This is a genomic window from Sporosarcina sp. BP05 (assembly GCF_014282005.1).
Lineage (GTDB): Bacteria > Bacillota > Bacilli > Bacillales_A > Planococcaceae > Sporosarcina.
In genome coordinates this window covers 1-57671 of the sequence record NZ_JACFTD010000008.1, presented here as the reverse complement: position 1 = coordinate 57671, position 57671 = coordinate 1, and the positions used below count along the sequence as shown (strand labels likewise).

Here is a 57671-nt window from a genome sequence, read left to right as displayed (position 1 = left end):
GGCTATAACCGCCGCTCTCTTGCAACAGGCGAAAACACAGTACTTGAAATCTTATACTGGTCACCCACTCATTCTGGTGAAGAAGAAATCTATAATGCGATGACCCAAACTTACGATGAAATCCACACCTATAAAGATGAAACGTTTTACGGTGAAAAGTACGATCCGACTGATGAAGTACTTGTTTTTCACACAAAGGGTAAACGAGATATTCTTCAACCGTTTGATACGCCCAAATGAAAAAATGGACATCCCGTTGAAATGGGATGTCCATTTTTTTATTCACACTGAAACAGGCTCTTTTGCTAAAGGTTCCAAATCAATTTCGAATCCCATATCCTTTAACATTTGATAGTCCCTGTCACTTTCCTGACCCTCTGTCGTCAAATAATCCCCGATAAAAATTGAGTTCGCTGGGTATAATCCTAACGGCTGAAGACTGCGTAAGTTCACTTCACGCCCGCCTGAAATCCTAATTTCCTTTGTCGGGTTAATGAACCTAAACAAGCACAACACTTTCAAACAATAAAGTGGTGTCAATTCATTCGTACCACCAAGAGGCGTCCCATCTACGGCATGTAAAAAGTTAACTGGAATTGAATCTGCATCCATCGCGTTCAAACTACGCGCCATTGAGACGACATCTTGTTTGGTTTCCCGCATACCAATGATGACGCCCGAACACGGTGAAATACCTGACTGCTTGACCAGATCAACCGTGTTTACACGGTCCTCATACGTATGAGATGTCGTGATGCTTTCATGATGAGATGCTGACGTATTAATGTTGTGGTTGTAACGGTCGACGCCGGCTTCTTTCAATCGCGACGCCTGTTCTGGTTTCAACAGTCCGAGACAAGCACATACGGTCATATTCGCATGCTTAGACTTTATTTCCTTTACAGAATCAATGACAATTTCAAGTTCTCGCTTCGCAGGACCTCTACCGCTCGCCACGATACAGTAGGTCCCCGCATTGAGTTCTGCTGCCCTTGCTGCACCCGCTACAATTTCCTCTTTTTTCATCATGGCATACTTTTCAATCGGTGCTGTTGAAATGATTGATTGTGCACAATAACCGCAATTTTCAGGGCATAAGCCGGATTTTGTATTCATAATCATATTGAGTTTCACTTTATTTCCAAAATACTGTTTTCGAATTGAATATGCCGCATGCAGAAGCGGTAGTAAGTCGTCATTTGAAGCGTCAAGAATAGAATATGCTTCCTCATCCGTTAGTCCATGTCCCTCGATTACACGTTCAGCAAGATCAGCATATTTCGTCATATTAGCGCCTCACCTTCAACACTTTGTACATACGATGCCCAAAAATCCCGGCCAGTACAGCAAGTACAATATCCTTAGGCAGCGGCGGCATCATCCATAGCCATGCTACCTTGTATGTAAAGGCATCCGGTGCTGCAGCCCAAAGCTTATAGGCATAATACATCCAGTTCGTTCCAATTATATAATTCACAACCATACCAACGACTGCAGCAATAATATATCCATATAATTTACTGTTCTTTTCAACGATTTTCCCAGTAATGAATGCTACCAAAATGAAAGATAGGATAAATCCGAATGTCGGACTAATAATCGATCCAAAACCACCGCTGAATCTTGCAAATACAGGCGCCCCCGCAAGCCCGATGAACATATAAACCGTCATTGCCAGTGCACCCCTGCGACTACCAAGAATAAGTCCTGCAAGGATCGCGAAAAATGTCTGCAACGTAATTGGTACACCACCGACTACTAGGAATGGTACAAACGCTGTAATATTTGCACCAATCATCATCAGCGCCGCGAACATTCCGCTGTAGACAAGTGTTAACGGACTCATTGCACTTTTACTTTTTGGTTTCATTTTCTCTGTAACTGTTGTCATAATACACCCCTAATGTTTATGTTATCTTTAACAGAATAATAGATAACACATTATGAGTCAACACATTTTTCAACATTAGTTAACACAAGTAGCATGTTAACAAGTAACAAAACAAAAAGACCGACAGCAAATTTGCCGTCGGTCTTTCTTTAAGATTTTTCGCCTTCGTCTTTTGGAAATAAAAAGTAAGAAATGACCCCACTCAAAATCATTGCGCCAATTATAATAGCCAAGCGCGTTAACCCGGGCACTTCTTGAAATTCTTTCGTCAATTTCATCCAGCCAAATCCTCCAACGAGTAGCATGACTGGAATGACAAATTTAAAAGCTCTCAACAAATTCACCTACTGTATATCATTATGGTAGCTTTATTCTACCATAACTCTGACCTATCACCAGCCGCGGCGATTTCCACAGCCACAGCCTGGTCGATGTCCACAGCCCGGTCGATTACCGATACCGCCAACTTGTGGACCGTATCCGCCCATTCCTTGACCGACTCCGCCCACTCCTGGACCGAAACCAGGTCGAGCAGGGAGTGTTTGCCCCATCACATTCTGTGTTGTTTCTGTGACATAGTGACGTGGAATTTCAACTGTATGCACCCGATTCACATTGACGATCGGATGGATAAAAGGAACTTCACGCGGTACAAATTGATCGTGGCAACGATACTGCGTCGGACATACCACCGGTCGCACTTGATTGCCACCCATCATATTACCTTGATGACAATTTGGCTGCTGCCAATTGCCTTGTTGCATATGGTTACCTTGTTGCCAATTACCTTGTTGCATCATACTATCACCTCCTCCTTCTAGTAGATGTGAAAAGAAGGAAGACAAACGGGCGATAGACACTATGGATATTAATGAATATTGGAAAGTCTACTAATTATAGATGTTGCAATCAAGATTCCATTCAAATCCGCTGCGCTACGGCAGATTCAATGTGGGCTCTTTATTTCAACTTATATAGCCCACAAAGAAACAGAAAAACCTCACATTGCTGTGAGGTTTGGTCATTGGTAATCACGCGGAAGTTTTTCTCCATCCTCGAAAACATGGGACTCTTCTCGCCTTTTCTCGAGCATTCCAGATTGATCATAAATTGGACCGCCTTCACCAATCATGTTTAGCTTATCGATGTAGTCCTTGTTATGCCTTAGTGCCATTTCGGATGGTTCAATAGGTAAACGTTCCATAGTCTATCATCCTCTCATCATTTTGCCGGGGCTAAATGCGGTGGAAAACATCCAAACGTTTGTAGCACGTGCTATTTCTTCTAGCAACAATTATACTAAATATTCCGCCAAACGTAAACTGTTACATCTTTCACGTTTTATAGCTAGACTAACAGGCTATACTATAAAAAGAAGCGTGCCGGGAGGTTATTTTGTGAAGAGAATTGTTTTATTTGACGGGGTTTGTAACTTTTGTGACTCAAGTGTGCAGTTCATTATAAAGCGAGATCCTGCCGCCCATTTTCTATTTACTTCATTGCAAAGCGAAAAAGGGCTGGAACTTACGAAAAAATATGCCATTCCTGAAGACGTTGACAGCTTGGTTTTGATCGAAAACGGTAAAGCGTTCACCAAGTCTTCAGCGGCACTCCGTATCGCAAAAAAGCTAGATGGATTATGGCATCTATTCTTCCTATTTATACTCGTACCACGTAAAATCCGTGACGGCGTATATGACTACGTTGCAAGTAATCGCTATAAATGGTTTGGCAAGAAAGAAGATGCGTGTATGTTGCCATCGCCGCAACAGCGCAAACGTTTTATTTAGGCAATGACAAAAGCGCAAGCACCTGTTCAGAGGCGACAGGCATAAGACGGGTAAAGGAAGGCAGTCTAAGTTCGCGACGTCGTGTCGCAACTACTGCATGACCTGCATCCTGCAGGCCCAAGCGGCGTTCTTTGCCGCACAGCCGGACCGACTTATGGCCCGAGCCTCTAGGTGCTGGAGTCTGGACGTGAAATCTCTAGGTTACAATTTATCCACAGTACGAGATTTTATAGTTACCTAGACAATGAAAAGGGGCCCTTCGAGTTTTCATCGGGGCCCCTTTTGTCATTCACTTATACATGTAGTTCTTTATTTTCCTCAGCCGTAAACGCACGCGACCTAGTCAAAAAGCGTTTACCTTCGACGCCTTCCAGCGAAAACATGCCTCCGCGACCTTTGACAACGTCAATGATCAGCTGTGTATGCTTCCAATACTCGAACTGGTTTTTGTGCATATAGAACGGTGTTTCACCAATAGTACCAAGCATGACATCCTGATCACCTAGAATCAGTTCTCCATTCGGATAACACATCGGTGATGAGCCATCACAGCAGCCGCCAGACTGGTGAAACATGAGTGGGCCGTGTTTCTCTTTCAAAAACGCAATGAGTTCCAGTGCAGCGTCAGTTGCAAGTACGCGTTCCGTCATCCGCACTACCCCCTTTTCGAATCAATCACGCCTCGGCGTGATTGCGTCCGGATTTTGGATTGAGCTTGCTCAATTAACTCCCTTCAAAATCTGTGACATCCGCCGGAGGCTTTAATTTCATTCAGCGGGGTTTGAACCCCCGCTGAATGAAATTAAAAGAAGCCTTGTTTGTTTTCACTGTAACTAACTAACATGTTTTTCGTTTGTTGATAGTGGCTCAACATCATTAAGTGGTTTTCACGACCGACACCAGATGCTTTGTAACCACCGAACGCAGCATGCGCCGGATACATGTGGTAACAGTTCGTCCAGACTCGTCCCGCTTGAATGCCACGGCCGAAACGGTATGCCGTATTCATGTCGCGCGTCCAAACACCAGACCCTAAGCCGTAGAGCGTGTCGTTTGCAATTTCAAGCGCTTCTTCTTTTGTTTTGAACGTTGTAACCGAAACGACAGGGCCAAAAATTTCTTCTTGGAAAACCCGCATTTTATTATTCCCCTTAAAGACAGTCGGCTTTACGTAGTAACCGTCTTTCAAATCTCCTTCGAGCTGATTTCGCTCTCCGCCAATCAGACATTCAGCACCTTCTTGTTTGCCTATATCTAGATAAGAAAGTATTTTTTCCAGCTGTTCAGTTGACGCTTGCGCACCCATCATGACAGTCGGGTCAAGCGGGTTTCCTGTTTTAATCGCTTTTACGCGCTCAATTGCACGGTCCATGAATTTATCGTAAATGGATTCTTGAATCAGCGCACGTGAAGGACATGTACATACTTCACCTTGGTTCAGTGCAAACATGACGAAGCCTTCTACTGCTTTGTCCAAGAACGAATCGTCTTCGTCCATGATGTCTTCAAAGAAGATGTTCGGTGATTTACCGCCTAATTCAAGCGTAACAGGGATTGCATTTTGTGAGGCATATTGCATAATCAGACGTCCTGTTGTCGTTTCACCTGTGAATGCAATTTTTCCGATACGTGAGCTCGATGCAAGTGGTTTACCTGCTTCAAGACCGAAACCGTTCACCACATTCAGAACGCCAGGAGGCAATAGATCTGCAATCAATTCTACGAGTACAAGAATCGATGCCGGCGTCTGTTCTGCAGGCTTCAGCACAACACAGTTTCCGGCAGCAAGCGCAGGTGCTAGCTTCCATACCGCCATTAGAATTGGGAAGTTCCATGGAATAATTTGTCCAACGACACCGATGGGCTCATGGAAATGGTACGCTACCGTATCGTCGTCAATCTGACTAACTCCGCCTTCTTGCGCTCGAATCGCACCAGCGAAATAGCGAAAATGGTCAATAGCAAGTGGCAAATCCGCATTCAAAGTTTCACGAACTGCTTTGCCATTATCCCACGTTTCAGCAACAGCCAGCATTTCTAAGTTTTGCTCAATGCGATCAGCAATTTTCAGTAACATATTTGAGCGCACAGTAACAGACGTTTTTCCCCAAGCATCTTTTGCTGCATGTGCCGCATCCAACGCAAGTTCAACATCCTCTGCAGTTGAGCGTGCTACTTCTGTAAATACTTTTCCTGTTACCGGCGTTACGTTATCGAAGTATTCCCCTTTAACTGGCGCTGTCCATTTTCCACCAATAAAGTTATCGTAGCGTTCCTTAAAGTTTACTTTCGCACCTTCCGTGTTCGGAAAAGCATAAATCTGATTTTCTACCGCTTGTACCATATTTCCATTCCTCCCTGTGAGTCGAATTTTTCACACAATGCCACTATACGCCGCAAACTTCTGCCATATGCGCCCCTACCATAAATAAAGTGATGTATGCGCTTACAACCCTTTCGAAATAAAAAAGAAGCTTGTCCTCTCATTCTGTCAGATTATATTAATTATTACAACTACTATACTTTAAAATCGTTCGACACGGATTGACATGTTCATCGGAAACTACTTTTTTTATCTGTTTCAAGTAAAATAAATGGCCATCCCATCAGTCTATAAATCGACTTACGGGAAGGCCCTTTAAATAAATGTAGTTTTACTGAGCGGTATAGCCGCCGTCCAAAATAATCGCTTGTCCAGTCATACCTTTCGCGGAGTCACTTGCAATATACAAAGCTAAATCCGTTATCTCCTTCACATCGAGCAGTCTTTTTTGAGGAACTAATGGATAGAGTACCTCTTCCAAAACTTGTTCAACTTCAATATTTCTTGTTTTTGCAAGATCCGCAAACTGATTCCTCACTAATGGCGTATCGACATATCCCGGACATATCGCATTGACAGTAATTCCATCTGCAGCGGATTCAAGTGCAGCTACTTTCGTTAAACCAATTACCCCATGTTTCGCAGAGTTATAAGCGGCTTTTCCAGCAAATCCAATGACGCCATTAATAGAAGCCATGTTAATAATTCTTCCAAACTGTTGTTTCTTCATATGAGGCAGTGCATGTTTAATAGCGATAAATGGAGCAGTCAACATAATTTTCACGAGCAGCTCAAACTTTTCAGTAGGGAAATCTTCGATAAATGATACATGTTGCATCCCTGCATTATTGACAAGAATATCAATTCGCCCAAACTTCTCCACCGTAAATTCAATTGCATTTTTAATATCTTCTTCTTTCGTTACGTCACAGACAATTCCTTCAACATTTTTGTCGAATTTCGAAAGTGCTTCATCAATTGCTTGTTGCGTTAAATCAGAGATGACAACTTTGGCACCCGCTTCAGAAAACGCTTTTGCTATATCGAATCCGATTCCTCTTGCCGCTCCAGTTATAAATAACACTTGATCTTGTATCATGTTGTTTGCCACCCTTACCTTTTAGATTGCTGTCCATCCACCATCTACTTTAATCGTTTCACCTGTAACAAAATTCGATAGATTCGATGCCAAGTAAAGAACCGCTCCCGAAATATCTCCTGGTTGTGCCAATTTACCTAAGAGAATCCGACTTTCCACATCATTTTTAAAGGCTTCGTCTACAAACATTTTAGTCGTTAATTCTGTTTCAATAAATGTTGGAGCAACAGCATTTACATTAATTCCATTTTGCGCCCATTCGACTGCTAACGCCTTTGTCAGTTGAACCGCTCCACCTTTACTTGCACAATAAGCCGCCCTTTTATAATAACCAACGAAAGCCATTTGGGAAACGATATTGATGATCCTTCCACTCCCCTGCGAAATCATGTAAGTAGCGGCTGCCTGACTGCAAAAGAATGTAGATTTTAAATTTGTATCCAACACTTGATCCCAATCATCTTCCGTTACTTCTATTGCCGGTTTAGCGATATTAACACCTGCATTGTTTACCAATACATCAACCGTTCCAAATTGAATTGCTACCTCATCAACCAACGCCCGAACCTGCTTGATATCCCTTAAGTCCGCTTGAATCGATTTGCATTTCGTATTGTATTGTTGTAATTCTACTAGCGCGTTATGTAGCGCCTTCTCATCTCGACCTACGATAACGACATTGGCTTTTAGTTCAGCGAATGTCCGGGCAATTTCTTTTCCAATCCCCTTACTTCCGCCTGTTACGATAACCGTTTTGTTTTCTAAATCTGAAAAGTATGGTTTCATAGTTAGCATCTCCTACTCTTTTCGATCGTTTTTCAGGAAGTGAATAAGCGTTTTCTCCCGCTCTGCATTGATTGCTTCAGAAGTTTCTTGATCCCATATGTAGAATCCTTCGCCACTTTTATCACCGAACTTCTTTTGATCAACTAGGTTCGATAAGTGAATCCCCGATTTATCTTCAGTGCTAAGATCTTCAAACAAGTAATTTGAAATCGCAGAGAAAACGTCAAGGCCCCCCATGTCTGCAGTCATTAACGGTCCTGTTATCGGCAAACGTCTTCCAATGCTATACGTTACAGCAGCGTCGATATCTTCTTTTGTCGCAACACCTTCATCAAGCAACGATTGTGCCTCGCGGAATAGAGCATACTGCAACCGGTTCCCGATGAATCCCGGTACTTCTTTATTTATCAAAATCGGTTTTTTATTCATTTTGGTCAATAAATTCATAGCACGTTCAATCGTTTCCTGATCAGTCTTTTCCCCTTTAACCACTTCGACAAGAGGGATCAAATGTCCTGGATTCCAAAAATGTGTAACGACAAAACGATTCGGATGCTCCATTTCTTCCGCTAAGGAAGTTGGCGTAAATCCTGACGTATTACTCGCAAGAACAGTATCTGTACCGCATATTGCCTCAATCTCCTTATACAATTCCCGCTTCATTTGACTATTCTCTGGAATAACTTCAATTATAAACGTTGCATCTTTTACAACCTCTTCTAATGATGTTGAAAATACAATGCGCCGACGAATTTCTTCAGCCGTTGCTTCATTAAACAACTCATTTTGTACCATTACCGTTAATTTATTGCGAAGTCCTTTGTCTGCTGTTGCAAGGTCTTGTTCATTCACACCAGAGATTTTGACTTCAATCCCTGCCCACGCCGCTGATAGCGCAATTGAATGTCCCATCGTGCCACAACCGATGATTGATAGTTTTTCCATAACGGTCTACCTCCATTTTTCTATATGATAAAATACCCAACAAACTATACCAAATAGCTTGTTGGGTATCTATTACTTACATGCCTAATGAAAATAATACGACAGCTAATACAACGCCGAGTATTGGTACTATGACCGTTAATGCACCAAACGCAGGATATGCGTCTTTATGCGTTTCGCCCGCAATTGAACGAATTGTCGTTACAACATAACCGCCCTGTGGCAATGAATCCAAAGATCCTGATGAAATTGCGACAACACGGTGTAACGCATCCGGATCGACGCCCAAATCTAAGTAATGCGGTGCAAGTAGCGGCAATGCAATTGCCTGTCCGCCAGAAGATGAACCTGTTAAACCTGCAATAACAGCAACTGCAAGTCCACCTCCGATTAGTGGGCTACCTGGTATAGCCGTCATAAAGCTAACCGCTTCACCAAATGCAGGTGTTGCTTTCACAACTCCACCAAATCCTACAACCGCGGCTGTATTGGCAATGGCAATAACTGCACCCATTGTTCCGTCTGAAACCGCTTTCCCAAAATTCGTGAAATACTTTCTGTTTATTAAATACGTTGCGATCACACCACTCGTAAGTGCAACGATTAAAGCAGATGTCCCCAATGAATTATGGAATATAAATGAGATGATTAAAACAACAAATAAAGGAATTACACTTAATAAAGGATTCGGTAAATCCTCCCTAACTTCGTGACGATCCGTTTCTCTGTCAACAAAATGCTCGCCTTTTGCTATTGCTTTCGCAATCATTTTTTTCAGCCACCAGTAGCCGAAGACCGCCATAAATACAGCGACAATTATACTTACTTGCCACCCAGCATATGCAGTCGTTCCTAAAAATTGAATTGGAATCCAGTTTTGGATTTCAGGTGAACCCGCTGAAGTCATTGTAAACGTTGTAGATCCAAACGCTAACGCTGCTGGAATGAATCTTCTTGGTAAGTTTGCTTCTTTAAACAAACTGATTGCCATTGGATACACAGAAAACGCAACGACGAATAGGCTAACCCCGCCATACGTTAAGATTGCACACGCGATTACGACCGCAAGAGCTGCCCGTTTCATACCGAGCTTGCCAACAATCCATTTCGAAACACTATCCGCCGCACCGCTATCTTCCATGACTTTACCGAAAATGGCCCCCGTCAAGAACATCAGATACCATGATCCGATGAATCCTGAAAATCCGCCCATATAGTTCGTCAGAAAGTTAGCTACTCCCTCATCCGCTAGCTGCGGAAATAAAGGTAAACCGCTTAATAGCGCAACGACAAGCGCCGATAACGGCGCCGCGATTAATAAGTTCATGCCTTTCATCGTCAAAAAAATTAATAATACTAATCCCCCAAATAACCCTATCATCCCTAACATCGAATCGCCTGCCCCCTTTGCAGAAAAGAAATTATGCTTTCTTTCCGTACCTTCTTACGCGTAATAATGCTTGTTCAGCATGACCTGCAAAGTTCTCCAATTGACATAGACGCGCTGCATATTCGCCAATATAAGCACTCGCTTCAGGCGTCACTTTTTGATACGTTACCGTTTTGATGAACTTCCCTACCCATAGACCGCCAGTATAACGAGCCGCGCCTTTTGTTGGTAATGTATGGTTCGTTCCAATCACTTTATCGCCGTATGCAACGTTTGTTTCAGGTCCCAAGAATAGGCAACCGTAATTTGTCATGTTTTCTAAGAAGTAATTTGGATCTGCTGTTAGAATTTCAACGTGTTCAAATGCCAGACGGTCTGCTTCTACAACCGCTTCCTCGATGCTATCCACTAACAGAATTTGGCCGTAATCATCCCATGAAACACGTGCAACGTCAGCCGTTGGTAACACTTTAAGTTGTCTTTCGATTTCTTCTACGGTTTCATGAGCAAGTTTTTCCGAAGTAGTGATTAAAGCACCCGGAGATGTCGGACCATGTTCACCTTGTCCAAGAATATCCGTAGCAATCATTTCAGCATCTGCTGTTTCATCCGCAACAACTAATGTTTCAGTAGGTCCTGCAAACAAGTCAATTCCTACGCGACCAAATAATTGTCTTTTTGCCTCTGCTACGAAAGCGTTTCCAGGTCCGACAATCATATCGACAGCTTGGATTGTTTCAGTTCCAATCGCCATGGCAGCCATCGCTTGGATTCCGCCCAATAAGTAAATTTCATCCGCACCTGCTAAATACATTGCCGTGATAGTTGCATTCGGGATTTCACCGTTAATTGGCGGCGTGCAAGCGATTACACGTTTAACACCAGCAACTTTAGCCGTCAATACACTCATATGTGCAGAAGCAACCATAGGGTAACGTCCACCTGGAATATAACAGCCGACACTACTTACAGGAATATTTTTATGTCCCAAAATAACACCTGGAATATTTTCTACTTCTACATCGTTCATTGACGCTAATTGCGCTTCTGCAAATTCACGAATATTCTTTTGAGCAAATTTAATATCTTCGATTACTTCCGCAGGTACTTGCGCTACGATTTCTTTAATTTGCTCTTCAGTTAGTCTGAATGCTTCGGGTGACCATTTATCAAATTTCTCGGAGAACTCACGAACCGCTTCGTCCCCTCTGCTTTCGATTTCCTGAATAGCATTAGCTACAATTTTTGATACTTCAAGACTGTTTTTAGTCAACTCTTCTTGTGATTTACCAGCTTTTAATACTCTAACCATTTTACTTCCTCCTCTTTCTTGCATACGTATGCAAAACACTTTATAGGTAAAGAGTATTTCAAATACTCTAGGAAGTCAACCTTTTTTTACGTAGTTTTACGCTCAACCAAAACACCATTTACTTCCACATTCTCAGCGAAACCTGTGTACTCTTCTATTTCCGACATTAAATAAACGACTGTTTGATCTACCATTTCATTAATCGGTTGTGCCCAAGTCGTTAGACTGTACGGTGGCCATGAAGCCATTTCAATATTATCGAACCCAATTACTTTCGTAACTTTTGGAATAGAAATCGAACTTTCACGAAGTGCATCCAACACACCCAACGCCATGATATCGTTCGCCACAAAAAATGCATCCGGAATTCTAGTTTCATTTATCAATTGCTGAGCAATCCTGTATCCGCCCTCATATGTATAATCTGATCCGAATATGTCCAATGAAATGTTACTTTTTTTAAGCACTTCAGTAAAGCCTTGTTCCCGCTCTTTACTTGTCGATGTATTTTGATTCCCAGCGATATAAATGATATCCGTACTGCCTTTATCAATAAGGTAGTGTGCAATCTCCTTACTCGCCCCTAAGTTATTACAACACACAGAGTAAAAATCATTACTCGCAATTTTTCTGTTAAAAAGAACCAACGGAATTTTATATTTTTTAAAGTCTTCGATAGCATTTAAAGACAGTGATGCGTCTGTAATGATGACACCCGCAACATTATAATTAAATAGAGTATCGATATCTTCTTTTTGTATTTCATCATTATTCGTGTACACAAACATAATGCTATAGCCCAAACTTTTAAAGGTTGTTGTAAATTGCTTTAGAACTTGAGGATAAAAAGGATTTTGAATACCCTTCATCACTATGCCAATGATTTTCGTTCGATTCGTGATTAAACTCCTAGCTAATTCATTTGGCCGATAGCCTAATTCTTTCGCGGCGGCTAGAACCTTTTCCCTTGTCTTTGCAGACACTGTAGCACCTTCAAAGTACACTCTAGACACAGATGACTGAGATACCCCCGCATGTTTTGCAACATCCATCGCTGTAATCAATTTTTCTATCTCACTCACACCTTTGGAATCATTTTATTGATTCAACTATACCCTCAAATTGGCTTCTTCATCAATTATTAACTTCTCGGTAATAGTTTGTTCATATATTCCAACTAAAATAAAGGGTATCAGATGAAACGGGAGGAATTAGCATGGAGACAGAAAATAAAAACAAACCAGGTAAACGATTTTTAGCAACATTAGGAGCAGGTGTTATTGGTTCAGTATTAACGTTAGCAGTCGTAGTCAATACAGATTTGCTCCAAGGCGGTTCCGCCGAAACGGTTCCAGTCACTACGAATACGGTTCCCTATAATGTACAGCAAACAAGCGCTAAAGATACACCGTCACTTTCCGATATGGTCGAACAGTCTTCCGGCGCGATTGTTGGGATTGTTAATTACCAAAAAGAAAATAACCCTTTTTCACAGCAAGCCGGGAGCGCCAAGAGCGGGTCAGGTTCCGGTGTCATTTATAAAATAGAAGGTGACAAAGCATTTATCGTGACGAATAACCACGTCATCGAAGGTGCAGAAAAGCTTGAAGTTTCACTTGAAAGCGGAGAGACAACCACAGCTACACTTGTTGGTAAAGATGCGCTAAGCGATCTCGCTGTCCTAACAATCGATGCGAAGTATGCAGACACTTCCCTTGAATTTGGCGATTCCGATAAACTTCGTGCAGGAGACGATGTTATCGCCATCGGTAATCCACTTGGTCTCGACTTCTCCGGTACAGTGACTCAAGGAATTGTAAGTGCAGTCAATCGATCCATTAATGTGAAGACATCTGCAGGCGATTGGGAAATGAATGTTATCCAAACGGACGCTGCCATTAACCCCGGCAACAGCGGTGGTGCACTTCTCAACGCGGCTGGACAAGTAATAGGCATTAACAGCTTGAAGATTTCTGAAAGTGGTGTTGAAGGTCTTGGCTTTGCGATCCCGAGTAACGAAGTGGTTCCACTTATTGATGAAATGACAGCAAACGGACAAGTTGAACGCCCATATATCGGTATTGGACTTGCGGATCTTGATCAAGTGCCACGGACCTACTTGCAAGGTCTTCCGAATGAAGTTACAGCCGGTGTAGTAATTACAAATATTGATCCTGCATCCGCAGCAGGAAAAGCAGGTCTCGATGTAGAAGATATTATAACTGCGATTAATGGCACTGAAGTGAAGAACTCGACAGAGCTACGGAAATTCTTGTATACGAATCTTGCTGTCGGTGACAAAGCAACATTTACGATTTATCGCGGCGCAGAGTTAAAAACGGTTGACGTTTTACTTACGAGCAATGTATCCACGGCAAATTAATCTATTCATGCAAGCACCTCTCCCCATTAACATGGGAGGGGTGTTTGCAGTTGCTAATTTCTCGTTTTCGATTTAACTTGAAAGGAATGGCAGTGCAACAGGAGGCGTGTTTTAGTGAGAATTTTAGTAATTGAAGATAATGAGAGTGTCTCTTCCATGATTGAGTTATTTTTTTTGAAGGAAGAAATCGATGGTTCATTCATAAATAATGGTTTGGAAGGTTTTGAACTGGCGAAGCAGGGCGGCTGGGATTGCATCATTATTGACTGGATGCTGCCTGGCATGGACGGTATTTCGATTTGCCATAAACTGCGGTCAGCAAACATTGCGACGCCGATTATTATGTTAACCGCAAAAGACGGTGAATCAGACCAGGTGCTCGGACTTGAAATGGGTGCAGATGATTATGTCACAAAACCATTTAGTCCACTGGCGCTTATGGCCCGCATTAAAGCGGTGACACGCAGGTATTCAACACTGAAAGACAAACCGTCGCAGGATGGTATCGTCGAAACAGCCCATTTTAAAATCAACGTTAACACACGTGATGTATTGCTCGACGGAGTGCCGGTACAAAACCTGACGCCGAAAGAATTCGATCTGCTCTACCATTTCGTCCAACATCCGAAACAAGTTTTCTCACGTGAACAATTGCTGGATAATGTGTGGGGCTATGACTTTTACGGTGATGATCGAACTGTCGACGTGCACATCAAACGGCTTCGCACGAAAGTTTCGACGGATGAGCGACCATTTTTCCATACTGTTTGGGGCGTCGGTTATCGATTTGACGAAACTTTAGGTGACTCAAAGTGAAAGTCAAATACTTATACCAGCAACTTGTCAGTCACTTCAGCGTTATCGTCATTGCCTTTTTATTATTGAGCTTGCTATTTTCCCACTATATTGAGCAGTTTGTCTATGCTAATAAAACGGAAGAACTCGCGACATATGGACAAACTATTTTACGTGACATTCAACAAGACCAACGAAGTTCGGACCAGATATTAAAGTCTTACGGACAAGTCCTAAATGGGCGAGATATTCAATATAGTTTATTCAACGAAAATTCAGCCATCATTTATTCGACTGGCATAAAAACACCACTCATTAGTTTAAGTAAAGAAGAATGGCACGATATTAAAAATGGTGAAACTGTAACTGTGAAGCAGGATTTCAAACGATTCAACGAAGCCGTCACATTTGTTCTTCTTCCCTATGTACAAAATAATCGATTTGGCGGCGGCATACTTTTGACTTCCCCCATAAAGGGCTCACGTGAGGCAATTTCGCAAATGAATACCTATTTGCTGATTACAACGTTTATCGCACTGGCTATTTCACTTCTTCTGAGCTGGATTTTATCAACGTTTCACGTTAGGCGTATTAAACGGCTTCAAGCAGCAACTTCTGCCGTTGCACAAGGTGATTACTCCGTACGTATCCCCTCTTCTGATTTTGATGAAATCAGCGAGCTCGCGGGTGATTTTAATGAAATGGTTGAGAAGCTGGACGCCTCAATGGAGGAAATTGAAAATCTCGAAAACAGACGTCGCCAATTCATGGCCGATGTGTCACACGAATTGCGAACCCCGCTTACGACGATAAGAGGCATGATTGAGGGTCTAAAAAATAATATGATTCCTGAATCCGAAAAAGAAAAGGGACTGCAGCTTGCCACCAATGAAACGTTGCGACTTATCCGTCTGGTCAATGAAAACCTGGATTACGAAAAAATCCGATCTAACCAGGTCACCCTCATTAAACAGGATATCCAGCTCGTTGAATTATTAGAGATTATCAAAGATCAGCTAGATGGCGTTGCGGCGGAACGGAGTAATAAGATCTTTTTAGCTGCGGATCCTGATGTAATGGTGTTTGCAGATTACGATAGACTCACCCAAATATTGATCAATATTACGAAAAACAGTATCCAGTTTACCGAAGACGGTACAATCTATCTTCGCGGTTATATGAACAATACGAACTGTATCATCGAAATTGAAGATACAGGAATCGGCATTGACCCTGACGATGTCGAGAAAATTTGGGGTCGATTTTATAAAGCGATTGTATCTAGAACAACGAATCCATACGGTGAATTCGGACTTGGCTTGTCCATTGTAAAAAGTCTGGTCGTGATGCATAACGGCACAATCGATGTTACTAGTGAAAAAGGGAAAGGGACAAAATTTACACTGTCGTTTCCCGTACAAAACGAAAATTAACTGCTTTTTAACAACCGTTACGCATCTCGCGTAGCGGCTGTTTTTAATTTGGTAATAGTTTGTTCATATTTCTCCTGTAGAATGAATTCATATCAACTATTGGAGGAATTAAAACATGCGTAAAAAAAGGTTATTCCCATTGTTAACAGTCAGTCTACTCGCAATTATTCTAACTGTCACAACAGGCTGCTCAAAAGATTCAAAGGCATCAACAGATGAAACCGTAGCAACTATAGGTGATGAAAAAATTACGAAAGATGAATTATATGAAGTTCTCGTTCAATCAGCTGGGCAAGAAGCCCTTACTGCAATGATTGATGATAAAGTCGTTGCACTTGAGTTGAAAAAAGAAAAAGTCTCCGTTTCTGATAAAGAAGTAGATGCAGAACTTGCAATATACGTCGAAAACGCCGGTGGACAGGAAGCTTTTGACGCTGCACTCAAGACAAATGCTATGACAGAGAAAGAATTCAAAGAGAATATTGTTGATTATTTATCTATTCGAAAAATAATTGAACCACGCATCAAGATCACTGATGAGGACATTAAGGCGTACTTCGAAGAAAACAAAGAGTCCTTCAACGAGGAAGAACAAGTCGCAGCCAGCCATATTTTAGTGGAAGACGAAGCCACAGCGAAAAAGGTGGCGAAGAAACTTGCAGACGGAGAGGATTTCGCTACACTTGCAAAAGAGTTCTCAACAGATACAATGAGTGCGGAAAATGGCGGAGAATTAGGCCTTTTCCCCCGCGGCAAAATGGTAGCCGAATTTGAAGAAGCAGCATTTTCAATGAAAGTTGATGCAATTAGCGACCCTATAAAAACAGAACACGGTTATCATATTATTCATGTAACCGACAAGAAAGCAGCAAAAGAAGCCGAATTAAGTGAGCTTAAGGAAGAAATAAAAGGACTATTACTAGAAGAAGGTGTACAAGCAGAGTACGTAAATTGGTTAGATGAAGTAAAGCTGAATTATAAAATCGAGAATTCGTTACTAACAAAATAAGTTACTTATCCAGTAAACTGAACTCCCTACAATGCAGAATGATAGATACTGCATTGTAGGGAGTTTTTTATTCGTTCAACTAATATAATGAATTGCCAACAGTTTACTAGTAAGCGCTTTCACTCAATTTCATCGCGATATATTATATACAATGTGTAAAATTCACTATTATTCGACAAAGCTTTATGATACTATAGTAAAAATTCTATATTATCTGAAGGGGATGAATACTATGTCGCAAATGTTAGCTTTAGTAATATTAGTAGCTATTTTATATATCGGAGATGTCGTCTCCGTTCGGACGAAAGCGTGGATTCCATCCGTTTTCGTCTGCGCCGTCCTTTTCTTGCTAGGCTATTGGACGTTTTTCCCGCAAGATATTGTTTCACTTGCCGGCGTACCACCTACTGTCGCGTCAATGATGATTTATTTACTCATTACCAATATGGGTACATTGCTATCCCTTCAACAACTGAAAGAACAATGGAAAACCATTTTAATTTCCCTTGCTGGAATTCTAGGAATTGTCGTTGCTTTATTCGGAATCGGTACACTGCTATTTGGTATTGAAACAATCATCGTTGCAATTCCACCTCTTGTCGGCGGTGTTGTATCTGCGCTGATCATGTCAGAAGGCGCTGCTAACGCCGGACTCGCAACATTGGCTGTATTCGCGATTGTCATTTACGTTATGCAAGGCTTCGCGGGTTATCCCCTTACGTCAATTGTTCTTAAAAAAGAAGGAAAAATGCTTCTTGAAAAGTATCGCAAAGGTGATCTGAAGGTGAAAAGTGCTGGCCCCCAAGCAACTGGCTCAGAACCACGTGAACTTAAGCTATTTAAGAGGATGCCTGATAAATTCAATACAGATTACTTCAAATTTTTCCGCCTTGCATTTGTTGGCTTCCTTGCGTATCTCGTTTCTACATTGCTGGCACCTATCGTGACAGTCAGTCCTTATGTGCTTTGCTTATTGTTCGGTATTATCGCAACAAGTATCGGTTTTTTGGAACGCCACGTACTGCAAAAAGCAAATGGCTTTGGATTAGCAATGATGGCACTTATGCTGTTCATTTTTGACGGTTTGAAAAAAGCGACGCCTTCCATGATGATGGAAATTCTGTATCCCCTAGTCGGCTGTATCGTATTGGGCGTCGTCGGCATGTATATCTTCTCCTTGTTTATGGGGAAAGTGCTAAAAGTGAGTAAAGAAATGGCGTTTGCCGTTTCGTTAACTGCGTTATACGGCTTCCCAGCAGACTACATTATTACCAACGAAGTCATCAATTCATTAACGGAAGATGAGAAAGAAAGAGAAGCTTTGACAAGTCATATGTTACCCCCAATGCTCGTCGGTGGATTTATAAGTGTCACGATGGTTTCGGTTATCCTTGCAGGCCTCTTCGTCGGATTCCTGTAATAGGCAAATTTAGAAGCTAGTCAAACGAGGAGGAATAGACATGACAGCCAATCAACAACGGATTGAACAACATATCGAATTGTTGAGTCGATTTACAGCTACGCCTGGTGCGGGTGTGACGCGATTAACGTATAGCAAAGAAGATTTACAAGCACGCAATTACATTAAGGAAGCAATGACGGAGTACGGTCTAACAGTCACGGAAGATGGGTTTGGTAATATATTCGGCAAACTTGAAGGTACGTTACCTGACGCCCCTTCCGTCATCGTTGGTTCCCACTTTGACTCTGTTCCAAATGGCGGAGCATATGACGGCACTGCAGGTGTTGTTGTTGGATTAGAAGTTGCCGCATTGTTCAAAGAGAACAATCTTAAGCCCACCTACCCACTTGAAATCATTGCACTCGTTGAAGAAGAAGGCTCACGTTTTGGCGGCGGTCTAATGGGCTCACGTGGGATGATGGGTTTATTGACAGCAGAAGATTTCAAAACGCTTGCCGATAAAGATGGTATTTTAGCAGTAGATGCGATGGCGGATATCTGGGTCAACCCGGAAAATGAGAAAAAACGAGATCCGAAAACGATTAAAGCATTCCTTGAGCTGCACATTGAACAAGGCCCGATTCTTGAGGAAACAAACATTCAAATTGGTGTCGTTGAAGCAATTGTTGGGCTGACACAATTGGAAGTGACTGTACAAGGCCAAGCTGGACATGCGGGTACAACGCCAATGGCTAGGCGCTCTGATGCACTCGTTTCAGCGGCGCACATCATTGCGGCCTTCCCAGGTATTGCAAGCGGTGAAGGCGAAGGTACCGTCATCACAACGGGCCGGTTAAACGTCTTTCCGAACGGAGCAAATGTTATCCCAGACAAAGTTGTCTTCAGCGTAGATATTCGTTCAGGTAAAGAAGCGCATGTACTGAATGCGTTACACAAAGTGAATGAATTGATTGCACAACAAGATGGCAATGGCATTCGCACATCAATTGAACAGCAACTCTACATTGAGCCGAAAGAACTCGATAGCGACATTCGCTCTTTACTGAAAGAAGCGAGTGACCATCTTGAAATTCCTTATTGTTCGATTAATAGCGGAGCAGGCCATGATGCGATGGTGTTTTCAGATTTCACGGCTTGCGGAATGGTGTTCATCCCAAGTAAAAACGGGCTAAGTCATTGTCCTGAAGAATGGTCGGATCCAGGTGACCTTGCAGACGGCACGACTATTATCTATGAAACGGCAAAGCGATTAACGGAGGCCAAAACAGTATGATCAATCAAAAAATAAAAGAAGCCATCACAAACTATAGCGACGAACTGACTGCACTGCGACGCAAATTGCATAGTGAACCAGAACTGTCGTTTGAAGAGGTAAAAACAACTGCGTTCATTTGCGCTTATTTGGATGGACTCGGTATTCCCTACCGCAAGACGGAACCTACCGGCGTCATCGCTGAAATTAAAGGAGCATCGGGCAGCAAAACAGTCGCACTGCGTGGCGATATGGATGCACTCTCTGTTGAACAATTAAATACACATGTACCCTATGCTTCCAAGACTGAAGGAAAAATGCACGCTTGCGGCCACGATGCACACACATCGATGTTGCTAATCGCTGCAAAAGCATTATCCGATGTGAAAGATGAGCTGCCGGGTAACGTACGCCTTCTCTTCCAACCTGCTGAAGAAATTGCGCAAGGTGCAAAAGCGATGGTCGACCAAGGCGCAATGGACGGCGTTGACAATGTTTTCGGCATCCACATCTGGTCGCAAATGCCGACGCATAAAGTTTCTTGTACACCAGGACCATCATTCGCTGCAGCTGACATTTTCAAAGTCCACTTCACAGGCAAAGGCGGACATGGTGCCATTCCTCAGGACTGTATCGACGCAGCACTCGTTGCTTCTTCGTTCGTCATGAATGTCCAGACTGTCATTTCACGGACAATTGATCCGCAAAATCCAGCTGTACTGACTGTCGGTAAAATGGAAGTTGGCACGCGTTTCAACATTATAGCTGAGAATGCGTTAATCGAAGGTACGGTTCGTACGTTCAATCAAGACACGCGCAATCATATCGAAAAAAGCATTTCACAATACGCCAAAAGCGTTGCTGACATGTACGGTGCGACTGCGGAAGTTGAGTATATCCGCGGTACACAGCCCGTTGTCAACGACTTAGAGAGTGCGAACCTCGTTCAGCAAGTTGCAGCTGAAGCATTCGGTCCAAATGTTGTATATGATGAAAAACCAACGATGGGCGCCGAAGATTTCTCGTTCTTCCTCGACAAAGCACCCGGAAGTTTTGCACTTGTTGGTAGTGGAAATTCGGAGAAAGATACGGAGTGGTCACATCACCACGGCAACTTCGATATCGACGAAGACGCGCTCGCTACTGGCGCAGAACTGTACGCACAGTATGCGTGGGCTTATTTGAATAAGTAATTAAAGGAACGGAAAAGCTGATTCGGCTTTTCCGTTTTTTTTGTGTGGCGGTGATAAATCAGCAACCGTTAACCATATAATCAGTGTGCTATGATAAACCTACTTAATTACAACTCGATGAAAAGAGGTGTTCCTATGAATTTCATTGCTTGGACGATCGTTGCCTGCGAAATTGGTTTCTGGGTCGTCATTGCTCTCGGTCTTATCACCCGCTATATTTCCAAACGAGAAAAGCTCGGTTTTTTCTTTCTTGCTTTGACGCCGGTTATCGATTTAATACTACTCATCGTCACAGCAACCGACCTATACAACGGGGCAACCGCAACGCAAGTACACGCCATTGCGGCTATCTATCTCGGTTCTTCCATAGCGTTCGGCAAAAGCATGATCCATTGGGCTGATGAACGGTTTCGATTCTACATTCAAAAAACGGGGACAAAACCTGTACGTAAGGCTGGATTCGAACACGCTCGCCACTCGATGAAAGGTACATTGCAACATCTGCTTGCTTATATAATCGGCGGCGTTTTCCTTGTCGCAATGATTTATTTCATCGGGGATCCAGCAAGAACAGAAGTACTATCCGCCACCTTAAAAGTATGGGCACTCGTTCTCGGGATTGACTTTATCATTTCTATTTCGTACTTCATCTGGCCGCGGTCGAAGAAAGTTAAATAAGTTATTTGCAAAGGTTTATGATCGGGAGTGCGGGGTTTATGATCAGTTTACAACTTATATGTTCGGTCATTTTCCAAATATAGATCAACCCATTTCTAAACACGAAAAAGCCAACCCATCACAGGTCGGCTTCACTCAAGATTATGCATTCATACTTTTCAATGCTGCTCCAACTTTTACTGTACGTCCAGCTTGATGAGCAACTGCGGCTTTAATTGTCGCTGCGTCGTCAGCTATTTTTCCATCTTGTCCGACTGTTACACTTGTACCGTACGGGTTACCGCCTGCTGCAAATGTAACTGCATCTGTGTAACCTGGCGCCGCAACAACTGCTCCCCAGTGGTACATTGTTGTGTAAAGAGACAGGATTGTTGCTTCCTGACCGCCATGCGGATTTTGTGCAGATGACATTGCACTTACTGCTTTATTAGCGAGTTTTCCTTGGAACCAAAAACCACCTAATGTGTCAAAGAAACTTTGGATTTGCCCAGGTACATTACCGAAACGTGTTGGTACGCTAAAGATAATTGCGTCTGCCCATTCAAGATCTTCTCCTGTTGCAAAAGGAACATCTTTCGTTGCCTCGGCATTTGCTTTCCAGCCCGGAGACGAATCGATTACAGCTTGCGGAGCCGTTTCAGCCACTTTCATTAACCTTACTTCAGAACCTGCTGCTTCAGCTGCCTCAGCCGCCCATTGTGCCAATTGGTAGTTTGTACCGCCTGAACTGTAGTATACGATTGCTGTTTTTGTTTTTGTCATTTTTACCGTCTCCTCTATAGTTGTCCTAGTTGTCTTTCCGAATAACCTGTCTAAAAAACTCATTTTCTGTCTCCACTTCTTGTTTCATTTCCCGAAAATTGTTTTGTACCATTCTGCCGCCGCATCCACTTCTGTACGCGTCAACGAATGGCCGTTCATTTCCCAGTGAATTTCCGTCACTGCACCCGCACCCACCAACAATTCATCCAGATCTTCTGACTCCTTCGCAGGACAAATCGGATCGTTTTTCCCCGCGGTGATGAACACCGGAATGCCAGCTAAATCGGGCAAGTCGATTCCACGTCTCGGAACCATTGGGTGATGAAGAATTGCGCCTTTCAAAGCCTCTGCATAATGGAACAGCAAACTTGCAGCGATGTTCGCTCCATTAGAATAACCAACCGCAATGACATTCAACCTGTCAAAGCCATTTTCTTTAGCGGCTTCATCAAGAAACGCATTCAATTCCTTCGTACGGAAGATTAAATCCTCTTCATCAAATATACCTTCCGCCAATCTACGGAAGAAACGCGGCATTCCATTTTCAAGGACATTTCCTCGAACACTTAGTACACCCGCATCCGGATCAATTAAGTCGGCAAGTCCCAGTAAATCCTGTTCTGTGCCCCCTGTACCATGAAGCAAAAGCAACACCGGTTTCGAATCATCTTTACCTGGTTTATAGATATGTTTCATAGCTCAATCTCCTTATTTAATCAATTTCGCGCACTACAAAAGGGATCAAAGATGATTCCAACTGTTCGCGATTTTTTTCATATTGCGCTGGAAGCATGAGGTTTTCACCCATCGTTTCCACTGACTCATCATGTGCAAATCCTGGCGCGTCAGTTGCGATTTCAAACAAAATATTCCCATGTTCTCGGAAGTAAATCGCATTGAAATAGTTTCTGTCTTTCACCGGCGTCACACCGTAACCGTTCTCTTCAACAAGTGATTTCCAGTCCAGTTGATCCGCATCATCTTCAGAACGCCAAGCGATATGGTGAACTGTGCCGACACCCATTTGTGCACGACCTGATGATGTCGTTTTCACATCGATGACATTGCCGATGTCTGCTGTTGAGCGAAATCGCATGTATTCGCCTTCTTTACCGATTTTTTCAAGCCCCATAACCCGTTCAAGAAGATGAGCCGTTTTTTCAGGTTGAGTAGATAATAGCGTTGCGCCGCCGAACCCTTTTATAGCGACATCCGCAGTTACTTCACCAACCGTCCATTCATTCTTTACCCCATCTTCTCGCTCGACAATCTCAATTTTCAAACCGTGTGGATCATCAAATGATACATATGTTTCGCCAAAACGGTTTGATTTGCTAAACGCAATCTTAAACTTCTCAAGACGGTTTTCCCAGAAAGTCATTGCCCCAACTGGCACTGCGTACGACGTAACACCGACTTGACCATCCCCAATTGTTCCCTGGCGAGCATTAGGCCATGTGAAAAATGTAATGATCGTACCCGGTGCACCGTTTCCATCACCAAAGTAAAGGTGGTACGTGCCCGGATCATCGAAGTTGACGGTTTTCTTTACAAGACGTAACCCAAGAACCCCCCCGTAAAAGTCGACGTTTTCTTGCGGATGTCCGACGATTGCAGTTATATGATGAATACCCATTGATCTTTTCTTCATATCGATTCTCTCCTTAAATGTAGTAGAAAGTTATTTATCTTGAATTCAAGATAATCATATCAAGTGATGTTTTCATTGTCAATAAGTTGGCTTGAATATGCATTTAATACTGACTTAGACATTTCCTTTTCAGATATTCAAAAACCCTTCCATTCATGACACTGGAAGGGTTCATCGTTTACTATTCAAAATTTGATATTCGCCAGTATTGCCATGCAATTACTTCCGACATCCATGCAAGCCCCTTACTTTCCGCCTGGTGGATTGGCTTCCAGTCATCCCTTGCGCCGCGCATCAAGTAAATCTCATGATGGGGCGCCTGATCGTGGTAGCCCGTCATATCAAACGTTCCGTCCCGCCGCATAACTGCACGTACTTCATAGTTAATGTCAGGTGCCGTTGATAGGGGATTTCCAACAGCATGTAAGAGACAAAATCCCGCTTCGTCTTCCCCGTGATTCGTCCGTTTCAACATAATCCCGTCGGGTGAAGCAGTCGCTTGTTTCCTAAAGCGCTTGAAAGCATCATAGGCAATCGACGGTCCAACATCCCGCGTAAACGTCAACGGAGAACGTTCAAGATCATATGCCAGGTCGACGGCCACCCGCGTGCGATAAGAGGCCCCATTTACATCAAATCCCCTGTCATCCCCTTTAAAATAACGATTTCGCGACAATAGATTCGGATTTAACACCCAGTCATCCTCTAAAAACGTCATGTAGCGGAATCCCCATCTGTCTACATTTAGGCGGAGCACTCTGTCTTGAACAGGAATTAGTAACTCTATCGGCTTGGCAATGACTTTGGTCACCGAAAACCGTTCAATCGCAGCTTCTTCCTTCGATGAAACCGGGTTCAACATCCCAAATACAGTGGAGACAATCGACTGAAATACGTTAAATCGTTCTTCCGACTTCACAAGCGGACGCTTCGATTCAATGGTATACGCATAGATTTCATCCAATGAAAAATCCCTGTCAATGTAGCGATTGTTGGCCACAGTTGTCATGTACGTCCCATTTCGGTAGACGTCATACTCAGCGACATCCTTTATTTCTTCCCAGGACAACGCAATTTGCGTCTTTGCGACAATCGTTGTCATGACGAGCGACTGAAGCGGGTTTTCCTTGTTTTTCTGTTCAGCAAATGCTGACGTCTGCATGACAATAATGTCAACAACGACGCCAGCTTCCACACGTTCGATTACGTAATTATATAGTTTCGCATGCTTGAAATCACCATCACTAAATTCGGAGACCGTTCCTTCATACAAATGATGTCCGTCTTTATAGACGCAGTAAGTTCCTCCGACATCATTCCATGTGAAATAAATCAAATCCGCCTTATGCAAAACGGTTTGTATTTCAAACAGTTTCTTTTTCATCCGCACACCACGCCCCTTACTTGGAAGTGTGGTGTATTTCGCGAATGGTTAAACATTACATTTCGATACCTGTCAACGAAAGTAGGACTGCGCCTTTTAAACGACTTGCTGCTTCTCCAGGATCTTCTTCACCGGAAATCGCGGAAATAACCGCTACCCCTGAAGCACCGGCTTTTATAACTGCGCTGGCTTTGCGTTCAGAAATACCGCCAATCGCAACAATTGGCAATCCAGGTAATAACGATACCACTTCGCTAACCACTTCAAGACCAATAACAGGTTGCGTATCACTTTTCGTCTGCGTCTCGTAAACTGGGCCAAGACCGATATAGTCCGCACCCGCATCAGCTGCTGCTAGCGCTTCCGCCACATTATGCGTAGAAACACCAATTAGCATGTCTAGACCAACCCTCTTGCGCACTGCCGAAATGTATCCGTCCTCCTGCCCGATATGAACGCCATCTGCACCAATTTCAATCGCAAGATCTATATCATCATTGATGATGAAGGGCACACTATATTGTTCACATAATTGCTGACACGCAAGTGCGAAAGCCTTCAATTCTTCACCCGTTAACGCGCCGGGACCTTTTTCACGTAATTGAAAGCTCGTTACGCCGCCCTTTAGCGCCTCTTCTAAGACATGCAACGGATCGCGTCCCGCCAAATTCACTGTGCCCATGATGAAATATAAGTTAACTGTTTGCTTATCCATAAACTACAACCCCTTCCATTGTCTTGTTGCCGCGGCGTCCATATGCCCAATGATTCGTCGGACCATGACCGCCACCAATTTTAAGTCCATCTTCAATTGCTGCGTGGATGAAACATTTTGCAGATACAACTGCATTTGCTGCCGTTTCGCCATTTGCCAAAAACGCTGTCAGTGCCGCTGAATACGTGCACCCCGTTCCATGCGTGTCTTTCGTATCAATCCAGGGTGCACGAACCAAAAACCGTTCCCCGTCGGCCCCCATGAACAAATCTTCCGCAAAAGATGCTTCTTTTCGATGGCCCCCTTTAATGAGAACCGCCCTCGCGCCCAGGGCTATTATATGCTTCGCTGCTTGTTCCATGTCTATTTCCGACTTTATCTCCATTCCAGCAAGTACTTCTGCCTCCGGAATATTAGGAGTCACAATAGCTGCATGTGGTAGAAGAACCGTCTTCAGCGCCACAACCGCTTCATCTTTTAACAATGAAGCACCGCCCTTCGCAATCATTACCGGATCAATGACTAGCGGAATGCCACGCCAATGAAATGCATCTGCCACCGCATGGATAATCTCCGCCGAAAATAACATACCCGTCTTTATCGCTTTTATGTCGAAGTCTTCCATAACCGCCCGAATTTGCGCTGTAACAACAGCAGCGTCTATCGGCTGTATCGCCGACACCCCACATGTATTTTGAGCTGTTACCGCCGTCAGTGCCGATGTACCAAACACGCCTAGTTCCTGAAATGTCTTCAAGTCCGCCTGTATACCTGCCCCGCCGCCACTATCCGACCCCGCAATTGTCAATGCCACATGTACCAACTGATTCGCCACCCTTTTATTTATACTAAAAAGCCGCTTTCCGGTGGCGTAAGAAAGCGGCTAGCCATTTTGCTGTTCATAAAAGGCGTGCCCACTTTCCTACGCCGGTATAATCCGGATCAGGTTCCAAGGGTCCGCGCATTCATGCACGTCTCAGCCTAAAAAAGGCTCCCCTAGTGGTTGTTAAACTATTCAGCTTTGTAGCAAGTGTAACATAGTTGATGAAGAGATGTGGGAATGATTGGTCTATTTCAGCTAAGTAGTTTATTCTACTCTAGGGTCGGGAAGAGTATAGGTAAAGACATAAACCGAAAGAAGGCCAAACCTATGCACCGAGCAGACAGCAGACCGAATAATCCCGACAAATCCATGTGGCTCAGTCTTTTCGGAGTACTCGTTATTATCGCAGGTGTCATACTAACTAATCTTACAATGCGTTAACATTCCCAACCAAAAGGCAGTTTCCCTAAACCAAAAAGGTTCGAGAAACTGCCTGCTTTTTATCTTTCTTAAACGCTAAATTTGACCTTACGCCAATTTTTCAGTAGCCGCGAAGTACGTATCCTCTTTCTCAGGGTCAAACCGACCTTCCCACTTCGACAATACAACAGTCGCTAGCGCGTTGCCAACAACGTTGACAGCCGTACGTGCCATATCTAGAATCCGATCGATCCCCGCAATAAACGCCAAGCCTTCCAGTGGTATACCGACAGTTCCCAAAGTCGCTAGTAAAACAACGAACGAAGCCCCCGGCACCCCTGCCATGCCTTTTGACGTTACCATTAAGACCAGCACTAACGTAATTTGTTCCGAAATACTCAATTCAATCCCATACATCTGAGCGATGAACATCGCCGCCAACGCCTGATACAACGTTGATCCATCCAAGTTAAATGAATACCCCGTCGGAATAACAAAGGAGACGATATCTTTCGGACAACCGAACTTCTCCATTTTCTCCATAATTCTAGGCAACACCGTTTCCGAACTTGCTGTGGTAAACGCCAAAAGCAGTTCATCTTTCAGCACTTTCATAAGGCGGAAAATACTCGTACCAACCATTTTTGCAATGATGCCCAAGACAACAATAATAAAGAAAATCATCGTTACATAGACAAGTAGCGCCAGTTTTCCAAGTGGGATCAATGATTGCAATCCAAATTTCGAAACCGTTACACCGATTAACCCAAATACCCCAATCGGTGCGAATTTCATAACCAAGTTCGTGACCCAGAACATGGCATCCGCAGTTCCTTGGAAAAATGCCAGCACCGGTTTTCCTCTATCACCAATTGCAGCAACCCCTAAACCAAACAAAACGGAGAAGAAAATAATCGACAACATATTCCCCTCACCCAAGGACTGAATAATATTCGTCGGAACAATATTGACAATGATGTCAATGAGGCCGTTATCCGCCATGGCTTCAGTCGTTTCAACATGCTTAGATATATCCGTTTTCGTAAGCGCAGACATGTCGATGCCCATACCTGGCTGGAATAGGTTAGCAGCCAACAAACCGACAAGTATCGCAATCGTCGTGACAACTTCAAAATAGATCAATGTTTTCCCGCCGAGTTTACCTAATTTCTTGATATCCCCAGTCCCAGCAACGCCAATAATTAATGTAGAAACGATAATTGGAACCACAATCATTTTAATCATGCTAATGAAGATTGTACCAAGTGGTTGCAAATAGGTTTCCACAGCCGGATTCCCGTAAAAAATACCACCCACAGCAATCCCTAAAATTAATCCCGCAAGAATTTGATAGGCTAAAGTAAATTTAAATTTTTTCTTCATCAATCATTCACCCCTTCTCCAAAATGAAACCGCTTCCATAGTTCAGGATTAGGTTTAGAGATAATAATAGGGTCAACTTATCAAATCCGACGAAATCCTACATTTTATAATTCAGTATTTTCTTAAAATTAGGTACTCGTACTCAAGTCTGACCAAACTTATCACCGGTTTCAAGGTATAAAACTTGAATAAATTTCTTACAATTAATTTTCACTTTCATTGGCTCATGACTGTCTTCTTGAATCTGTTTCATTCGATTACGTATTTCTTGAAAGTCAAAATAACGAGGTGCATAATACTCAAACTCTCGAGTCGTGTAATCCACCGCTCCCAACGAAGCCAAATGATTGATAGCTACAAGAATCGTTCTGCGAATCCGTTGCTCAATCGCTTTACTCTCTTTGTTGATGTCCACATTATTCATCTTGCCTGCAACCGCTTCATATAACTCTTTTAACGGCGGTAATTGGCTACCCCGCCCCTGCTGACTCATTAGAATTTCAATCATCGCGACAATATCACCACTACCCACTTCACCGATAATCCCCATGTCGTTCAATATGGATGAAACAATTTCTTTCACATTTCGATGCTTTATCGTTTTAACAGCCGGCCCAATATGTGCCAACGACTCCCGGATTGCAATCAACGAATCTTTTAAACGTGATTTCTCCGCGGTCTTTCTTAAAATACTCTGCACTTCCACACGATTTATTGGCTTATGTATGAAAAATTCTACTCCTTTTTCATACGCTTCTCCGACCATTTCTTTATTGACAACTTGAGAAATCATGATGAATTGCCCTTGAAAACCTTGATTCTTCAATTGCTCCATCGTTTCAATCCCATCCAATCCAGGCATTAACAAATCGACCAAAACAATATCAGGTTGCAATGAAAGGACGGGTGAAATTGCCTTCACACCACTTTCGGCATCACCGATTACCATACCGAGATCGCCTTCTACTATGACTTTCTCCAGCATTCTTCGACTTGCCATATCATCATCAATTATATAATAGCGCAGCATTATTCAACTCTCTTTCGAATGGTATGAATCGGAATCCAAACATAAAAAATCGTTCCTTTTCCCAGCGTTTCGATTTGAATTCGACCTTCCAACGTCTGAAGGATCTCCTGTACATGAGATAGGCCAATTCCCGTTGCAGCAACGCCACGGTCGTTAAATTTCGTCGTATAACCTGGTTCAAAAATGATTGGGACGTCCTCTTTCGCAATGCCTTTGCCGCTATCCTTTATCTTGATACAGATGCGCTCCTCGTCCTCATACAATTCAAAATCAATCTCCCCTGTATCCGCAATGGATTCAACAGCGTTGGCGGTAAGATTATTCAACAATGCAAGCAGGGGGATATGTTGGTCCGTTTCAAAATCGACGGTTGCCGACAATCGGAAAGTAATCGTCTTCTTTAACAGCTCACTATATTTTTCATTCGCCGTCACAACGAAACCCAGTAAATCAGAAAGTAAGAACACATCATGCCGTTTTACGTTCGTGATTTTGGATAGCCCCGACAAAATACGCTGTGAATCCTTCTTCACCTCATGGATTTCCTGCGCTATGGCTAATGCCTGTACACTCAACGTCTGAAGGTTTTCCTTTTTCAACTTCCGATATAGATCATGACTCGATGCTGTAATTTGTTCAATAGGATTCATCGACTTTTGCAAGTAAAGCGTTTCCGCATACAGTTCTGAACCGACGCCGAGCATTTCTTGCATGCGCTTCTTTTGTTCCGCTATCGTAATGGAGCTGCATAACCCCACAACAAAATAACTGCGGAATAATGCAACCCCACTAACCAAAGCTAAGTCCTTCACATTCAGGCCCCCACGATGTAACAGCAGGTCACGCATAAGGAACTCGGCGCTGTTGCCAACAAAATCGAATAGCGCTGCACAAGCCCCTAATAGTAACGGGAACGTTTTATACTTCTCTATATTGATGATACTTACCCCAAGGGCAAAAAAAAAGTAAAACAAAAAAGTAGGCAAATGATTGTTCAAACTTGCCAATAAATTAAACGCTTCAAGCCTCATATCCATAAGCAGTCGAAAAGAAACAACTGTTATACCCGTTACGAACCCCGTTAAAATAGGAGACGCTGGTGGTCGAATAAGAAACAGTAAAAAATATACAATACTCCCCATTCCAAAACGAAAAACCTCTCCGCTGAAAGGAATAACTTTAAATTCACCAACGACCGCCGTCAATACTGCCGTTAAAACCAACACGGTTATATTCGATCTCATTAATTTCTGATTGAAGATTTTTTTTGGCATGATATTCTCCCGCTTATAATTATGTATAAAGACTTCCTTCAATGAAATTATAGCACTACTCGTAATGAGCAAGGACCGAATTCAAAAAAATCAACAAATTTGTCTCTTTACGACTAAAGAAATCATAACAAAAAGTGCCTGCGCAACAAACTACCATGAATGATTCAGCATTCACAGTGTTTTCTTACACAGGCACCCAACATTATTTATTCATCTGAGCAAGGAAGTCACTTAAAGGGTCTTCCTCATCTTCAACAGATCTTTCTTCTGGCCCCTTTAACTGTTCCCAATCAAAGTTATCCAGGTCATCATTCATATCAGTACTTATTAAGTGATCTTCTATCTCCAGTTCTACGTCAGCGCTCGTTTCTTCCTGAAGATATAAAGCATCATCTACGTTTATCGCATTGCTATTCAGTGATGCAAAGAGTGCAGCCGTACGGTTCGGATCAGACATCAGCTGATAGACGATACTCCCCAAAAGCGCCTCGGAATGTTCATGCTTTAACCAATCGCGTTGTGCTTTAGTTAACCCTTTCGGAAGCGGAATTGTGATGGCCTCTCTGTGCTTTAAAAGAGAATCATTGACCCCGTCTATCACGAATTCCGCAATTTTACTGGAAAAGTTTCTTCTTTCGACTTCTTTTAACTTTTGCAGTTGCTTCAGTGTCTGATCAGATGTATCCGATGGGAGACGAAATGTAATAGGCTGTCCCCTCTTCAATCCTGTTTCACTCATGAATTATCACCTTACTTTGTTTTAACGAACTTTTCTTCTTCTTTGTATTTTACTTTCTGGCTTTTTTTCGCAAAATCTGAAATTAATTTGTAATAAGCATTGGCCATCATCCAAACGCTTTCTTTTTCATCTTCAAAGAAATCGATGTTATAGCCATCTAAGCTATTATTCAACGTTTTAAGGTAATCTTTAAGGACAATAGAGCCCCCGCCGATGAAATAACAGATCTCAGATTGCGAGTTTCTTGCCCATACATTCCGTAAATGACGGTATTGCTTTTTCGCTAATTCTAAGAGAATCCGGTCTACAATATCATGCACGCTTGTCCGGCTTCCTTTTACCATGATGTGATTACGGTTATTTTTCTTCGTAATAATATCCACAACGTCTAGACGGCTGTCCAACTCTACGCCATGTCTAGCGTAAATTTCTTCCCGAATCGCATCAAGAGACTCTGACACTCCTAAGTTGAAGCCTTGCGCCTTATCGTCATCCACTTTACGGTTTCTAATGACCGCAACATCCGTTGATAACCCACCAATGTCTTGTATCAAGATTTGTTTATCGATTAATTCCTTGTTAATGATATTTAAATTATTATCCATGACAAGGTTGATAAACGCGGCAAAACCTTCTGGATAAACTTTTACTTCATCAAACTTAATATTTACTTTTATACCTTGATATTTAGGTGTAACTAAAAACTCTACTTGGTGAACAGAGCTAAGCAACTGAGAACGATAACCAACATCTTTCCCTTCCTTTACTTCCCTAAGTGGAAGTCCTGTGCCTAGTGTATACGTAGCTTCAATTACATTATTATTACGTTTAAAAATGCCTTTATTTTCGTCACGAGCTGCATCTAATGCCAGAGCCGCGAACAACATAACCAAAGTTTGATCTTCCTCAGACTTGTTGCTGCCTGGATCTAGTTCAGTTGAATTCCCACTTTTAGTAGCAAGATTCCCAACACGATAAATAGCGTTATTATCTTTTAATGTTGGGGAGTGTAAACGAATATGAATGCCTTCAGTAGGTTCTTGGTTGTCGAGTTCTTCAATACCGATAACTGGACGATCTGCAACATCTTGTGCAATTACATTTGGTATATTAAGTTCTGCTTCCAACTTACCGAAAATGGCTTTCAATGAATCGTTTCCTACGTCAATTGCTGCAATACGAGTTTCTGTCATAAAAATCATCCTCCCCAATATTCTATCTTTCTATTGAAATGGTACTGGAATTTTGTTGGCAGGTCAATCCTATTCAACTACTTAACATACAAATGTAATATTGTGTACTTAGCTGTAAACTTGTATACATTAACGTATACCTATATAGATACTGGTTGTGTACTTGTTTGTATACATGTTTACACTCTTGTTTACTTATGTATACAATAACGTGTACAACTATACTATTACGTATACAACCACACTATTAATGTGTACACCCACGAAAGTGGTTGATATGGAATTTTCCCTAAGTTCGGTGTAAGCCCTTCTCTCTCTTCCCTACCCATCTGCAAGCCGATATAGAACTCGCCTAAATAGTCTGCACTTAACAAATAGACTGTCCTTCCAACACCGCTTAGTCGCTTGGTGATGGCCTCACGCAATAAGCCCGTCAGAAGATCACTGTCGGTCTTGTTGCATCGGCTCACACTTGTCGCTCCTTCGCTAGATTTGTTCGTTATGCAGGCGAGGTATACCGCCTAGTTAATTCCAAATAAGTAGTGCCGAATAAATAACGGCTCTCTTTTGAATAAAATTCATGAAACGCCCCCTCACTGCGAGCATGTCTGCTGTTCGTCAAGCAATTCCGACCTCTCAGTACGACCTCTAACGTGCCTCTACAGGTTAAATAGTGTCATTCTATGCAACTTAACTTACACCGCACTCAGGTGCCTCAGACGCACCCAGGAAGAATCTGACTAACGGCAGGTTTCTATACAAGGTAAAACGACAACATTTTATAAATACAAAAAGAGTAGACATTTAAAGTTCACGTCTACTCTGTTCCATGCTTCATGAAATTGCTATCTATTTCCCAGATCCCCTCCGTGCAGATACTCAATACTAAGGAGTATCGGATTCAATCCGTTTCATGAATTCCTCCACAGCACTATAGCCTTGCTGCTTTAAATACCAGTTATTCGCTGCGGCTTCGATCAAGCCTGCGATATCACGACCTGGTTGGAGTTGAATTTGAATATGTGGAATCTGGACATCCATGTATTCCACAAACTTCGTTTCCTGCTCCAATTCATTATTCAAATCATTTTCCTTCCATTTGGTTAATTCGATGTCCAGTGCAATCCGTGTTTCATCCTGGAAAGCAGCTCTTCCATATAGACGCACCACATTTAGCAAACCAATACTACGTAATGCGAGGAATTCTTTACTGTTTTCATCGTGTGTGCCGAGCAAGGTTTGTGGGCTAAGCTTTTTCAATACCACGACATCATCAGCTACAAGCCGATGTCCTCGACCAATCAATGTATGCGCCGTCTCACTTTTACCTACACCTGACTTGCCGCGGAGTAGAATACCCATCCCCGAAACATTGACACAAACACCGTGTATTGCAATTTCCGGAGCCATCGCCTTCACAACATATGCATCCAATTTCGCGCTCAGTTCACTCGTGGAATCACGAGTGCGTAACACCGGTATTTTCTCCTCCGTACAGTATTGAATGAGGCCAAGCGGCTCTTCCTGTTGGGATGTAATAATGATACAAGGAGGAGCATATTGAACAATATTTGCAATCCGCAACTTGCACTCTTCAATTGTCAGCGTGTGGAGATAATTAACTTCGTTTTTCCCCAGTATTTGGACATGTTCCGTTGCAATAAAATCAAATTTGTCCATAAACTCTAATCCTGGGCGACGTACTTTAGTTTTTTTTATTATACGATGTAATTGGTCATGTCCACTTAACACCTCTAATGAAAACTTTTGAATAATTTCTTCAATCGTAATGTTTTTCATAACGGTCCCCTATTCTTTGGTCATCTATTTCAACCTCTTTGTTTTATCCTACCCTTAATGTACCGCAAATAGGTTCTACAATTTTGTGTCCATTAATTAATTCTTCAAAGTCGTCAAATATGTCTTCTGAAATCGGAGTAAAGTAAGACATATTTCCACGTACCCGCATTCTATACACTACTTTTTTAAACAGAATTAAAATAAGGCATTTTTAAATCGAGGGAATGACTATAGTTACATTTCAATTCCCACATCAGCAGTAAGTAAGTAAGTAAACAAACGAACGAATCAGATAATGGTCAAATCTCAAGATACAGACCTATTTAACAAATAAGTGTACAAAACCACTTTTGGAAGTAGATAAAAAGTTTTTTTCAAAGGCGTGAACCATCCACCCTTGTTCAGTATAAATAGCTATGTTGTTTAATAAACTTAGACTATCAAATAAAAGAAAGGATGAACTATTAAAAAGGGAAATGATTTTTACGATTGTAGTTGAAATAACACTTGGTATTCTTGTAATTTTCAATATCAGATTGTCTTGCAAGTACGCTGTCCTAGAAACAACAACAAATAATTCACTTAGTTGATCATGCCTCGTACAGGTACCTAAAATTCAGGAGGATGAATGGTGAAAATATCAAAAAGAATAGCAATAGTTAATCTCATCTTTTTTGCATTGATGATAGCTATTAATTATTCCGCCAGATCGAATGTGGGGGTTATAGCAAACGAAAAGTCTGCGTTGATTCAGCCAGCAGCATATGCCTTTTCAATCTGGAGTCTCATTTATTTACTATTGTTTTTATGGATTATAAAAGGTTTTTTTGTTCACGGTAAACAAGTGAGTGTCTATATCGATCTTCAAGTATTAATCCCTGTAAACTTTCTATTAAACGGGGCTTGGATTCTAGCGTTCACGCAGCAAAAGATTCTCTTGTCTACGGTTATTATTCTACTTTTATTACTCTCACTCATACTAATCTATAGAAAGATAAAGAAAAATGTGAACAGGGGCCTCTTTGACATAGTCCCATTTTCGATTTATCTAGGATGGATTTCTATAGCAAGTATTGTAAATGTTTTTACGTACTTTGTTCGCAATGATGTCATATCGTTTCTTGGGATCGAAGAACTAGGCTGGACGGTTATTATTCTCATTTTCGGATGTGCCCTGGCTGTATCGTTTTCGCTTATTAATCAGGACGCCCTGTATACGCTCGTGTTTATTTGGTCATATATCGCGATTTACGTTAAGGATCAAGAAGAAATCATAAACTTAGTGACACTAATTAGCATCATTATTATGAGTGTCACCGTTTTATATGTGGTTATTTCAAAAGTCACTAAAAAAAGATAACCATCTTGAGGGGTTATATTGGCGGTAAAGGTATTCAATTAACCTCTGGGCAGAAAGGTAGATATTGACACTTCTATTGTTCTCTGCTAAATTAACATCTAACAATTAAAGTCTGTAACGAGAAAAAGTACGAAAAGAACCCTGTTCTCTAGAGAGTCGGCACTTGGTGGAAGTCGACGAACAGCTCTTATCCGAATATCATCTCCGAGATGCAAAGCTGAAACTCAGTAAGCTTTGACGGTTTTCCACCGTTACATGGAACGCGTATGATAGTACGTTGACTGAGAGCCGTCTTTTTCTTATTAGAAACGCGCGGAATATGGGTGGCATCGCGAGCACAAACTCGTCCCTTTACTAGGGAGGGGTTTTTTTATTTACCGCCATCGGAGGGAGATTTATTAATCATGAAAAATTTAATTGTTGTTTTAGGCTCACTCATTATTGCATTTGCTTTTAACTGCTTTCTTGTTCCTTTCGGGATTTTAAGTAGTGGAATTAGCGGAATCGCAATCTTACTCGGGTTAATCAGCCCATTTAACACTGGTCTACTAAATCTAGTCCTTAACTTACCTTTGATTGTTTTAGGCTACTACAAACTCGGAAAAACAATCACCATCAACACAATGGTTTGCGTCGTGTCGCTCTCGGCATTCTTATACGTGATACCAGTGGTGGCTGTGACAGACAATATACTGTTGTCTACAGTTTTCGGTGGGGGCATTGGCGGTATGGGCGTTGGTCTTATCCTTAAATACTCAGGAACTTCTGGCGGTTTGGATATTATTGCAATTATCGTTTCCCGTACGAGTTCTTTCAGTATCGGCCTTCTTCTTACGGGAATGAATGGTGTAATTGTGCTACTTTCAGGATTTGTCTTCGACTGGGAAATCGCGTTATATACCCTGTTATCAATCTATATCACAGGTAAAATGATTGACACGATCTTCACGGATCACGTCAAATTGACGATGCAGATTGTCACAACAAAAGGTGATTTAATACGCAATGAATTACTGGACTCCATCTATCGTGGTATCACGATTACGGAAGGTTACGGAGGCTATACTCGTGAGAAGAAAGACATTTTAATGATGGTCGTTACTCGTTACGAAACGCTGCATGTTAAAAAAATTGTTCGAAAGCATGATGAAGACGCGTTTATTAATATTTATGAGACTGTCGAAGTCGATGGGAAGTTTTCCGTTAACTAGTAGAACGGAAAAATAGGTGCCGGTTCTAAAACAACTCCAAATTGTTTTAGAACCAAGCACCTATTTTAAATCGATATAACGACTAAGAAATTGATCTACTGTCATTTTATATTTGTCTTCGTCCAATGCAATGGATTCACCGTGATTCGCATTTGGAACAATCAACAGTTCTGCGTCACTTGAAGTATGCTGATATAAATTCTTTGTCAACTCCGTTGGAACAAATGTATCGCTTTCCCCATGAATATATAGAATCGGCACAGTCGTCTTCTTCACTTCTTTCAGTGCACTCGCTTCCCTGAATGAATAACCTGCCCTCATTTTCGTTAACACACTTGTGCTATCTAACAACGGAAATGCCGGCAAGTGAAACATCCGATTCATTTGATACGCGAATAATTGATAGACGGATTCATACGGACTGTCCGCTATAATGGCTTTGACCTGGCCTGGAAGTTCTTCTTCCCCACTAGCCATCAAAACGGTCGCCGCCCCCATCGATAAACCATGGTAGGCCACTTGCGTATCAGGTCCAAGCCTCTTCACCAAAAGCTGTGTCCAATCGATCAAATCGAGCCGATCAGGCCAGCCAAACCCATAATAATTCCCTTCGCTCTTTCCATGTCCCCGTGCATCAGGCATGAAAATGTTGTAGTCCAAATCGATATAATAATGCTGTCCAAATAGCCCCATTTGCTTCGCATTTCCTAAATAGCCATGCGTTAAAATGACCAATTTATCTGTTGGCTTGGATGCTGGCAAATAGTAACCTGAGAGTTTCAGTCCGTCACGTGACGTTAAAGTGAGTCGTTCAAACTTTTGAGCAGCGACCCAATCTATCCAATCGCCATTTAAAAAAAGGTCCATTGCCTTATCCGACACTTCTAAATCTGTATTCTTCTGCAAGAAATCTTTCGGCCCCCGCTTGACTGCTAACTCATAGAAAAAGAAGCTGCCGAATAGTTGGATCACCAAGAAGACAATAGCAAAAAGAATAAGTAGCTTCTTCCAGTTGATTCGAATGTTACTCATTCCCCTTTACCGTTCTGTCTTTTAGCATGCATGATGCCTATGATTAGTATAGTAGAAAAACTGATAGATATGAAAGAAATCAGTACGATTACATGAATTTCCAATGGATTTCTGAATGTCTGCCGCGCCAATTAAGTGATTGGTGCCTACACAAGAATCACCGATACCTATTTTTCATTCCCTACATAAAAAAACGCTCCTTGGACACAATAGAAAGGATCAAATCATTCTACAAAAGGAGGTTAAAGTCTTGTCTGTGGAAAATAAAAACAAAAATAAGGATAAAGGTAAACAGAAAAATGCCCTAAAATACGATACAAAGCCGAAAAACGATGTTGAGTTTGCAAGCGAAAGTGAATTTCTAAATTTAGATGGGAAGAAAAACAAAAGAAAGCGTTGAACACAGTGCCTGTCAGTTTCCCCCCTAGAGAACTGTTAACTGATGTACTGAATTTTACTTATCGCATCTAACACAAATCCCCTTAGTCAGATGAGCATCTGGCTAGGGGGATTTGTTTTGGATACTTTTACTTAAACGTTTTAACTCAGCTGCTCACCCTCATAATTAATCGATTTCTAACTACAGAAAACACATCGGCCTAAGGTTTTAACAATCACGCGCATATATTAATCGAGGACAGACGTATTTTCGATAAGCATGAGATAGGAGATCTCTTTTTTACAAGATATGAACAATAACTCATCGCGGGTTGCGCCAATTGGAAAATGTTACGGTAGTTGATGCATTCTTTCTACTACCTCTGTATTAATAAATTAATCAATAAAGAAATGAGGCCTTTGAATGAAAATTAGTTTTCTAACTCCAGCTTACAATAGTGAAGAATGGATTAAGACAATGTTGGATAGCATTCCCAAAAACTATGCTTATGAAATTATTATATGCGACGATGGTTCCACTGATAAAACAGTAGAAATAGTAAAGGAATATAAAAAAACTTGTCCACAATTAAAAATAATAACGAATGAAAGAAATTTAGGCGCTAGTGATTCATATAATCGGTGCATTGCGGAAGCAACGGGCGATTATATAGCAATCATTGATAGCGATGATCAATATTTACCTACCATTCGAGAGGTATTAGCACAAGTAGATGGTGAATATGACATCTATTACTACAATATGTTAACAAAAAATGGACTACAATTTGTGAAAAACGAAGAAAATGCTTATACGTGGTGTGGACAATTTAAGATCATTCGAAGAAGTTTTATAGGTGATGCAGTATTCACAAAAAGAAAAGATATGGCTGGGGATTGGGATTTTAATAGAGTATTGATGAATAATAACCCAAAATGCAAATACACTGATATACTCGCTTATTGGTATAACTATCCTAGAGAAAACTCTGAATATGATTTGCATCTTAGAGGGCTAAAGTAATGAAATATATGTCGTACTGTTTCTGGAACACCCACCCAACGAGAGGTGGTGAATATAATTTATGTTTAAAGATAAAGTATTACTCATAACAGGTGGAACCGGTTCATTTGGTAACGCTGTATTAGAAAGATTCTTAACTACTGATATCAAGGAAATTAGGATATTTTCAAGAGACGAAAAAAAACAAGATGATATGCGAATTTTATATCAAAATAATAAAATCAAATTTTTTATCGGAGACGTACGTGATAGTAGTAGTTTAAATAATGCGATGTACAATGTAGACTTCGTTTTTCATGCAGCAGCCCTTAAACAAGTTCCCTCTTGCGAATTTTTCCCCTTAGAAGCCGTAAAAACAAATATCCTCGGAACAGAAAATGTATTAACTGCAGCAATAAACGCGGGTGTAAAAAAAATAATTTGTCTTTCTACAGATAAGGCAGCATACCCCGTAAATGCCATGGGGATTTCAAAAGCGATGATGGAAAAAACATTCATTGCAAAATCTAGAATGGTTACTCCTGACTACACCTTAATTTGTGGAACTCGCTACGGTAACGTGATGGCATCCCGTGGATCGGTCATACCATTGTTCATAGAACAAATTAAGAACGGAAAGCCGTTAACGGTTACTGATTCCCAAATGACTCGTTTTATGATGAGCCTTGAAGAAGCAGTTGAATTGGTGTTATACGCCTTTGAAAATGCAACGAATGGCGACATCGTGGTTCAAAAATCTCCCGCTTCTTATATAAAAGATTTAGCACAGGCACTGATTGAATTATTTAATGCAAAAAATGAAATTAAAGTCATTGGTACTCGTCACGGAGAAAAAATTTACGAGGTACTCCTTACAAAAGAAGAAGCAGCCAAAGCAATTGATATGGGGGATTTTTATAGAATTCCTGCTGATAACCGAGATTTAAACTATGGGAAATACCTTGAAGAAGGTTCTCCTAAAATTACGTTAACTAATGAATATAACTCGAATAATACAAAAATCCTTTCAGTAGAAGAAATAAAAGAAATGTTGTTAAACCTAAATTTCGTTAAAGACGAACTGCGTAAATGGAATGGAGGATAACATGAAATTCCTAGTTCTTGGGGCAACTGGAATGGCAGGCCATACCATCTCATTATTTTTAAGTGAGAAGGGGCATGAAGTTACTACCTATTCGAGAACAGCATTTCCTTATTGCAAGAACATAAATGGGGATATTCTGGATGGTTTTTTGTTAAATTCAATTCTATTAAAAGAAAACTATGATGTAGTTATCAACTGCATAGGTATTTTAAACGAAGCGTGTGAGTTAGTACCGTCAAGAGCTGTCTATCTAAATAGTTACTTGCCACACTATATAGCCGATAAATTAAAAAATACCAACACTAAATTAATTCATATGAGTACAGATTGTGTTTTCTCAGGTAAATCAGGACCCTATTCCGAAGATAGCGCTCGTGATGGTGAAACCTTTTATGATAGGACAAAAGCTTTGGGCGAAATCAATGATAACAAAAATTTAACCTTCAGAAATTCAATTATTGGTCCGGATATGAAAACGAATGGAATTGGCTTATTTGATTGGTTTATGAAACAAGAAGGAACCATTAATGGATTTACAGGAGCCATCTGGACTGGTGTCACTACTTTAACTTTAGCAAAGGCCATGGAAAAGGCCGCAATCGAAGATATAACGGGGTTATATCACCTTGTTAATAATAAAAGTATTAGTAAATTTGATTTATTAAACCAATTCAATGCGAATTTCAAAGCGGATGAGTTAACGATTTTGCCTAGTGATTCCGTCAATGCGGATAAAACATTGTTAAATAACAGACAGGATTTTTCATTCAAAGTACCAAGTTATGAAGATATGATCATAGAGATGAAACAATGGATTTGGGCACGCAAGAATTTATATCCACACTATTTTTTGTAACTGTTGACCAATTTCTTCAGATAACGGAAGTATAAAATTATAATTAATACGTACCCGGGAAATCTCAAAGCTAGACACAGAGCACTAACCTGCTCTTGGTTTCATTTAAGGTAAAAATATAGGGGCCATAAACAAAGGTATCTGGTTATGAAGCGATTTAGCATCGTTTCACAACCAGATAACCTTTTTAATTAGTAGTAAAGGTGTTCGCGGCTATTACTTTTCACCTCGCAAACTTCCAGATCAAAGTATTCCTAACCTGCTTTATAACATCAATATTTCCCGAATGTCTTCTTCAGTAAGAGTAGACGACACTTTATCCTCAGAGTCAATAACTTCTTCAATCAGATTTCTTTTTCTATCTTGCAATTCATTTATTTTATCTTCGATTGTACCGCGTGCGACAAGCTTGATGACTTGTACAACATTTGTCTGACCAATACGATGCGCACGGTCAGCCGCTTGCTCCTCAACCGCTGGATTCCACCAAATGTCATATAGAATAACGGTATCTGCACCGGTCAAATTGAGGCCTGTCCCGCCTGCTTTCAAGGAAATGAGAAATAAATCACGTTCACCTACATTGAATCGATTACACATTTCTACTCTTTTCTCTGACGGGGTTTGTCCATCAAGGTAGAAATAAGGAAGTCCTTGTATCGTTAACTCTCTACCTATAAGTCCAAGCATTTTCGTGAATTGGGAAAAAATCAACACCCTTCTTCCCGAAAGCTTTGATTCCTCAATAATCTGCATTAACTGTTCAAACTTCCCTGAACTCCCTTTATAGCCGTCCACAAACAAGGCCGGGTGACAGCAAATCTGCCTTAACCGAGTCAAACCAGCCAGAATTTTAATACGATTTTTTCGAAGTGTATCCTTGTCGAGATGTTTCAGTGTATCGTGCCTGAGCTTAGCCAAAAAGGCAGCATATAGCTTTTTCTGGTCAGGTAGCAACTCCACCGATTCCAGCAACTCGACTTTTTCAGGAAGCTCCGAAAGTACATCCTTTTTCAACCTCCGAAGCAAAAATGGACGAATCCTACGGGCAATCGTTTTCCTTGGGAGATTACTGAATTCCTTAAGACCTTGAAATAATTCAGGAAAGACAACCCGAAAAATGGACCATAGCTCTTCTAATGAATTTTCTATCGGTGTACCAGTAAGGGCGAAACGGTTATCTGCCTGTATTTTGCGCGCTGCTTTTGCCGTTTGTGTCAAGGGATTTTTAAAAGCCTGTGCCTCATCAAAATAAACGGTATGAAAGACCTGTTTCTCGTACCACATTATGTCACTGCGCAACAACGGATAGGAGGTAATAACAACGTCCATATCCATTACATCCTTCTGTAAATTAACCCGGTCTGTCTTATTACCATCTACGACAACCGCTTGTATTTCTGGGGAAAACTTCATGATTTCACTTAGCCAGTTATACGTCAAAGATGATGGGCAAACAATAAGAACCGGGAGCTTCTTTTTACGGATGTTAGGAAGCTCGGATTGAATAAACGTGATGCTTTGCACTGTTTTACCCAGCCCCATATCATCTGCAAGAATTCCGCCGAATCCGTAATGAGCAAGTGTTTTCATCCATTTGTAGCCATCTTTTTGGTAGTCATGTAATAGTGGATCCAAACTTTTTGGGACTTCAAACCCCAAACTGTCTGGATTATGGACGTTCTCCAAAAATTGCAGGAACGATTTCTCTAACGTGAATACATCACGATTCTCGACTGAATCAAGAAGCTGAAGACCTTGAGCGAATGGTAATGTCAAACCGCTTTCCAATTCTTCATTCTGTGCCGGAAGTGCGTTCAAGAAGCGGTTCATTTCTTCAAACTCCTTGGTCTCCAATGAGAGTATTGATCCGTTTCCCAATCGATAATACTTCCGTTTTACTTTTAGAGCCAATAGAATTTCACGTATGTGCTTTTCAGGGATACCATCGAGCTCAAATTTGAATTCTAGCCAATTGGTCCTCTCTTTTTTCATCTTTACACTAATCTTTGGATGAGCTTTTCCTCTAAATAGTCGATTTCTCACAGCCGTAGTTGCATATATTTGTGCAAACGTTTTAAGCTTCGGAACGGCATGATACAAAAACTCATACTCCAATTCTTCATTGTGTAAAAAATAACCGCCGTCCGTCTTGGAAAACAAGCTTTTCTCTAATAACTGCAAGATTTCTTCTTCCCTATCCATATCCCTGACGAAGGTAGAGCTTGCCGGGATATCCGGAGTAGGTTCCAATGGATTAATCATGATATTTTCATAATAGAACTCTAACCCGACAAGCAAACGGTTTTTCACACGATCCAAATACACTTTAGCAATTAGCGGTGTCTTATCAAGTTGCTTATACATACTGTCCGATAGTTGTACATTGCCTAGTTTCTTCAAACCAGGCACCACTTTTTCCAGGAAAAAACCAACCTGCTCCTGAGGAATCGAGATTTGATTTGTTCCTGAACCATCAAGCAACGCCTTTAGGTCCGAGAGACGTTTGCAATCCTCACTTTTCAACTGGATTAGTTTCCCTTCAGATAAGACAGAGCTGTATGAATTCAGCACAACCATTCGATTCAATCCTTTGATCTGCAGTTGATTGCCCTTACCTTCGGCTTCAGCAAAGTCAAACTGTAAAGAAAGCGGTTCTTTCGATACACGAAGACCCGCATACACATCCCCACCATATTCCAATTTAATAGATGGTACTCTCTCAAGTATAGGTAATTGCCTGTCCCAAGAAGATGGAGGAATCAGTAATGTATGATGATCGCTGACATAATTTGATGTTCCAAAAAGTTCATCGACATATACATCTTCATCATTGATTACCTGGATAAGCTGCTGGATCAAAGCATTCGTTTCTTTTTGAAAGCAATGAAGATTTGGGTCGAACGTGAATGAATTAGAAAGCAAGCTAGTTTGTCCGTCTTCCACATGCTTCAGAAAGCCCCTGATATTCTGCACAGTAGTCGGACCAATCTTCACCTTTATTCCAAACATATGCCGTCCCTCTCCTAAGGAGACGGGTTTGCACGTAAGCTCCGCATCAAGCACTTGCCTGTTTTCAAAGTGAAGCTGATGACCGCTTGAACGTTTAGGTTGGGCATTGAAAAGTGTCAGTAAGCCTTCCGTTAGTTCTTGATTTTTTATTGAATCAGACTGGAGTTCACTTGAACTATTGAGGACTTTTCCCTGACGCTTAAGTTCATAAATCGACAGTAGAACGGCCGCAATATGCTGACAATCCATTTGAAAGGAAGCTAGCGCAGGACAGCTACATTTCGTGAGTAAACTACCTTTTTCATCCTTTTTAATGGTGACATGGAAATCTTCCATCCCTGCAACCGTTGCTTCACAACCATCAGCACCATAACTTTCAACCGTTACTTTATTAGCACGATAAAAAGCTTCCCCCCTTTTGAAGGAGACTGTCCCGCACATTTCTTTAATTAACTCTCGGTTTAATTTTATATTCATATGTCTGCCTCCCTCCTTGTTTCGGATACCTGGTGCTCGGTTCTTGCAATAGTACCTAGAGTATACCAAACAAGCTTTCGGTAATGTAGGAGTCTGGAACAGCTTGGAGTTAAATGAGAACCCGTCACCCATCACTTTTGACACACCATATAGATACCCTAACTAAGATTCACCATTGAAAATAACCACATAGTGCAAGGCGAAATTTGTGAATTTCTACATCAACACGATCGAAAGCCATGATTGTTTTTTTTGAATAGACACTAAGGTATAGTAAAGCTAGGTGATGACATGACAACAACTATATACGTAAACAATGACAAATTCATAACAGGGATGACCATGAAAGACGGAGCCGAACTTGAACACAACAATATGGCCCTTCATGCCTGTGTAACTCCTTATAATATAATCAAAAACCGCAAGAAATTAGCTGCCTCCTTGCAACTCGAGCTGAGTGATTTCGTTTGTGCCACGCAGACGCATAGCGCCAATTTCCATCGCGTAACGCTCGACGACATAGGACGAGGGGCCGAGCGAATGGACACGGCCATTGCGGACACAGACGCCCTTTATAGCTTTGAACCAAATCTTGTATTATGCAGCTTCACCGCCGACTGTGTTCCTGTGATTTTCTACAATGAAGTGAACGGCCTCATCGGCGTGATCCATTCCGGATGGCAAGGCACAGTCAAAGAAATCACATCGAAACTTTTCGAGCATTTAACACAAGTTGAACACTGTAATCCAAGTGATTTCCACGTCCAGATTGGTGCTGCGCTAAGCCAGGAAAAGTTTGAAGTCGATGAAGACGTCTATTTGAAATTCAAAGCCCTTGGCTATGCGGATGAATTTATGTATTACAATGACGACACTCACAAGTATCACATTGATAACCAGCTCACTGTTAGAAAACAATGTGAGTTGGCAGGGATTCCGGCTGAGCGAATTTCGATTGACCGAACTTGTACGTATGTAGATCCAACTGGTTTTTCTTATCGGGAGGATAGGCAGAGTGGGAGGCATTTGAGTTTTATCGTAAAAAAGGGCATTGACCAAATGGAGAGTTAGTAACCATCGACTATAACAACGAAATATAGCCGAAATAGCACATCAACTTTATAATTGATGTGCTTTTTCGGCTATTACTGTTTTCTTAACTGGCAAAACTTTCCTCTTAAAGTCCCTTCAAACCTATATTTATATAATTAATAACAAAATCCTGATAACGCTGCATCCGTCCCCAATTAACCATATGCTCATACTCAGAGTGGCCGGGATCAGCAAGAATCTTGAGAAATTGCTCATAACCATACTCACCGCCTACATCTTCTGGCGGTGTATTCCCTTCGCCCTCCAAGCAAACAGGATAGTTGAAGTCATAGTTCTCTAGTATACTTTCTACTTCGATATCATGGTTCCAATCATCCCCAAAGTCATAATTGTATGTCAGTTTTTCACTTGCAGGGATATATTCCAATAGCTTCACGTCTTTTTCAAGCTTCATGTTTACTTCACCTGGATAGGAAAAAGCTTCCTCATCACAAACAAGATTAACAATTGGTTTTAGGACTTGTTCATTATGCCCTTCTCTGATGTAATTCTCAGAATTGACCGCCTGACCATAAACGTAAAAGTTATGAAGATGGTAATCTTGCCACCCAAAGGCTGCCTGTAGAATTTGGTGTAATTGGTTAAACGTTTTGTTTAAAGGTACCACTAGTCGCCGCCACACTTGATGATTTTCAAGCCTAAGTGTAACTTTCAGGACTGCCGCTTTCGCTTCAAAAATTGATTGGCCTGCAAATAGGGCAAGATCCTTATACATCTCTTCATTCGGGTAAATATAACTTTTATTTCCGCCTCCGGCTAATAAACGGCTAATTCTAAGACCCATGGCCGGCTGAAAAATAGAATCATTATCCCATAACTCATCAAAAAAGTATGCATTGTCACACACCTTATTCATCCTTGCCACAGAAGTCCGATCCTTAGTCTTCGTCATGGAGACCTCACCAGTATGAAGTAAATACCTGGCAATCACCTTGTCCGAAATCCCTTCTGCCTGGAATGTTTCGCGGATTCCTTGCAAGGCAATCTCGGTGAACCTATTAAAATCTTTTGCTTTCAGTCCGTACAACACAACAGCATAACGATTATGATCATTCATTAACACAATCGCTTTCCTACGATTTACCATGATTAAATTTGCATGCCAAGAGAAAAGTGGATTGTCCTCTGAAACTGATTCAGGTTCGACTTTGAGTTCAACTAAAAGTTTCTTCGTACAACGGATATGCATAATCGACGGCTCCTTTAATTAAGATAACTCTAATTAGGTTTTCTCTGAATAACTACAAAGCTCAATCAAAGTTCCATCAGTCGAGGCGGGATTCATATAAATGAGCCTTCTTCCACGTGCATTCGTACGTAGTGTGTCCTCTAGGAAACGAACTCCATTTTCACTTGCCTCGCGTATTGCTTTGTCCAAATCGTCAACTCGATAGGCAATATGATGCACCCCTTTTCCCCGTTGCTTTATAAACCGGGCCATCGGAGAGTTCTTGTTGGTTGGTGCCAGTAATTCAATTACTTTGTCATCCGTTCTGACTACAGCAACATGCACTTCAACACCAGGCGCATCACTTGTATAACGGTCCTCTAACAATCCATTTAATACATTAATATAAAAGGGAAGAGCGTCATCAATACTTCTAACAGCAATTCCAACGTGATCTAAAACGTATTCCAATTTAACGGCTCCTTCAGCATTATTACTTTTACTAATGACTACATTCCATGCATATCTGGTGCTCACTAGTAGCATGCGTTCTTCTATTTATTTCTTTTCGCGCCCTAAATCTCTACTACTCCAACAATTCTTCTTGAAGCAGCGTAAATCCTTCAATAATCGTGTCTTCTTCCACCTCAATCAATATGCAACGTTTCCCACTCACAGTGACCTGCCTCACATATCTCAAGTCTTGCGGGCTGATAGCAATATCTGCTACTTTCGTTTGAATTTTGATGGACTTGGATGTGTAACTCGGAACGATATGGCTTGCCTTCATTTCGTATGTTTTGTCCGCGATTACTTTCTGAAATGCCATTTCCACTTTTTCCGTGCTCACATCTTTCACGCCACTCGCCTTCAGCACACGCTCCACTTCTTTAGTATCCAAAGTAGGGAGATATTCATCTTCTCCCTCGTCTTCCACAATCAACATACTGTTGATTTCATCATATACACTGGCAAGGGTTTTTGTATCCATCTCATTACCAGCCACTTCTTTAACGATTTCTTCAAAGACCGATTTATCATCCTCTGCAGTCATAATCTCTTCGCCGTCCAGCACATTCTCGATGAAGTGGTAATCCGGCTTATTCGATTTACCGGCAGCATACAAGATGTGATTTACGTCTGCGGCGTTGTCTGTAAAGCAAGGGAATACAAAACCACCAATTGGAGAAGTTAAATTGATGATTGGATCTAGCATGTCGCGCGACTTAAATTCCTTCTCATTGAAATCAAATACAAGTGAGCGTTTAGGCAGTTCAGTCTGATTCATGCTACAGAGAATGAATGGGTTCTTGTACACTTCATCCTGCTTGGCGACTTCCTCTACATCATGATTCCTTTTCGTCGGTTTAAAATAATTACCGCGAATAAAAGTCACTACGACGTCCTTTTCATATTGAGCGTCTTGCACCATCTTTCGAGCGATACTTTCCATATTCGCTTTCCAATCTTCTACTTCTTTTGTATGAAGGCCCTCATATAAAAGCCTCTGCGTATGGTCAGTTTGCTCCTCCACTTGCGGTTGAAACCTCACCTCAAATAGTTTTAAACCTAGTTTTCCACCCAACACTTTTTTAAAGTTGTTCAGAAACAACTCCTGTTGCTCTCTGTCCAAAAGGGGAAATGGCTGGCTTTCCTCATGATAGAAATCACTGCTCTCCTGCTTAATATAAACTTTATAAATGTCAGTAATCGTCAGTAAGTCAGTGTCCAATTTAAATTGTTTACGAATCGCTGCAATGTCCTTCTTGTTCATCTCTAATTCCAACTCCCCGACTAATATAATCTGTCATATCGAATCTAAAAATTAAATTACAAATGTAAAAAGAGCGTCAAAGCTTTGGTCAGCATTAGACACTGCCTTATTATAGCAATGCATGCCTTCCCCCGTCTTGCTAATACTACTCACGAATAGGAGGAGGGTATTATATGGAGGAAATTACGTATTCAGAAGCTGTATTACAGGAATATAAAATTGGAATGGGCAGTTTCGCAGAAAAATTGCCGGATGTGGCCAGGGCGTATCATGCATTCACTGAGTCGTGTTTTGAAGAAGGCAAATTGGGTCAGAAAGACAAGCAGCTAATCGCACTCGCCATTAGCGTGCACGCACATAACGAATATTGCATCCTCTACCATACAAAGGGTTGCCTTGATGCGGGTAGTACCGAGGAAGAAATGATGGAGGCAATTGGAGTGGCTGCGGCACTAGGCGGAGGTTCTGCAATGAGCCAAGGCGTTACCATTTGGCAGGATGCACTCGAAGACTTTACAGGTACCGTTCAATAAACAGAAAACAGCCACCTAATTTCGGGCGGCTGTTTTCTTGTTGCAATCAATCTACATTATCCATATCACGTTTCGCCTTTTTCACCTTTGCTTCTCGTTCTTTCCTGAAGTCCGGCTCCTCGCCAAATTCCGTCCCTAAATTAGGATTGGAAAACCGTGAAGGTCGGTCGGTAACCGTGTCGATTTCTTCGCTAGGCTTAAACAATAGACCAAGACATACCAGGGCACTTATCCCGACAAGACCATAAACCACCCTAGCCAAGAATGCACCTTGACCGCCAAATAATGTTGCAACTAAATCAAACCGAAAAAACCCAATCAAACCCCAGTTAATTCCACCGATAACAACTAGAGCTAGCGCGATTCGTGAAAGCATACTCATACATTAACTCCTCCTTCTTTATTCGTACTTATCTTTTACCAAAACCGCTTTTTAATACATTTTGAATGAAGGTAGGCACTCAAACAATCTTGTTTAATTGAATAAGCATGATTGTTGGGTGCCTGTGACATAACAACTTTAAAGAGATGATGGAAATGAAATAGGTTGTGTTTTTGTTTGTTTTGGCGAGAAAAAGCGTAAAGCCCCAGTTCATCTGGGCCCTTACGCTTTTTTTGATGGCTCAAGTAAAATACTCCAACTTTGCATTCGGAAAATACTTTTCCATATAGCCGTATAGAAAAGATTTTATTTCATCCTCTTCATCCTTTTGGTAAATATACTTTCCGATTCCATACTTGCCCCATTTGTAGCGTCTTTTTTCTTCATCTAACTCCAGTTTTGTCTTCGGGTAGTTCTTTTCAATCACTTTTTTCGCAGCTTTCGTAAATCTGTGTTGAATGAATTCAAATGTAATATCATCTCTCGCGTCTTGCGGCAATTCCTCGTCAAGTCGCTCAAACATGTGGTGGTAGCCTTCCTGCCAGCCTTCATGAAGGTAAATGGGAGCGACGATAAAGCCTAGTGGGTAACCGGCTCTTGCGACTTTCCCTGCGGCCTCAATTCTTTTATTCAGCGGAGAAGTGCCGGGCTCGAAATTTTTAATGACATAATCAGCGTTTACGCTAAATCTGAATCGCGTATTGCCATTATGTTTGGCATCCAGTAAATGGTCGACAAAGTGGAACTTCGTCACAAAACGTAACCGACCTAGTTCCGTTTGACCAATATGTTCAATTGCTCTTTTTAATGAATGCGTTAAATGGTCAATCCCCACAATATCGGATGTACACGCTGCTTCGAACCGAGTAATCTCGGGCGCGCGTTCTTCAATGTAGCGATCAGCCACTTCGAGGATTTCCTCCACGTTTACGTAAGTTCGGATATAGGGTTTGTTGCCCATCGTGGTTTGCAAATAACAATAATGACAATGCCCCATACACCCTGTTGCAAGGGGAATTGCATATTCCGCTGAAGGCTTGGACGTTTCGAATTTTAACGTTTTTCGAATACCTACGACTAAGGTGGATTTTGCGATACGGTATTTTTGAGCGTCCGTATCTCCTGGCAAATCTCGAATTTGATTATGCGAAGTCGTATAGCGTATTTCAACTCCCAGTTTCTCGAACTTTTCCTTTAGTTCTTTGCCAAGCGGATAATCAAGTGCATTTGGCTCAAAATAGACAAGCTGTGGTGTGAAGGGTTTATTCATACCGCGAACTACCTAATCCATAATTAATATCCATTTAATCACCTTTCTCCTTTTATATAGCATGTCTTAAAAGTGAGGAATTATGAAAATGGATTTAATTTCAAGTAAGCATTCGGATCCCCTCAATTGGAATCGAACTCCAAACGATGTATTTTATCTTGTGATTTTCCGCCCAGCTTATCGCGTGAGGCATCCACAAAGCGCCGTAGCGTGTAATGTGAAATCTTTAATTCAGACAATGTAGAAATAAAATAACCCCCATAGGCTTTACGAAACCTGCGGGGGTTATTGCCACGTATTACTGCTCATTCACAATGCCGTGGACATCGTTCAACTGCTGCTTCATCAAGTCCAACTGTTCTATTCTTGCTTGACTGACCAATCTGCCTTTGAAGCGGAGTTGCTGAAAAAAGTTAAACACTAGCGCTTTCCTGTTTTCCTTTTACTAGTTGTCCACCGCTTTTCAGATATTTTTCAATTCCTTCAGACGCGCGGTAACCCAATGCGCCAATTGTTGCGGTCGGGTGATGGCCTGCAAACTGCGGAAATGCGGATCCACCAACTACGAAGAGGTTATCGACATCCCACATTTGTAAGTAATTATTCACTGCAGACGTTGCTGGGTCTGATCCCATAATGACGCCTCCCGCGTAATGTCCGCCATCATAGACATGATCAAATTCTTGTGGAACCTCATCGTCGTCAACAATGTCCGCACCCATCTCTTTCATAATCTCTGAGCATTTTTCTATGCCGAATTTAGCCATATTGCGGTCTTGATCAGTGTATTTATAAGTTATACGCAGTAGTGGGTCATTGAAACTATCCGTATACGTTGGATCTAGATCCACAAAGTTATGCCAATAAGACATGGTTGCCATTGTATACCATGCAACGTAGGTACGATTCGTATAATAAATTGAGTTCTTCTTAAATTCTGGCCCCCAGCTTGGCGTACCATTTGGGACGTGATTCGTTGCAATGGCTCCGCTTCCATATTGCCTTAGTTCAATTCCACCACCATTAATGAAATCCAACTTGGAATGATCAAAATTATCTCCCGCAAAATCGCTTAGGGTAGCACCTAGCGCGCCTGCCCCCATATAACTATTAAATTTCTTTTCATTGAAAAAACCTCTTGCCCCAAGGAAGGTAATATTGAACTGAGCGTTGAAGTTTCTTCCGATTACACCCTTTTTTGTTGTCGGATTATAAGGCTGACCGATGCCAGATAACAGTAATAAACGATTGTTTGTAAATGTGAACGCGGCTAGCACCACTACATCCGCGGGTTGTTCGTATTCTATTCCGGTCATGTTATCGACATAAAGGACGCCCGTCGCTTTGCCGCCTTTGTATAAGACACGCTTGACATAGGAACCTGTTCTCACCTCGAAGTTTCCGGTCTTCATAGCCGTTGGGATTACCGTCACAAGTGGATCGGATTTCGCACCAAAGTCACATCCGTATTGCGTACAAAACGAACAAAACATACACTGATTAATTTGTTCCCCGTCCGGATTTGTATAGGCTTGTGATAGATTCCCGGATGCTACTTGATAAGGATGGTACCCCATTTTTTTGGTGGTGTCTTTAAATAAACGAATGGCTGGCGATTCCTTCATCGGTGGGTTTGGATAGTCACTCGATCGTTTATCTCCAAGAGGATCAGGCTCTCCCGATATTCCCGCCGTTTTCTCCCACCGATCATAGTATTTTTCCATCTCATCGTATGTGATACCCCAGTCCTGTATCGTCATATCATTCGGGATTTTAGCCTTGCCGTAGCGCTCGATTGTTTTGCTTTTAATTTCAAAGTCATACGCCTTCCAACGGTATGTCGCACCGGCCCAATGGACACTGCCGCCACCCAAATCCGTGCCAGCCATCATTTCTTTACGCGTTCTAACCGGCAATGCGTCTTCATCTATATAATTTCGGGAAGTAATTGTTTCAGGAGCTAGATTCTGCATCATCTCATAGCGATTTGTATAACGCAGTTCATCTTTCACCCCTATGTAATCATCCCGAGTTACATTTTTCCCGCGTTCCAATGCTACAACTTTATAGCCCGCTTTCGAAAGTTCAGCCGAGACAACACCGCCTGCCCAACCTGTACCTACTACAACCACATCTACTTTATCCAGTTTAACTACCATCTTATCTACCTCCCTTAATGACCTTGGTAATTCCGTAAGCTTACCGGGTCCATTTTTATGAATTCTTCTTTCTCAATGTCATTCAGAAAGCTTGCTCGTGGACCTGGATACTCTTTCATCTTCCATCCCATCATATCCTTATTACCGCCATACACTGGGTCGGCATATGCTCCCTCAATCGTAGTCTGTAGAAGTAAAGAGAAGAAGTTTGAGGATCCTACCCCTTTCATTTCGACTTTACCTTCCTCAAACATACGCAATACTTCATCTTGCTTTTCTGGATCCAAGTCAACAAACCTTGCACCAAAATCTTTTTGAGCTACTTCATTAATTTTCCGTAGTCCCAAAGTAAAAACTTCACTTCGATTTAATATGGATTGGTACCGTGGTGTAGGTGTAGGTACTTGCGTTGCTGCATTCGGTCCCTGTGTATCCTGATCCCGTTTGATATTATGGGTGCCTGCCGCTTGGATATTTGTAATAAAAGGTCCCTTCATATATTCCTTGGAATTCATCCCCCACTCGCCAGCTAGTTGCTTGTCAATAAAGTAGGGTATGCCTAGTTCAATGGCGCCGGGTCCTAAATCATCTTTGGGAAATAAACGTTCTGTTGCGGCCGATAGAATATCGAAGTCTTCGGCACGATTGATAAACACCCGTGCATCTTGTAGGCCTCCACTTGTATTTTCAAGTGTGGTTACCGGTGCATTCTTTTGTAACTGGTTGGTAAACAAGCCTCCAAACAGGCCTCCCCCAACCACACCACCAGCAACTAATCCTGTATTCTTTATAAATGCTCGGCGGCTCATACCGCTTTTCTCGTTTCTATCCGTAGGTTTATCTGCCACTCCGTGATCCTCCTAACAGTTCTGTATGTTTAGTGCTTATCAATCATGCTTGCCAGTATAATCTAAATATATTCATTTTTAGTTGGGACCGAATTGTTTAAATTTAAGCAAAGAAGAGTTTGGGCAAGTTCCATGCTATTCAAGTCGTAAACCAAGTACGTCGCCAAGAATGTACTAGTTGTGCGGACCTTAAAAATACGTGTTATATCTGACTGAAGAAGGAAAGTGCGTGCATACCGTTCGGGCAAAATCATGGTCGCTATTATTTATTTGCTTGCCAGAAAGACTGTTATAATCCACATTCAAAAAAACACTAAAGCAAGTCGCCCTAGTGTTTCTTTGAATATAGTGTTTACTGACCGACTAAAAGTAACGGCAATGATCATCACAGTGAGTATATAGGGAAGGGTACCTTTACCTCACCTAAATATTAGACTATCGCTATGAATCGTCCCTGTACGGCAGACACTGTTTCCCTTGCCTAATGGTCGCTGTACCATTCGTTGTTGTATAAGGCGGTGTTTCCGGAAAAACGTTCATGACTAAGAGCCGGATTGAATGATCTTTATAAAATAGCTCATCAAATGAAGGAATAATGTGTGGATCTGTATTCTCAAATACCCTTTTTTGTAATTCCTTTATATCTACATCAAATGGAATTCCAATTAAAACATTGTCTATTCCCCGCACTTTGTCAGCCACGCCGAAAACAACACTGCCCCCGCCGCCATTCGCCATACAAACTGCGTATTTAATCATTTTATTGATGTTTTCCTCCAAAGCACTAAAATTCCATTGCTTAAAGTCTAGGTCCTGTGCCTCAAAATCATCTGCAATATGATAATCCAATTGCTGAATGATCCTCATGATTTCGCTTTTATTCTTCACAAGAATATCCTCCTTTCCAGCAAAATTGATCTATATACCATACAAATAGGTTAACCAATGCTTAGACAAAAAAGGCAGTCCCTTATCACAAATATACTTGTGGGAACTACCTCTTATTATAGTTATATGTTTGTTCCGTCGTGGCTGTTTATAGGTACGCGTTAAGTGGTTGAATTAATATTGAAAAGGTTCCCCGTGACGGTACTAAGTGAGGTTTATTAATTTTCATAATCGACGCATTTCAAGATTACGAGTATCACTTATCTTATAATTTCTATAAAATGTTTCAAAATCCTAGCTGTTAAACCCCAAATTGTATACTTTTCATAATCAAAAAACCATTCTTCCATTGAACGGGCTCTCCATTGATACTGAGCACCATTCATTATCTTTTCATAAGGAAAGTTTGGCGAAGGCACTGGTTCAACGGATACTACATGCATATAAGGCTCATAATTCAAAAGCCATTTTAGAGGTATTGTAAATACCTCTTCAACTTCTTCTTTGTTATACGAATGGATAATTTGATCGTAATCAATGGTTGCTACAAACGGATAGATTACAAATGAAGAGGAGGTAATATAAGGGCTTAATTCCCCTACAATCGAAACCGTTTTTGGGTCGACACCTAATTCTTCATGTGTTTCTCGTAAAGCGGCTGCCACTGGGGATATATCTGTGGAGTCGATTCGGCCACCTGGAAAACTAATATCACCTGGCTGTTTTCTCATGGTGAGTGATCGTACTTCAAAAAGAATATGCCATTCTTCATCCACTTGAACTAGTGGTATTAAAACTGCCGAACGAAAAGCTGTTTTCTCCCCTATAAACAGGGACTGATTTTCATTTAACTGGTTTTTTAGTTTATCTAGGAACATGAAATCCCCCTCACCTTTATGGGTTATATTCTATTTATTGTATCATTAGTGATTGGTGCCTGCGCATGAAAAAACCATGATGAATCCACTGTATCAGTGGATTCTATTCGTTTTTTTTATTTGCTTACCATGTTCTGATAAAATCACAAAAACTTTTTTTTACAAAGTTGTCCCCTAAACCTCAATTCTCATCTATATAAAGAATAAAGGGGATATTCTTCATGACAACTTACCTTTCTGAATACGCACACTTCACAAACAAACACGATCTAGACGCGGCGACAAGACAACATGTACTCACGAATTGGGACGCTATGAACCAAACAGAGCGGGCTGTTCTTGATATGATCCGTCGTTACTCCGTCAAATACGGCGCTGCACATTTGAAACACGAAACAATCGAAAAGGCTATTTTGAAATCCAACGCGACTGTACGACGCGCCATTCGCAAATTAGAAAAGCTCGAAATTATCGAACGCATCCACTATATCCGCCCTGTCATGAGCGGTCTAGGCGCTAACATTTACGTCATTAAACCTACTAGTGACCAGTCGAAAATGAGCACCCCGAAGAGTGATGAAAAGCCTACTGCCAGTGAGGTAGAACCCGCTAAACCGCAAACCGAAGCTTTTCTTTCTAAAGCGATAAATACTAAAGACCTTAAAAGAACGTCTCCTCCAGAAATTGTGCCTACTACACTTTTTGGCAGGATGAAATCTCATCTTTCTTCAACCATCGGAGAAAGTAAATTAGCACGTGATTTTTACGGTGTCTACCGGAAACAGTCCCTGCAAATGCTTAAATTTAGTATCCATGAAGACAAAGGGGAGCTGTTCGAGCAATTGGCCATGCAGGCCCTCCGTATTGCTATTCAAACTACCAAATCGAAAACTATCCGGAATCTACCCGGTTATTATTCAGGTGTTTTGCGCGAACTCATCGGCAAAGCTTTATTTAGCGACGCATTTATGGATTATGACGTATCCGTTGAGGGCTTTTTCTACCGGTAGTTCAATTCAGTTTGGGGAATAATTGTGCCAAGATTTTTAAGCAGCATGGCGATGCAAAATTTATGCTGTGCACGAACGGTACGATTAGTTATACGCAAATTCGCAAGAACAACGATTATTACCTATTAATAGATGATAGGAAGCTGGGAATTCCTAATTTACACGCTGTACTTCAATGGCAAATTCTTCGCTATCTTTTAGTACTGTCGATAGAACATCGGCCTTTTCCTGCGTATCAATAGGTCACCCGGTGGCACGAATCGATTCTTAGCGATCCGTACACCGTTTGTCACGACTGCATTGTAAGAAATAAAAGCATCATTTTTAACAATGGCATT

The 57671-nt window shown here is 41.6% G+C and carries 58 protein-coding genes, 1 riboswitch and 1 other annotated feature (1 of these 60 running past the window's edge); of the genes, 19 read left to right on the top strand and 39 right to left on the bottom strand.

The window, feature by feature from the left end; all coding sequences use genetic code 11:
• A protein-coding gene (locus H2672_RS11160; RefSeq protein ID WP_186671401.1) for a GNAT family N-acetyltransferase crosses the window boundary here: on the top strand, window positions 1-240 show its end. The gene continues 345 nt to the left of window position 1, outside the view; 240 of the gene's 585 nt are visible here — the last part of the coding sequence; the start codon falls outside the window, past its left edge; its stop codon occupies window positions 238-240.
• A gap of 42 nt (window positions 241-282) precedes the next feature.
• On the opposite strand, the gene bioB is transcribed toward H2672_RS11160, so the two are convergent.
• The 5 genes from bioB to H2672_RS11135 form a co-directional block, all read right to left on the bottom strand.
• Window positions 283-1287, bottom strand: coding sequence for a biotin synthase BioB (gene bioB, locus H2672_RS11155; RefSeq protein WP_186671400.1), 1005 nt, complete (start codon window positions 1285-1287; stop codon window positions 283-285).
• 1 nt (window position 1288) lies between these two features.
• On the bottom strand, window positions 1289-1891 hold the full coding sequence (locus H2672_RS11150; RefSeq protein WP_186671399.1) for a biotin transporter BioY: 603 nt from the start codon (window positions 1889-1891) through the stop codon (window positions 1289-1291).
• 149 nt (window positions 1892-2040) lie between these two features.
• A complete protein-coding gene (locus H2672_RS11145) occupies window positions 2041-2226 on the bottom strand; it encodes a histidine kinase (protein ID WP_186671398.1) in 186 nt (61 codons plus the stop codon).
• Between the two features lie 57 nt (window positions 2227-2283).
• A complete protein-coding gene (locus tag H2672_RS11140) occupies window positions 2284-2691 on the bottom strand; it encodes a hypothetical protein (protein ID WP_255485717.1) in 408 nt (135 codons plus the stop codon).
• A 221-nt stretch (window positions 2692-2912) separates the two neighbouring features.
• Entirely contained in the window at window positions 2913-3095 is a 183-nt protein-coding gene (locus H2672_RS11135; protein ID WP_186671397.1) for a hypothetical protein, read from the bottom strand.
• A 193-nt stretch (window positions 3096-3288) separates the two neighbouring features.
• Between H2672_RS11135 and H2672_RS11130 the strand changes: the two genes are divergently transcribed.
• Window positions 3289-3681 carry a thiol-disulfide oxidoreductase DCC family protein gene (locus H2672_RS11130; protein ID WP_186671396.1) on the top strand — a complete coding sequence of 131 codons (393 nt, stop codon included), beginning with the start codon at window positions 3289-3291 and terminating at the stop codon, window positions 3679-3681.
• Between the two features lie 293 nt (window positions 3682-3974).
• Here H2672_RS11130 and H2672_RS11125 read toward each other — a convergent pair whose 3' ends face one another.
• The 8 genes from H2672_RS11125 to H2672_RS11090 all read right to left on the bottom strand — a co-directional run bounded on the left by H2672_RS11125 (window position 3975) and on the right by H2672_RS11090 (window position 12618).
• A complete protein-coding gene (locus H2672_RS11125) occupies window positions 3975-4331 on the bottom strand; it encodes a DUF779 domain-containing protein (protein ID WP_186671395.1) in 357 nt (118 codons plus the stop codon).
• A 152-nt stretch (window positions 4332-4483) separates the two neighbouring features.
• Window positions 4484-6025: an aldehyde dehydrogenase gene (gene adh / locus H2672_RS11120; protein ID WP_186671394.1), complete on the bottom strand. Its 1542-nt coding sequence runs from the start codon at window positions 6023-6025 to the stop codon at window positions 4484-4486.
• Between the two features lie 310 nt (window positions 6026-6335).
• Entirely contained in the window at window positions 6336-7103 is a 768-nt protein-coding gene (locus tag H2672_RS11115) for a 3-hydroxybutyrate dehydrogenase (protein WP_186671393.1), read from the bottom strand.
• 21 nt (window positions 7104-7124) lie between these two features.
• The gene (locus H2672_RS11110) at window positions 7125-7889 is read right to left on the bottom strand and encodes an SDR family NAD(P)-dependent oxidoreductase (protein WP_186671392.1); all 765 of its coding nucleotides are present in this window, start codon (window positions 7887-7889) and stop codon (window positions 7125-7127) included.
• 12 nt (window positions 7890-7901) lie between these two features.
• Window positions 7902-8834 carry a 3-hydroxyacyl-CoA dehydrogenase family protein gene (locus H2672_RS11105; protein WP_186671391.1) on the bottom strand — a complete coding sequence of 311 codons (933 nt, stop codon included), beginning with the start codon at window positions 8832-8834 and terminating at the stop codon, window positions 7902-7904.
• Window positions 8835-8910: 76 nt separating this feature from the next.
• Window positions 8911-10224, bottom strand: coding sequence for a GntP family permease (locus H2672_RS11100; protein ID WP_186671390.1), 1314 nt, complete (start codon window positions 10222-10224; stop codon window positions 8911-8913).
• 31 nt (window positions 10225-10255) lie between these two features.
• A complete protein-coding gene (hisD, locus tag H2672_RS11095; protein WP_186671389.1) occupies window positions 10256-11536 on the bottom strand; it encodes a histidinol dehydrogenase in 1281 nt (426 codons plus the stop codon).
• An 86-nt stretch (window positions 11537-11622) separates the two neighbouring features.
• The gene (locus H2672_RS11090) at window positions 11623-12618 is read right to left on the bottom strand and encodes a LacI family DNA-binding transcriptional regulator (protein WP_370569635.1); all 996 of its coding nucleotides are present in this window, start codon (window positions 12616-12618) and stop codon (window positions 11623-11625) included.
• A gap of 134 nt (window positions 12619-12752) precedes the next feature.
• On the opposite strand from H2672_RS11090, the gene H2672_RS11085 reads away from it, so the two are divergent.
• From H2672_RS11085 to H2672_RS11050, 8 genes are all read left to right on the top strand, one after another.
• Window positions 12753-13919 carry a S1C family serine protease gene (locus H2672_RS11085; RefSeq protein ID WP_186671388.1) on the top strand — a complete coding sequence of 389 codons (1167 nt, stop codon included), beginning with the start codon at window positions 12753-12755 and terminating at the stop codon, window positions 13917-13919.
• A gap of 114 nt (window positions 13920-14033) precedes the next feature.
• Window positions 14034-14735 carry a winged helix-turn-helix domain-containing protein gene (locus H2672_RS11080; RefSeq protein WP_186671387.1) on the top strand — a complete coding sequence of 234 codons (702 nt, stop codon included), beginning with the start codon at window positions 14034-14036 and terminating at the stop codon, window positions 14733-14735.
• Window positions 14732-16147 carry a sensor histidine kinase gene (locus H2672_RS11075; protein WP_186671386.1) on the top strand — a complete coding sequence of 472 codons (1416 nt, stop codon included), beginning with the start codon at window positions 14732-14734 and terminating at the stop codon, window positions 16145-16147. Before H2672_RS11080 ends, H2672_RS11075 begins: the two co-directional genes overlap by 4 nt.
• Window positions 16148-16262: 115 nt before the next feature.
• A complete protein-coding gene (locus tag H2672_RS11070; RefSeq protein WP_186671385.1) occupies window positions 16263-17156 on the top strand; it encodes a peptidylprolyl isomerase in 894 nt (297 codons plus the stop codon).
• 232 nt (window positions 17157-17388) lie between these two features.
• Window positions 17389-18576: a hypothetical protein gene (locus H2672_RS11065; RefSeq protein WP_186671384.1), complete on the top strand. Its 1188-nt coding sequence runs from the start codon at window positions 17389-17391 to the stop codon at window positions 18574-18576.
• A gap of 40 nt (window positions 18577-18616) precedes the next feature.
• Complete coding sequence (locus H2672_RS11060) at window positions 18617-19852, top strand: Zn-dependent hydrolase (RefSeq protein WP_186671383.1); 1236 nt, start codon at window positions 18617-18619, stop codon at window positions 19850-19852.
• Entirely contained in the window at window positions 19849-21024 is a 1176-nt protein-coding gene (locus H2672_RS11055) for an amidohydrolase (protein ID WP_186671382.1), read from the top strand. Before H2672_RS11060 ends, H2672_RS11055 begins: the two co-directional genes overlap by 4 nt.
• A gap of 135 nt (window positions 21025-21159) precedes the next feature.
• A complete protein-coding gene (locus tag H2672_RS11050) occupies window positions 21160-21702 on the top strand; it encodes a hypothetical protein (RefSeq protein ID WP_186671381.1) in 543 nt (180 codons plus the stop codon).
• A gap of 141 nt (window positions 21703-21843) precedes the next feature.
• Here H2672_RS11050 and wrbA read toward each other — a convergent pair whose 3' ends face one another.
• The 13 genes from wrbA to hprK all read right to left on the bottom strand — a co-directional run bounded on the left by wrbA (window position 21844) and on the right by hprK (window position 34876).
• Window positions 21844-22527, bottom strand: coding sequence for an NAD(P)H:quinone oxidoreductase (gene wrbA / locus H2672_RS11045; protein WP_186671380.1), 684 nt, complete (start codon window positions 22525-22527; stop codon window positions 21844-21846).
• Between the two features lie 21 nt (window positions 22528-22548).
• The gene (locus H2672_RS11040) at window positions 22549-23160 is read right to left on the bottom strand and encodes an alpha/beta hydrolase (RefSeq protein ID WP_186671379.1); all 612 of its coding nucleotides are present in this window, start codon (window positions 23158-23160) and stop codon (window positions 22549-22551) included.
• 16 nt (window positions 23161-23176) lie between these two features.
• Window positions 23177-24115 (bottom strand): ring-cleaving dioxygenase, encoded by a 939-nt coding sequence (locus H2672_RS11035; protein WP_186671378.1) that lies wholly within the window; start codon window positions 24113-24115, stop codon window positions 23177-23179.
• 181 nt (window positions 24116-24296) lie between these two features.
• Window positions 24297-25499, bottom strand: coding sequence for a DUF3238 domain-containing protein (locus tag H2672_RS11030; RefSeq protein WP_186671377.1), 1203 nt, complete (start codon window positions 25497-25499; stop codon window positions 24297-24299).
• A gap of 55 nt (window positions 25500-25554) precedes the next feature.
• The gene (gene thiE, locus H2672_RS11025; protein ID WP_186671376.1) at window positions 25555-26214 is read right to left on the bottom strand and encodes a thiamine phosphate synthase; all 660 of its coding nucleotides are present in this window, start codon (window positions 26212-26214) and stop codon (window positions 25555-25557) included.
• Window positions 26207-27037: a bifunctional hydroxymethylpyrimidine kinase/phosphomethylpyrimidine kinase gene (gene thiD, locus H2672_RS11020; protein ID WP_186671375.1), complete on the bottom strand. Its 831-nt coding sequence runs from the start codon at window positions 27035-27037 to the stop codon at window positions 26207-26209. The genes thiE and thiD overlap by 8 nt, the downstream gene beginning before the upstream one ends.
• Window positions 27038-27116: 79 nt before the next feature.
• A riboswitch (TPP riboswitch) is annotated at window positions 27117-27222 on the bottom strand.
• Window positions 27223-27565: 343 nt separating this feature from the next.
• Window positions 27566-28840, bottom strand: coding sequence for a cation:dicarboxylate symporter family transporter (locus tag H2672_RS11015; RefSeq protein WP_186671374.1), 1275 nt, complete (start codon window positions 28838-28840; stop codon window positions 27566-27568).
• Window positions 28841-28982: 142 nt separating this feature from the next.
• Entirely contained in the window at window positions 28983-29867 is an 885-nt protein-coding gene (locus H2672_RS11010; RefSeq protein ID WP_186671604.1) for a response regulator, read from the bottom strand.
• A gap of 2 nt (window positions 29868-29869) precedes the next feature.
• The gene (locus H2672_RS11005) at window positions 29870-31144 is read right to left on the bottom strand and encodes an ATP-binding protein (RefSeq protein ID WP_186671373.1); all 1275 of its coding nucleotides are present in this window, start codon (window positions 31142-31144) and stop codon (window positions 29870-29872) included.
• A gap of 202 nt (window positions 31145-31346) precedes the next feature.
• Complete coding sequence (locus H2672_RS11000; RefSeq protein WP_186671372.1) at window positions 31347-31883, bottom strand: hypothetical protein; 537 nt, start codon at window positions 31881-31883, stop codon at window positions 31347-31349.
• Between the two features lie 11 nt (window positions 31884-31894).
• Window positions 31895-33076, bottom strand: coding sequence for a ParM/StbA family protein (locus H2672_RS10995; protein WP_186671371.1), 1182 nt, complete (start codon window positions 33074-33076; stop codon window positions 31895-31897).
• Between the two features lie 227 nt (window positions 33077-33303).
• Window positions 33304-33546 carry a hypothetical protein gene (locus H2672_RS10990; protein ID WP_186671370.1) on the bottom strand — a complete coding sequence of 81 codons (243 nt, stop codon included), beginning with the start codon at window positions 33544-33546 and terminating at the stop codon, window positions 33304-33306.
• Window positions 33547-33961: 415 nt separating this feature from the next.
• Window positions 33962-34876 (bottom strand): HPr(Ser) kinase/phosphatase, encoded by a 915-nt coding sequence (gene hprK / locus H2672_RS10985; protein WP_186671369.1) that lies wholly within the window; start codon window positions 34874-34876, stop codon window positions 33962-33964.
• 631 nt (window positions 34877-35507) lie between these two features.
• Between hprK and H2672_RS10980 the strand changes: the two genes are divergently transcribed.
• Both H2672_RS10980 and H2672_RS10975 read left to right on the top strand, forming a co-directional pair.
• The gene (locus H2672_RS10980; protein WP_186671368.1) at window positions 35508-36236 is read left to right on the top strand and encodes a tryptophan-rich sensory protein; all 729 of its coding nucleotides are present in this window, start codon (window positions 35508-35510) and stop codon (window positions 36234-36236) included.
• A gap of 105 nt (window positions 36237-36341) precedes the next feature.
• Window positions 36342-36590 (top strand) — a binding site (T-box leader).
• A 50-nt stretch (window positions 36591-36640) separates the two neighbouring features.
• Window positions 36641-37447, top strand: coding sequence for a YitT family protein (locus H2672_RS10975; RefSeq protein WP_186671367.1), 807 nt, complete (start codon window positions 36641-36643; stop codon window positions 37445-37447).
• Window positions 37448-37507: 60 nt separating this feature from the next.
• On the opposite strand, the gene H2672_RS10970 is transcribed toward H2672_RS10975, so the two are convergent.
• Window positions 37508-38479 carry an alpha/beta hydrolase gene (locus tag H2672_RS10970; protein WP_186671366.1) on the bottom strand — a complete coding sequence of 324 codons (972 nt, stop codon included), beginning with the start codon at window positions 38477-38479 and terminating at the stop codon, window positions 37508-37510.
• 250 nt (window positions 38480-38729) lie between these two features.
• Here H2672_RS10970 and H2672_RS10965 point away from each other — a divergent pair, with 250 nt between their 5' ends.
• The 4 genes from H2672_RS10965 to H2672_RS10950 all read left to right on the top strand — a co-directional run bounded on the left by H2672_RS10965 (window position 38730) and on the right by H2672_RS10950 (window position 41821).
• The gene (locus tag H2672_RS10965) at window positions 38730-38879 is read left to right on the top strand and encodes a hypothetical protein (RefSeq protein ID WP_186671365.1); all 150 of its coding nucleotides are present in this window, start codon (window positions 38730-38732) and stop codon (window positions 38877-38879) included.
• A gap of 402 nt (window positions 38880-39281) precedes the next feature.
• The gene (locus H2672_RS10960; protein ID WP_186671364.1) at window positions 39282-39881 is read left to right on the top strand and encodes a glycosyltransferase family 2 protein; all 600 of its coding nucleotides are present in this window, start codon (window positions 39282-39284) and stop codon (window positions 39879-39881) included.
• A gap of 61 nt (window positions 39882-39942) precedes the next feature.
• The gene (locus H2672_RS10955) at window positions 39943-40965 is read left to right on the top strand and encodes a polysaccharide biosynthesis protein (RefSeq protein WP_186671363.1); all 1023 of its coding nucleotides are present in this window, start codon (window positions 39943-39945) and stop codon (window positions 40963-40965) included.
• A 1-nt stretch (window position 40966) separates the two neighbouring features.
• Window positions 40967-41821 (top strand): SDR family oxidoreductase, encoded by an 855-nt coding sequence (locus tag H2672_RS10950; protein WP_186671362.1) that lies wholly within the window; start codon window positions 40967-40969, stop codon window positions 41819-41821.
• 264 nt (window positions 41822-42085) lie between these two features.
• Here H2672_RS10950 and H2672_RS10945 read toward each other — a convergent pair whose 3' ends face one another.
• Complete coding sequence (locus tag H2672_RS10945; protein ID WP_186671361.1) at window positions 42086-45310, bottom strand: DEAD/DEAH box helicase; 3225 nt, start codon at window positions 45308-45310, stop codon at window positions 42086-42088.
• A gap of 291 nt (window positions 45311-45601) precedes the next feature.
• Here H2672_RS10945 and pgeF point away from each other — a divergent pair, with 291 nt between their 5' ends.
• On the top strand, window positions 45602-46381 hold the full coding sequence (gene pgeF, locus H2672_RS10940) for a peptidoglycan editing factor PgeF (protein WP_186671360.1): 780 nt from the start codon (window positions 45602-45604) through the stop codon (window positions 46379-46381).
• A 106-nt stretch (window positions 46382-46487) separates the two neighbouring features.
• On the opposite strand, the gene H2672_RS10935 is transcribed toward pgeF, so the two are convergent.
• The 3 genes from H2672_RS10935 to H2672_RS10925 form a co-directional block, all read right to left on the bottom strand.
• Window positions 46488-47612: a plasmid pRiA4b ORF-3 family protein gene (locus H2672_RS10935; protein ID WP_186671359.1), complete on the bottom strand. Its 1125-nt coding sequence runs from the start codon at window positions 47610-47612 to the stop codon at window positions 46488-46490.
• A gap of 33 nt (window positions 47613-47645) precedes the next feature.
• A complete protein-coding gene (locus tag H2672_RS10930) occupies window positions 47646-48062 on the bottom strand; it encodes a VOC family protein (protein WP_186671358.1) in 417 nt (138 codons plus the stop codon).
• Window positions 48063-48177: 115 nt separating this feature from the next.
• The gene (locus tag H2672_RS10925) at window positions 48178-49365 is read right to left on the bottom strand and encodes a DUF4317 domain-containing protein (protein ID WP_186671357.1); all 1188 of its coding nucleotides are present in this window, start codon (window positions 49363-49365) and stop codon (window positions 48178-48180) included.
• Between the two features lie 173 nt (window positions 49366-49538).
• Here H2672_RS10925 and H2672_RS10920 point away from each other — a divergent pair, with 173 nt between their 5' ends.
• Complete coding sequence (locus tag H2672_RS10920) at window positions 49539-49898, top strand: carboxymuconolactone decarboxylase family protein (protein WP_186671356.1); 360 nt, start codon at window positions 49539-49541, stop codon at window positions 49896-49898.
• Between the two features lie 46 nt (window positions 49899-49944).
• Here H2672_RS10920 and H2672_RS10915 read toward each other — a convergent pair whose 3' ends face one another.
• From H2672_RS10915 to H2672_RS10885, 8 genes are all read right to left on the bottom strand, one after another.
• On the bottom strand, window positions 49945-50280 hold the full coding sequence (locus tag H2672_RS10915) for a DUF378 domain-containing protein (protein WP_186671355.1): 336 nt from the start codon (window positions 50278-50280) through the stop codon (window positions 49945-49947).
• Window positions 50281-50315: 35 nt separating this feature from the next.
• Entirely contained in the window at window positions 50316-50525 is a 210-nt protein-coding gene (locus H2672_RS10910) for a hypothetical protein (protein WP_186671354.1), read from the bottom strand.
• Complete coding sequence (gene splB, locus H2672_RS10905; RefSeq protein ID WP_186671353.1) at window positions 50522-51550, bottom strand: spore photoproduct lyase; 1029 nt, start codon at window positions 51548-51550, stop codon at window positions 50522-50524. The genes H2672_RS10910 and splB overlap by 4 nt, the downstream gene beginning before the upstream one ends.
• Before the next feature lie 298 nt (window positions 51551-51848).
• Window positions 51849-51971 carry a hypothetical protein gene (locus H2672_RS19660; RefSeq protein WP_255485709.1) on the bottom strand — a complete coding sequence of 41 codons (123 nt, stop codon included), beginning with the start codon at window positions 51969-51971 and terminating at the stop codon, window positions 51849-51851.
• The gene (locus tag H2672_RS10900; RefSeq protein WP_186671352.1) at window positions 51964-53709 is read right to left on the bottom strand and encodes a GMC family oxidoreductase; all 1746 of its coding nucleotides are present in this window, start codon (window positions 53707-53709) and stop codon (window positions 51964-51966) included. The genes H2672_RS19660 and H2672_RS10900 overlap by 8 nt, the downstream gene beginning before the upstream one ends.
• A gap of 14 nt (window positions 53710-53723) precedes the next feature.
• Window positions 53724-54557, bottom strand: a complete 834-nt coding sequence (locus H2672_RS10895; protein WP_370569634.1) for a gluconate 2-dehydrogenase subunit 3 family protein — start codon at window positions 54555-54557, stop codon at window positions 53724-53726.
• Window positions 54558-54998: 441 nt separating this feature from the next.
• The gene (locus H2672_RS10890) at window positions 54999-55445 is read right to left on the bottom strand and encodes an ATP-binding protein (RefSeq protein ID WP_186671351.1); all 447 of its coding nucleotides are present in this window, start codon (window positions 55443-55445) and stop codon (window positions 54999-55001) included.
• Between the two features lie 260 nt (window positions 55446-55705).
• Window positions 55706-56323, bottom strand: a complete 618-nt coding sequence (locus H2672_RS10885) for an NUDIX hydrolase (RefSeq protein WP_186671350.1) — start codon at window positions 56321-56323, stop codon at window positions 55706-55708.
• A gap of 221 nt (window positions 56324-56544) precedes the next feature.
• On the opposite strand from H2672_RS10885, the gene H2672_RS10880 reads away from it, so the two are divergent.
• Window positions 56545-57333: a helix-turn-helix domain-containing protein gene (locus H2672_RS10880; RefSeq protein ID WP_186671349.1), complete on the top strand. Its 789-nt coding sequence runs from the start codon at window positions 56545-56547 to the stop codon at window positions 57331-57333.
• The last annotated feature ends 338 nt before the right edge of the window (window positions 57334-57671 follow it).

Coding starts and splice junctions, on each gene's coding strand:
- bioB (WP_186671400.1), bottom strand. CDS start 1,287: ATGACGAAATATGCTGATCTTGCTGAACGTGTAATCGAGGGACATGGA.
- H2672_RS11150 (WP_186671399.1), bottom strand. CDS start 1,891: ATGACAACAGTTACAGAGAAAATGAAACCAAAAAGTAAAAGTGCAATG.
- H2672_RS11140 (WP_255485717.1), bottom strand. CDS start 2,691: ATGATGCAACAAGGTAATTGGCAACAAGGTAACCATATGCAACAAGGC.
- H2672_RS11135 (WP_186671397.1), bottom strand. CDS start 3,095: ATGGAACGTTTACCTATTGAACCATCCGAAATGGCACTAAGGCATAAC.
- H2672_RS11125 (WP_186671395.1), bottom strand. CDS start 4,331: ATGACGGAACGCGTACTTGCAACTGACGCTGCACTGGAACTCATTGCG.
- adh (WP_186671394.1), bottom strand. CDS start 6,025: ATGGTACAAGCGGTAGAAAATCAGATTTATGCTTTTCCGAACACGGAA.
- H2672_RS11115 (WP_186671393.1), bottom strand. CDS start 7,103: ATGATACAAGATCAAGTGTTATTTATAACTGGAGCGGCAAGAGGAATC.
- H2672_RS11110 (WP_186671392.1), bottom strand. CDS start 7,889: ATGAAACCATACTTTTCAGATTTAGAAAACAAAACGGTTATCGTAACA.
- H2672_RS11105 (WP_186671391.1), bottom strand. CDS start 8,834: ATGGAAAAACTATCAATCATCGGTTGTGGCACGATGGGACATTCAATT.
- H2672_RS11100 (WP_186671390.1), bottom strand. CDS start 10,224: ATGTTAGGGATGATAGGGTTATTTGGGGGATTAGTATTATTAATTTTT.
- hisD (WP_186671389.1), bottom strand. CDS start 11,536: ATGGTTAGAGTATTAAAAGCTGGTAAATCACAAGAAGAGTTGACTAAA.
- H2672_RS11085 (WP_186671388.1), top strand. CDS start 12,753: ATGGAGACAGAAAATAAAAACAAACCAGGTAAACGATTTTTAGCAACA.
- H2672_RS11070 (WP_186671385.1), top strand. CDS start 16,263: ATGCGTAAAAAAAGGTTATTCCCATTGTTAACAGTCAGTCTACTCGCA.
- H2672_RS11065 (WP_186671384.1), top strand. CDS start 17,389: ATGTCGCAAATGTTAGCTTTAGTAATATTAGTAGCTATTTTATATATC.
- H2672_RS11060 (WP_186671383.1), top strand. CDS start 18,617: ATGACAGCCAATCAACAACGGATTGAACAACATATCGAATTGTTGAGT.
- H2672_RS11055 (WP_186671382.1), top strand. CDS start 19,849: ATGATCAATCAAAAAATAAAAGAAGCCATCACAAACTATAGCGACGAA.
- H2672_RS11050 (WP_186671381.1), top strand. CDS start 21,160: ATGAATTTCATTGCTTGGACGATCGTTGCCTGCGAAATTGGTTTCTGG.
- wrbA (WP_186671380.1), bottom strand. CDS start 22,527: ATGAGTTTTTTAGACAGGTTATTCGGAAAGACAACTAGGACAACTATA.
- H2672_RS11040 (WP_186671379.1), bottom strand. CDS start 23,160: ATGAAACATATCTATAAACCAGGTAAAGATGATTCGAAACCGGTGTTG.
- H2672_RS11035 (WP_186671378.1), bottom strand. CDS start 24,115: ATGAAGAAAAGATCAATGGGTATTCATCATATAACTGCAATCGTCGGA.
- H2672_RS11030 (WP_186671377.1), bottom strand. CDS start 25,499: ATGAAAAAGAAACTGTTTGAAATACAAACCGTTTTGCATAAGGCGGAT.
- thiE (WP_186671376.1), bottom strand. CDS start 26,214: ATGGATAAGCAAACAGTTAACTTATATTTCATCATGGGCACAGTGAAT.
- H2672_RS11015 (WP_186671374.1), bottom strand. CDS start 28,840: ATGAAGAAAAAATTTAAATTTACTTTAGCCTATCAAATTCTTGCGGGA.
- H2672_RS11005 (WP_186671373.1), bottom strand. CDS start 31,144: ATGCCAAAAAAAATCTTCAATCAGAAATTAATGAGATCGAATATAACC.
- H2672_RS11000 (WP_186671372.1), bottom strand. CDS start 31,883: ATGAGTGAAACAGGATTGAAGAGGGGACAGCCTATTACATTTCGTCTC.
- H2672_RS10995 (WP_186671371.1), bottom strand. CDS start 33,076: ATGACAGAAACTCGTATTGCAGCAATTGACGTAGGAAACGATTCATTG.
- hprK (WP_186671369.1), bottom strand. CDS start 34,876: ATGAAAAACATTACGATTGAAGAAATTATTCAAAAGTTTTCATTAGAG.
- H2672_RS10975 (WP_186671367.1), top strand. CDS start 36,641: ATGAAAAATTTAATTGTTGTTTTAGGCTCACTCATTATTGCATTTGCT.
- H2672_RS10970 (WP_186671366.1), bottom strand. CDS start 38,479: ATGAGTAACATTCGAATCAACTGGAAGAAGCTACTTATTCTTTTTGCT.
- H2672_RS10960 (WP_186671364.1), top strand. CDS start 39,282: ATGAAAATTAGTTTTCTAACTCCAGCTTACAATAGTGAAGAATGGATT.
- H2672_RS10955 (WP_186671363.1), top strand. CDS start 39,943: ATGTTTAAAGATAAAGTATTACTCATAACAGGTGGAACCGGTTCATTT.
- H2672_RS10950 (WP_186671362.1), top strand. CDS start 40,967: ATGAAATTCCTAGTTCTTGGGGCAACTGGAATGGCAGGCCATACCATC.
- H2672_RS10945 (WP_186671361.1), bottom strand. CDS start 45,310: ATGAATATAAAATTAAACCGAGAGTTAATTAAAGAAATGTGCGGGACA.
- pgeF (WP_186671360.1), top strand. CDS start 45,602: ATGACAACAACTATATACGTAAACAATGACAAATTCATAACAGGGATG.
- H2672_RS10935 (WP_186671359.1), bottom strand. CDS start 47,612: ATGCATATCCGTTGTACGAAGAAACTTTTAGTTGAACTCAAAGTCGAA.
- H2672_RS10925 (WP_186671357.1), bottom strand. CDS start 49,365: ATGAACAAGAAGGACATTGCAGCGATTCGTAAACAATTTAAATTGGAC.
- H2672_RS10920 (WP_186671356.1), top strand. CDS start 49,539: ATGGAGGAAATTACGTATTCAGAAGCTGTATTACAGGAATATAAAATT.
- H2672_RS10915 (WP_186671355.1), bottom strand. CDS start 50,280: ATGAGTATGCTTTCACGAATCGCGCTAGCTCTAGTTGTTATCGGTGGA.
- splB (WP_186671353.1), bottom strand. CDS start 51,550: ATGAATAAACCCTTCACACCACAGCTTGTCTATTTTGAGCCAAATGCA.
- H2672_RS10900 (WP_186671352.1), bottom strand. CDS start 53,709: ATGGTAGTTAAACTGGATAAAGTAGATGTGGTTGTAGTAGGTACAGGT.
- H2672_RS10885 (WP_186671350.1), bottom strand. CDS start 56,323: ATGTTCCTAGATAAACTAAAAAACCAGTTAAATGAAAATCAGTCCCTG.
- H2672_RS10880 (WP_186671349.1), top strand. CDS start 56,545: ATGACAACTTACCTTTCTGAATACGCACACTTCACAAACAAACACGAT.